The sequence below is a fragment of the Pseudomonas sp. R1-6 genome (genome assembly GCF_051132115.1).
In the GTDB taxonomy this organism is placed as follows: domain Bacteria; phylum Pseudomonadota; class Gammaproteobacteria; order Pseudomonadales; family Pseudomonadaceae; genus Aquipseudomonas.
This window is the reverse complement of the sequence record NZ_CP071662.1, coordinates 5,109,444-5,167,114: the sequence shown is the minus strand read 5'-3', so window position 1 is coordinate 5,167,114 and position 57,671 is coordinate 5,109,444. Positions and strand designations below refer to the sequence as shown.

The 57,671-nt window shown below is 61.7% G+C and carries 48 protein-coding genes and 1 pseudogene (2 of these 49 cut by a window edge); 27 read left to right on the top strand and 22 right to left on the bottom strand.

Annotated elements, in window-relative coordinates; all coding sequences use genetic code 11:
* The 5 genes from J3P81_RS23150 to J3P81_RS23130 all read left to right on the top strand — a co-directional run.
* Positions 1-1,042 carry the 3' end of a glycogen/starch/alpha-glucan phosphorylase gene (locus J3P81_RS23150; RefSeq protein WP_434561124.1) on the top strand. It extends 1,409 nt beyond the left edge of the window, so 1,042 of the gene's 2,451 nt are visible here — the last part of the coding sequence; its start codon lies off the left edge, out of view; it ends in the stop codon at positions 1,040-1,042.
* Between the two features lie 290 nt (positions 1,043-1,332).
* Positions 1,333-4,956 (top strand): DUF2339 domain-containing protein, encoded by a 3,624-nt coding sequence (locus tag J3P81_RS23145; RefSeq protein ID WP_434561122.1) that lies wholly within the window; start codon positions 1,333-1,335, stop codon positions 4,954-4,956.
* On the top strand, positions 4,953-6,323 hold the full coding sequence (locus J3P81_RS23140) for a DUF3999 domain-containing protein (protein WP_434561120.1): 1,371 nt from the start codon (positions 4,953-4,955) through the stop codon (positions 6,321-6,323). Before J3P81_RS23145 ends, J3P81_RS23140 begins: the two co-directional genes overlap by 4 nt.
* A gap of 248 nt (positions 6,324-6,571) precedes the next feature.
* The gene (locus J3P81_RS23135; RefSeq protein WP_420767001.1) at positions 6,572-7,582 is read left to right on the top strand and encodes a class 1 fructose-bisphosphatase; all 1,011 of its coding nucleotides are present in this window, start codon (positions 6,572-6,574) and stop codon (positions 7,580-7,582) included.
* Positions 7,583-7,585: 3 nt separating this feature from the next.
* Positions 7,586-8,182, top strand: coding sequence for a DUF924 family protein (locus tag J3P81_RS23130; RefSeq protein WP_434561118.1), 597 nt, complete (start codon positions 7,586-7,588; stop codon positions 8,180-8,182).
* Positions 8,183-8,274: 92 nt separating this feature from the next.
* Here J3P81_RS23130 and J3P81_RS23125 read toward each other — a convergent pair whose 3' ends face one another.
* The gene (locus J3P81_RS23125; protein ID WP_434561116.1) at positions 8,275-10,167 is read right to left on the bottom strand and encodes a methyl-accepting chemotaxis protein; all 1,893 of its coding nucleotides are present in this window, start codon (positions 10,165-10,167) and stop codon (positions 8,275-8,277) included.
* A 285-nt stretch (positions 10,168-10,452) separates the two neighbouring features.
* On the opposite strand from J3P81_RS23125, the gene J3P81_RS23120 reads away from it, so the two are divergent.
* The gene (locus J3P81_RS23120) at positions 10,453-10,707 is read left to right on the top strand and encodes a hypothetical protein (protein ID WP_003186715.1); all 255 of its coding nucleotides are present in this window, start codon (positions 10,453-10,455) and stop codon (positions 10,705-10,707) included.
* 43 nt (positions 10,708-10,750) lie between these two features.
* Positions 10,751-11,320 (top strand): lipocalin family protein, encoded by a 570-nt coding sequence (locus J3P81_RS23115; RefSeq protein WP_420767003.1) that lies wholly within the window; start codon positions 10,751-10,753, stop codon positions 11,318-11,320.
* A gap of 115 nt (positions 11,321-11,435) precedes the next feature.
* Here the strand turns inward: J3P81_RS23115 and J3P81_RS23110 are convergent, their stop codons facing one another.
* Positions 11,436-12,800 carry a formimidoylglutamate deiminase gene (locus tag J3P81_RS23110; RefSeq protein WP_434561114.1) on the bottom strand — a complete coding sequence of 455 codons (1,365 nt, stop codon included), beginning with the start codon at positions 12,798-12,800 and terminating at the stop codon, positions 11,436-11,438.
* A 145-nt stretch (positions 12,801-12,945) separates the two neighbouring features.
* Here J3P81_RS23110 and hutC point away from each other — a divergent pair, with 145 nt between their 5' ends.
* From hutC to mdoH, 17 genes are all read left to right on the top strand, one after another.
* Positions 12,946-13,656, top strand: a complete 711-nt coding sequence (hutC, locus tag J3P81_RS23105; RefSeq protein ID WP_305501386.1) for a histidine utilization repressor — start codon at positions 12,946-12,948, stop codon at positions 13,654-13,656.
* On the top strand, positions 13,653-14,222 hold the full coding sequence (locus J3P81_RS23100; protein ID WP_434561112.1) for a HutD/Ves family protein: 570 nt from the start codon (positions 13,653-13,655) through the stop codon (positions 14,220-14,222). Before hutC ends, J3P81_RS23100 begins: the two co-directional genes overlap by 4 nt.
* A 345-nt stretch (positions 14,223-14,567) precedes the next feature.
* Positions 14,568-16,256 (top strand): urocanate hydratase, encoded by a 1,689-nt coding sequence (gene hutU, locus J3P81_RS23095; RefSeq protein ID WP_434561110.1) that lies wholly within the window; start codon positions 14,568-14,570, stop codon positions 16,254-16,256.
* A gap of 145 nt (positions 16,257-16,401) precedes the next feature.
* On the top strand, positions 16,402-17,868 hold the full coding sequence (locus J3P81_RS23090) for a purine-cytosine permease family protein (RefSeq protein ID WP_434561108.1): 1,467 nt from the start codon (positions 16,402-16,404) through the stop codon (positions 17,866-17,868).
* A gap of 70 nt (positions 17,869-17,938) precedes the next feature.
* Positions 17,939-18,907, top strand: a complete 969-nt coding sequence (locus J3P81_RS23085; protein WP_434561106.1) for an ABC transporter substrate-binding protein — start codon at positions 17,939-17,941, stop codon at positions 18,905-18,907.
* A gap of 71 nt (positions 18,908-18,978) precedes the next feature.
* On the top strand, positions 18,979-19,830 hold the full coding sequence (locus J3P81_RS23080; protein ID WP_420767009.1) for an ABC transporter permease: 852 nt from the start codon (positions 18,979-18,981) through the stop codon (positions 19,828-19,830).
* Positions 19,827-20,657, top strand: coding sequence for a quaternary amine ABC transporter ATP-binding protein (locus J3P81_RS23075; RefSeq protein WP_434561104.1), 831 nt, complete (start codon positions 19,827-19,829; stop codon positions 20,655-20,657). The genes J3P81_RS23080 and J3P81_RS23075 overlap by 4 nt, the downstream gene beginning before the upstream one ends.
* Positions 20,658-20,867: 210 nt before the next feature.
* Entirely contained in the window at positions 20,868-22,391 is a 1,524-nt protein-coding gene (gene hutH / locus J3P81_RS23070; protein WP_434561102.1) for a histidine ammonia-lyase, read from the top strand.
* A gap of 130 nt (positions 22,392-22,521) precedes the next feature.
* Positions 22,522-24,054: a histidine ammonia-lyase gene (hutH, locus tag J3P81_RS23065; protein ID WP_434561100.1), complete on the top strand. Its 1,533-nt coding sequence runs from the start codon at positions 22,522-22,524 to the stop codon at positions 24,052-24,054.
* A gap of 125 nt (positions 24,055-24,179) precedes the next feature.
* Entirely contained in the window at positions 24,180-25,382 is a 1,203-nt protein-coding gene (hutI, locus tag J3P81_RS23060; RefSeq protein WP_434561098.1) for an imidazolonepropionase, read from the top strand.
* Between the two features lie 11 nt (positions 25,383-25,393).
* The gene (gene hutG, locus J3P81_RS23055; protein ID WP_434561096.1) at positions 25,394-26,197 is read left to right on the top strand and encodes an N-formylglutamate deformylase; all 804 of its coding nucleotides are present in this window, start codon (positions 25,394-25,396) and stop codon (positions 26,195-26,197) included.
* A gap of 294 nt (positions 26,198-26,491) precedes the next feature.
* A complete protein-coding gene (locus J3P81_RS23050; RefSeq protein ID WP_434561094.1) occupies positions 26,492-27,439 on the top strand; it encodes a choline ABC transporter substrate-binding protein in 948 nt (315 codons plus the stop codon).
* A 51-nt stretch (positions 27,440-27,490) separates the two neighbouring features.
* The gene (locus tag J3P81_RS23045) at positions 27,491-28,378 is read left to right on the top strand and encodes an alpha/beta hydrolase (protein ID WP_434564163.1); all 888 of its coding nucleotides are present in this window, start codon (positions 27,491-27,493) and stop codon (positions 28,376-28,378) included.
* A 104-nt stretch (positions 28,379-28,482) separates the two neighbouring features.
* A complete protein-coding gene (pip, locus tag J3P81_RS23040; protein ID WP_003196909.1) occupies positions 28,483-29,454 on the top strand; it encodes a prolyl aminopeptidase in 972 nt (323 codons plus the stop codon).
* Complete coding sequence (gene dtd / locus J3P81_RS23035) at positions 29,451-29,888, top strand: D-aminoacyl-tRNA deacylase (protein ID WP_420767016.1); 438 nt, start codon at positions 29,451-29,453, stop codon at positions 29,886-29,888. The genes pip and dtd overlap by 4 nt, the downstream gene beginning before the upstream one ends.
* Positions 29,889-30,238: 350 nt before the next feature.
* The gene (locus tag J3P81_RS23030) at positions 30,239-31,981 is read left to right on the top strand and encodes a glucan biosynthesis protein (RefSeq protein ID WP_420767017.1); all 1,743 of its coding nucleotides are present in this window, start codon (positions 30,239-30,241) and stop codon (positions 31,979-31,981) included.
* Positions 31,974-34,544: a glucans biosynthesis glucosyltransferase MdoH gene (mdoH, locus tag J3P81_RS23025; protein WP_420767018.1), complete on the top strand. Its 2,571-nt coding sequence runs from the start codon at positions 31,974-31,976 to the stop codon at positions 34,542-34,544. The genes J3P81_RS23030 and mdoH overlap by 8 nt, the downstream gene beginning before the upstream one ends.
* Before the next feature lie 1,535 nt (positions 34,545-36,079).
* Here the strand turns inward: mdoH and J3P81_RS23020 are convergent.
* From J3P81_RS23020 to ubiE, 10 genes and pseudogenes are all read right to left on the bottom strand, one after another.
* Positions 36,080-37,996 (bottom strand): methyl-accepting chemotaxis protein, encoded by a 1,917-nt coding sequence (locus tag J3P81_RS23020; RefSeq protein WP_434561092.1) that lies wholly within the window; start codon positions 37,994-37,996, stop codon positions 36,080-36,082.
* Between the two features lie 120 nt (positions 37,997-38,116).
* Entirely contained in the window at positions 38,117-38,824 is a 708-nt protein-coding gene (locus J3P81_RS23015; RefSeq protein WP_434561090.1) for a 16S rRNA (uracil(1498)-N(3))-methyltransferase, read from the bottom strand.
* On the bottom strand, positions 38,821-39,615 hold the full coding sequence (gene tatC / locus J3P81_RS23010) for a twin-arginine translocase subunit TatC (protein WP_420767022.1): 795 nt from the start codon (positions 39,613-39,615) through the stop codon (positions 38,821-38,823). Before tatC ends, J3P81_RS23015 begins: the two co-directional genes overlap by 4 nt.
* Complete coding sequence (gene tatB, locus J3P81_RS23005) at positions 39,612-40,025, bottom strand: Sec-independent protein translocase protein TatB (protein ID WP_434561088.1); 414 nt, start codon at positions 40,023-40,025, stop codon at positions 39,612-39,614. Before tatB ends, tatC begins: the two co-directional genes overlap by 4 nt.
* Before the next feature lie 10 nt (positions 40,026-40,035).
* Positions 40,036-40,323 carry a twin-arginine translocase TatA/TatE family subunit gene (locus J3P81_RS23000; protein WP_420767024.1) on the bottom strand — a complete coding sequence of 96 codons (288 nt, stop codon included), beginning with the start codon at positions 40,321-40,323 and terminating at the stop codon, positions 40,036-40,038.
* Positions 40,324-40,347: 24 nt separating this feature from the next.
* Complete coding sequence (locus tag J3P81_RS22995) at positions 40,348-40,680, bottom strand: phosphoribosyl-ATP diphosphatase (RefSeq protein WP_047699744.1); 333 nt, start codon at positions 40,678-40,680, stop codon at positions 40,348-40,350.
* Positions 40,673-41,071: a phosphoribosyl-AMP cyclohydrolase gene (gene hisI / locus J3P81_RS22990; protein WP_003196931.1), complete on the bottom strand. Its 399-nt coding sequence runs from the start codon at positions 41,069-41,071 to the stop codon at positions 40,673-40,675. The genes J3P81_RS22995 and hisI overlap by 8 nt, the downstream gene beginning before the upstream one ends.
* Before the next feature lie 125 nt (positions 41,072-41,196).
* Positions 41,197-42,801, bottom strand: coding sequence for a ubiquinone biosynthesis regulatory protein kinase UbiB (ubiB, locus tag J3P81_RS22985; RefSeq protein ID WP_420767026.1), 1,605 nt, complete (start codon positions 42,799-42,801; stop codon positions 41,197-41,199).
* Positions 42,798-43,422, bottom strand: a pseudogene (locus tag J3P81_RS22980) (ubiquinone biosynthesis accessory factor UbiJ). The gene ubiB and the pseudogene J3P81_RS22980 overlap by 4 nt, the downstream one beginning before the upstream one ends.
* Positions 43,422-44,192 (bottom strand): bifunctional demethylmenaquinone methyltransferase/2-methoxy-6-polyprenyl-1,4-benzoquinol methylase UbiE, encoded by a 771-nt coding sequence (gene ubiE, locus J3P81_RS22975; protein ID WP_420767027.1) that lies wholly within the window; start codon positions 44,190-44,192, stop codon positions 43,422-43,424. Before ubiE ends, J3P81_RS22980 begins: the two are co-directional and overlap by 1 nt.
* A gap of 154 nt (positions 44,193-44,346) precedes the next feature.
* Here ubiE and J3P81_RS22970 point away from each other — a divergent pair, with 154 nt between their 5' ends.
* The 3 genes from J3P81_RS22970 (at position 44,347) to J3P81_RS22960 (ending at position 46,231) form a co-directional block, all read left to right on the top strand.
* Entirely contained in the window at positions 44,347-44,622 is a 276-nt protein-coding gene (locus tag J3P81_RS22970; protein ID WP_420767028.1) for a polyhydroxyalkanoic acid system family protein, read from the top strand.
* Positions 44,623-44,880: 258 nt separating this feature from the next.
* Entirely contained in the window at positions 44,881-45,303 is a 423-nt protein-coding gene (locus J3P81_RS22965; RefSeq protein WP_434561086.1) for a phasin family protein, read from the top strand.
* 10 nt (positions 45,304-45,313) lie between these two features.
* Positions 45,314-46,231 carry a phasin family protein gene (locus tag J3P81_RS22960; RefSeq protein ID WP_434564162.1) on the top strand — a complete coding sequence of 306 codons (918 nt, stop codon included), beginning with the start codon at positions 45,314-45,316 and terminating at the stop codon, positions 46,229-46,231.
* Between the two features lie 183 nt (positions 46,232-46,414).
* Here J3P81_RS22960 and J3P81_RS22955 read toward each other — a convergent pair whose 3' ends face one another.
* The 10 genes from J3P81_RS22955 to J3P81_RS22910 all read right to left on the bottom strand — a co-directional run.
* On the bottom strand, positions 46,415-47,035 hold the full coding sequence (locus J3P81_RS22955) for a TetR/AcrR family transcriptional regulator (protein WP_420767030.1): 621 nt from the start codon (positions 47,033-47,035) through the stop codon (positions 46,415-46,417).
* Between the two features lie 57 nt (positions 47,036-47,092).
* Positions 47,093-48,775, bottom strand: a complete 1,683-nt coding sequence (gene phaC, locus J3P81_RS22950) for a class II poly(R)-hydroxyalkanoic acid synthase (RefSeq protein ID WP_434561084.1) — start codon at positions 48,773-48,775, stop codon at positions 47,093-47,095.
* A 111-nt stretch (positions 48,776-48,886) separates the two neighbouring features.
* Positions 48,887-49,744, bottom strand: a complete 858-nt coding sequence (phaZ, locus tag J3P81_RS22945) for a poly(3-hydroxyalkanoate) depolymerase (RefSeq protein WP_039592414.1) — start codon at positions 49,742-49,744, stop codon at positions 48,887-48,889.
* 100 nt (positions 49,745-49,844) lie between these two features.
* Positions 49,845-51,524, bottom strand: a complete 1,680-nt coding sequence (gene phaC, locus J3P81_RS22940; protein WP_434561082.1) for a class II poly(R)-hydroxyalkanoic acid synthase — start codon at positions 51,522-51,524, stop codon at positions 49,845-49,847.
* A 278-nt stretch (positions 51,525-51,802) separates the two neighbouring features.
* On the bottom strand, positions 51,803-52,180 hold the full coding sequence (locus J3P81_RS22935; protein WP_434561080.1) for a gamma-butyrobetaine hydroxylase-like domain-containing protein: 378 nt from the start codon (positions 52,178-52,180) through the stop codon (positions 51,803-51,805).
* A 167-nt stretch (positions 52,181-52,347) separates the two neighbouring features.
* Positions 52,348-53,685 (bottom strand): ATP-dependent protease ATPase subunit HslU, encoded by a 1,338-nt coding sequence (gene hslU, locus J3P81_RS22930; RefSeq protein WP_039592417.1) that lies wholly within the window; start codon positions 53,683-53,685, stop codon positions 52,348-52,350.
* 43 nt (positions 53,686-53,728) lie between these two features.
* Positions 53,729-54,259, bottom strand: a complete 531-nt coding sequence (hslV, locus tag J3P81_RS22925; protein WP_007968352.1) for an ATP-dependent protease subunit HslV — start codon at positions 54,257-54,259, stop codon at positions 53,729-53,731.
* 258 nt (positions 54,260-54,517) lie between these two features.
* Positions 54,518-55,222, bottom strand: coding sequence for an SPOR domain-containing protein (locus J3P81_RS22920; RefSeq protein WP_420767034.1), 705 nt, complete (start codon positions 55,220-55,222; stop codon positions 54,518-54,520).
* 1 nt (position 55,223) lies between these two features.
* Positions 55,224-56,960, bottom strand: a complete 1,737-nt coding sequence (argS, locus tag J3P81_RS22915) for an arginine--tRNA ligase (RefSeq protein ID WP_420767035.1) — start codon at positions 56,958-56,960, stop codon at positions 55,224-55,226.
* A gap of 209 nt (positions 56,961-57,169) precedes the next feature.
* On the bottom strand, positions 57,170-57,671 hold the end of the coding sequence (locus tag J3P81_RS22910) for a primosomal protein N' (RefSeq protein ID WP_434561078.1). The gene runs 1,718 nt beyond the window's last position; only the last 502 of its 2,220 coding nucleotides appear in the window; the start codon falls outside the window, past its right edge — the gene reads right to left on this strand; its stop codon occupies positions 57,170-57,172.

The window sequence follows — 57,671 nt, the reverse complement described above, 5'->3', positions numbered from 1 at the left end:
CATCACTTTCCGCCGCTGGCTGTTCCAGGCCAACGCCGAATTGACCTCGATGATGGTCGACGCGCTGGGGCCTGGCGTGCTCGACAACCCCGAGGAACGGCTGATCGAGCTGGAACCGTTCGCCGACAAGCCGGCGTTCCGCAAGCAGTTCGCCGAGCAGCGGCTGCACAGCAAGAAAGCCTTGGCCTACTTGATTCACGAGCGCCTAGGCATCGCCGTCAACCCGGCGGCGATGTTCGACGTGCAGGTCAAGCGCATCCACGAGTACAAACGCCAGTTGCTCAACCTGCTGCACACCGTGGCGCTGTACCAGGCGATTCGTGCCGAGCCGGAAGTGGACTGGGTACCGCGGGTGAAGATCTTCGCCGGCAAGGCCGCCGCCAGTTACCACCAGGCCAAGCTGATCATCAAGCTGACCAACGACATCGCCCGGGTGGTGAACAACGACCCGACCGTGCGCGGTCTGCTCAAAGTGGTTTTCCTGCCCAATTACAACGTCAGCCTGGCCGAAAGCATCATTCCGGCGGCGGACTTGTCGGAGCAGATTTCCACCGCCGGTTTCGAGGCGTCGGGCACCAGTAATATGAAGTTCGGCCTCAACGGCGCGCTGACCATCGGCACCATGGATGGCGCTAACGTGGAGATGCACGAGCGCGTCGGCGATGAGCACATGTTCATCTTCGGCCTGACCGCCGAGCAGGTGGAAGCGCGCAAGCGCAACGGTGAGTTCAGCGCCGCGCCGGACATCGCCGCCTCCCATCGCCTCAACGATGTGTTGCAGGCGATTCGGGGCGGGGTGTTTTCCCCGGACGATCCGATGCGCTACACCGGATTGGTGGATTCGCTGGTGGACTACGACCGCTTCCTGGTTTGCGCCGATTTCGATGCCTACTGGAACGCCCAGGTGAAGGTCGAAGAGAAGTGGCACGACTCCAAGCAATGGTGGCGCTCGGCGGTGCTCAACACCGCGCGCATGGGCTGGTTCTCCTCGGACCGGACCATTCGCGAATACGCCACCGATATCTGGAAAGCGCTGGAATAACGCATGCGAGAAATGTGAGCGAAGCCCAACGACGGTTGGGCTTCGTCGATATACTAAGCGCCTGATTCGCCGGGTTGTGAAGCCGGATTCAGTACTGGAAACGCCAATGATCCACTGTGGGAGCGAGCTTGCTCGCGATAGCGGCATGTCAGGCAAGATCACTGTCGCCTGAAACGACGCCATCGCGAGCAAGCTCGCTCCCACAGGGTTTTGGGGTTTCCACTAGACTGATCCAGGCACCGAATCCTCCCGGTCATGCCCGCTACGGGCCGCTTAGGGATATCGACCATATGCAATGGATTTTGACACTGTTGGGCCTGGCACTCGGCTGGGTGGTGGACGAGTCGTTCGCCGATGCGCTGATAGGCGCGTTGGTCGGGCTCGGCATCGCCCAGTCGTTTCGACTGGGGCGCTTGGGTATCCAGGCGGCCAAGCAGCAGATCCTGTTGCAAGAGGCCCAGCAGAGTCTGCTCACCTTGGAAGCGCGGCTGGCGGTGCTCGAACGCGGCAAGGCCGCCCAGCCGAGTGACCCGGCGCCGGCGGCCGAGGCCGTCGCGCCCCAGGCTCCAAAACCCGAGACCCGCACCGAGCCGGAGCTGGTCTGGGAACTGCCGCCAGACCTCGAACCCATCTCAGTCATGAGCACCCAGGCCAACCAGCCGTTGCCTGATGAAATCTGGAGCCCTGCGCCGGCCGCTTCCAGCCGTCCCTCCAATCGTGACTTTGCGCCGTTGCCCCTTGAATCGACGTCGCCTGCGCCTGCGGTTCCCCGTGGCCCGAATCTGTTCGATCGCGCCATCACCGCCGCGCGCAACTGGCTGTTCGGCGGTAATACCGTGTTGCGGGTCGGGGTGGTGTTGTTGTTCCTCGGTCTGGCATTCCTGCTGCGCTACGCCACCGAAGGCATGGTGGTGCCGATCGAATTGCGCTATGCCGGCGTCGCGGCCAGCGCGCTGGGCCTGTTGGGCCTGGGCTGGTGGTTGCGCCAACGTAACAACAGTTATGCATTGATGCTCCAAGGCACGGGCATTGCGGTGCTGTACCTGACCGTGTTTGCCGCCATGCGCCTGCATCCATTGCTCGATTCCAAGGCAGCGCTGGCCTTGCTGGTGGCGGTCACGGTGTTCTCGGCGATCCTGGCGGTCACCCAGAATGCCATGGGCCTGGCGGCGGCCGCGGCGCTGGGCGGGTTTGCCGCGCCGATCCTCACCTCCACCGGTAGTGGCAACCACGTCGGGCTGTTCAGCTATTTCATCCTGCTCAACGCCGGCATCCTCGCGATTGCCTGGTTCAAAGCCTGGCGCCTACTCAACCTGATTGGCTTTGTTGGTACTTTCGGCATTGGTTTCGCCTGGGGTTTGCGTTCCTATACGCCGGAATTGTTGTGGAGCACCGAACCGTTCCTCATTGTGTTTTTTCTGATGTATTTGGTGATCGGCTTGCTGTTCACCCGGCGCAAGCTGATGGAAATGAGCGATGGACCCGACGATGACAGCCGCGATGCGATGTTGCGCTGGTCGGCCCGCAAGGGTGACTACGTCGATGGCAGCATGCTGTTCGGCCCTCCGTTGGTAGGCTTCGGTTTGCAGTTCGCGTTGGTCCAGCACCTGGAATTCGCCGCAGCGTTCAGTGCTTTGGCCCTGGGCATGATCTACATGGGTCTGGCCCGCGTATTGATGGGCGGTCGCGCCGTGTTGCTGGCTGAAACCTGCCTCGCCCTGGGCGTGATTTTCAGCAGTCTGGCGATTCCGCTCGGCCTCGATGCCCGTTGGACTGCCGCGGCATGGGCGGTGGAGGGCGCCGGCATCTTCTGGCTGGGCCTGCGCCAACAACGGCCCTTCGCGCGAGTCTTTGCCCTGTTGCTGCAATTGGGTTCGGCGCTGGCCTTCGTCAGCGAATTGCATTCAGGTGAAGGCAGCCTGCTGGAAGGTTCGTGGCTGGGTGCGTTGATGCTCGGTGGTGCCTTGCTGTTCAGCTTCTATCAGTTGCGCAAGGCAGAGCCTGACCATATCGCGAGCTGGGAGCGCCAGGGCCAACCCGTGCTGGCGGTGCTGGGCCTAGGCTTCCTTTATTTGCTGGCTCCGCTGTTCTTCTCCACCCACGGCACCGCCATCGCCTGGGCATTGGCCGGCCTGGCGACGCTGTTCGTTGGCCTGCGCCTGCAATCACGTAGCTTCTTGTTCACGGCGTTCGCCGTGCAACTGCTGGGCGGTGCGTTGTTCCTGGTGCGCCTGCAAGGTGCGGACGGGGATTCGACAGCCGTGTTCAGCGCTGGCTGGAGCGGTTTGCTCAGTGCTTCGCTGATTGGCCTGGCATTGATCGGCGGCATGCTGCTGGCGGCGCGCGACGACATGGTGCGCAACGATGTGCGGTTGCTGCGTGGCTTGTCGGTGGTGTTGCTGGCGGGACTGGTGCTGATCAATCTCGCGGTGCTCTTCGTCCTGCCTTGGCAAACGGCGAGCGGCGTGTGGGCGGCCAGCGGCCTGTTGATCATCTGGTTGAGCCTGTACCTGAAGCAGCGGGTGAGTTTTGTCTTTGGCTTGCTGCTGCAATTGCTGGGCGGTGCGGCGTTCCTCACTGCGGGGCCGGCGCTGTTGGGGGCGCTCGATGCCGAGGATCTTCGTCCGCTGGCCCACAGCGGTTTCTGGACACCATTGGTTCTGGGACTGGCGGCGCTGGTGGGTGCATGGCGGCTGCAACGGGCGCATTCGGCGAAGGAGCTCGACGCCTTGAGTTTGCGGCGCCTGTCCGAGCTGTTACTGATTTGGGGTGCCGGTTGGTGGGCGCTGGCATGGGTCAGCGAAGTGCTGCGCTTTGCCCCGGCCAACCTGCAAGGCAGCTTGTTGCTGATGGTGGCGGCGGCCAGCGTGGCGGTGTGGAGCGTCTTGTCGCTGCGTTTGAAATGGCCGGCGCTGGGGCCGTTGGGCACCTTGCTGATCCCGGCGGCGGGCTGTGTGCTGGTGGCGACCGGGCACAGCCGTTACCACCCGGCGGCGGATTTCGGTTGGCTGGCCTGGCTTGCGGTGTTCGCCGTGCATTTCATGTCCTTGAAACGGCTCGCGCCGATACTGCCGGCCCAGGCGCGCAGTACAGCTCATGTGCTCGGCTGCTGGCTGCTGATGACGGTGTTGATGCTGGAGCTGCGTTACGGCCTGCTGTTGCTGTCTGAGCAATACAACGCCTGGCGCTGGTTGGCCTGGGCGATCCTGCCGAGCCTTTACCTGGTGCTGGTGTCAACGCCGCGCACCTTGCCCTGGCCGGTATCGGCTCAACCGCGCGAATACCGCGTCTACGCGGCGGCACCGATGGCGCTGTTGATGCTCGGTTGGTTCTGGCTGACCAACACCTTCAGTGACGGCAACTCTGAGCCACTGCCCTATGTGCCGTTGCTCAATCCCTTGGAGCTTGGCCTGCTGTTCGCCTTGTTCGGTATTTACGTGTGGGCCCTCAACGCCGTGGAGCAGTCGACAAACCGTTGGAGTCGCGTCGGGCATATCGCTCAGTTGACCGCCGGTGTGTCGCTGTTTGCGTTCTTCACTGCCGTGGTGATGCGCTGTGCGCACCAGTGGATGGGGGTTGCGTACGAACTGGATGCGTTGCTTGAATCCATGTTCGTGCAGGCCGGTCTGTCCATCGTCTGGACCTTGATTGCCTTGGGCCTGATGATCGGCGGTCACCTGCGCCATCGCCGTGAGGTGTGGCTGATCGGCGCCGCGTTGATTGCTGTCGTCGTGGCCAAGCTGTTCTTCGTCGAATTGAGTAACCGTGGCGGTCTGGCGCGGATCGTGTCGTTTATCGGCGTGGGCGTGTTGTTGCTGGTGGTCGGCTATTTTGCGCCGCTGCCACCGAAACGTCCGGAGCCGGCCGCCGATGCCGAGCCGCCGATGCCTGTCAGTGAGGGAGTGTCGTCTTGAGTCGCAAGTTGAGTCGAATCGGGTTGGGCGTGGTCGGGCTGTGGGCAGCCTTGTCGGCGACGGCGCAGGAGCAACCGCAGGATTTTGCCCATCAGGTGCCGTTGGCCTTGAGCGGCGAGGGGCCGTGGTATCGCTTGCCGTTACCGTTGGACGTCCAGTTGCAGGCGCGGCAAACCGACCTCAGTGACCTGCGGGTCTTCAACGCCGCCGGGCAGGCCCAGGCCTATGCGTTGTTGCGCGAGTCGGCTCAGAGCCGGGAGAATCGCACCCTCACCGATGTGAAGTGGTTCCCGTTGTACAACGCCGCGGACGACAGCGAGCGCGCGCCCAGCGTGCGGGTGCAATCGAACGCCAACGGCACGTTGGTGCAAGTGCAGCCGTCCAGCCGACTCGAAGCGGGGGAAGAAGAACTGCGCGGCTGGCTGCTCGATGCCAGCGCAATCAAGGCACCGTTGCAGCAGTTGATTCTCGACTGGACCAGCGAGCGCGACGGCTTCCAGCGCTTCACCATCGAAGCCAGCGATGACTTGCAGCATTGGCAGGCCTGGGGGGAAGGGCAGGTCGCCCGGCTGACATTTGCCGATGAGCGGGTCGAGCAGCACGAAGTGAACCTGCCCGGGCAATCGGCGCGGTACTTGCGGTTGCTGTGGGATTCTCCGTCCTCGGCGCCGGTGCTGACCTCAGCCCAACTGCAAAGCGCCAGCCGCGAAAGCCTGCCGCTGCCGTTGGTCTGGTCGCAACCGCTTGCCGGCAACACGACGAAGGCCGGTGAATACACATGGCAGTTGCCGATGGGGCTGGACATCGAGCAGGTGCAGGTGGAGCTCAGCCAGGCCAACAGCCTGGCGCCGGTGACCCTGGCCGGTCGCCGTGAAAGCAGCCATCCGTGGCAGCCGATGGGCGGTGGCTTGCTCTATCGCCTGACCCAGAACGGTCAGGACGTGCAGCAAAACCAGCTGCAGTTGTCCGGCCAGACCGTTCAACAATTGAAGCTGACGGTGGATGAGCGCGGTGGCGGTCTGGGCACCGAAGCGCCTGCGCTGCGTTTTGCCGTGCGGGCGACCCAGGTGGTGTTCCTGGCACGGGGCGAAGGGCCATACCAACTGGCACTGGGCAGCGCGACGGTAAAGGCGGCCAACTTGCCGTTGACCACGCTGATTCCGGATTACAAACCGTCACGCCTGGCGGCGCTGGGTGCGGCGAAGGTGAACGGAACCACTACGTCGACGCCAACGGTTGAAGCGGTGCCTGCGGTCGTTGACACCAACTGGAAGAAAATGGGCTTGTGGGCGGTGTTGCTGCTGAGCGTGCTGTTCCTCGCGGCGATGGCGTTCAGCCTGTTGCGCAAGCCGCCGGTCAAGAACTGAGGTGTGTTCATCGTCGGATCGCCGCCCGGAGCAAGCTCGCTCCCACAATAGACCGCATTCGTTAGAGCAACTCGGTCAACTTGTGGAAGCGAGCTTGGTCGCGATGGCGCCTTGTCAATCAACATAAATACCCAAGCGGGCCCCACCCCGTGAACTCAATCCTCCATATCCCGTCTCATAGGAGGAATTAAGTCCCGACTCGCGCTAAACTGCGCGGGTTTTCCGCCCCCTATTCTTCGGAGCCGTCCATGTCCCGCGTTACCTTGAGTCGCTATTTGATTGAGCAGACCCGCAGCAACAATACCCCTGCCGATCTGCGCTTTTTGATCGAAGTGGTGGCGCGTGCATGCAAGGAGATCAGCCACGCCGTGTCCAAGGGCGCGCTGGGCGGTGTCCTGGGCAGCATGGGCACCGAAAACGTGCAGGGCGAAGTGCAGAAGAAGCTCGACGTGCTCTCCAACGAAATCCTGCTGGAAGCCAACGAGTGGGGCGGTCACCTGGCCGGCATGGCGTCCGAGGAAATGGACAATGCCTACCAGATCCCGGGCAAATACCCGAAAGGCGCCTACCTGCTGGTATTCGACCCGTTGGACGGCTCGTCGAACATCGACATCAATGCGCCGGTCGGCACAATCTTCTCGGTACTGCGTTGCCCGAACGAATACCTGAGCCAGAACGAAGCCTTGAATGAAAAGGCCTTCCTGCAGCCGGGCACCGAGCAAGTCGCCGCCGGTTACGCCATCTACGGTCCTCAGACCATGCTGGTGCTGACCCTGGGCGACGGTGTGAAAGGCTTCACCCTGGACCGCGAGATGGGCAGTTTCGTCCTGACCCACGAAGACATCACCATTCCTGAAACCACCCAGGAATTCGCCATCAACATGTCCAACCAGCGTCACTGGGAAGCTCCGGTACAACGCTACGTCAGCGAGTTGCTGGCAGGTGAAGAAGGCCCGCTGAAAAAGAACTACAACATGCGCTGGGTGGCCGCGATGGTTGCCGATGTACACCGCATCCTGACCCGAGGCGGTCTGTTCATGTACCCGCGCGACAGCCGCGAGCCGTCCAAGCCGGGCAAGCTGCGCCTGATGTACGAAGCCAACCCGATGTCGTTCCTGGTAGAGCAGGCGGGTGGCGCTTCCACCGACGGTCGCCAGCGCATCCTCGACATCAAGCCTGAGGGCCTGCACCAGCGAGTTGCGGTATTCCTCGGTTCGAAAGAAGAAGTGGCACGCGCCACGGCTTACCACAAGGAGTAAACCATGACCGGGCCTTGGCAGCCGTTGCTCGATTGGTGGTTTGGCACAGCCCAAACGCCGGACGAAATAGCGGCTGACAAGGGCAAGCTGTGGTTTGGCAAAGGCCATGATCGCCAGGCGCAAGAGCGCTTCGGCGAACAGGTCGAGCAAGCACTGGCCGGCGGATTGACCGATTGGGCGCAACGCCCGGAAGGTTGGCTGGCCCTGGTGCTGCTACTGGATCAGCTCCCGCGTATGATCTTTCGCAACACGCCCAAAAGCTTTTCCGGCGACTTGCGTGCCCAAGCGTTGGTGGCCCAAGGCCTGGCGGCAGGTTTCGACCAGCAACTGCGGCCAATCCAGCGTGTCTTCATCTACCTCGTCCTCGAACATTGCGAAAACCTCGCGGTGCAGAACGAAGCCGTGTCGCGGTTCGTCAAACTGGTCCGGGAGCAACCCGAGGCGCAGCGCGCGGTGTTCGAAGACAACCTGGATTATGCCGAACGGCATCAGAAGATCATTGCCCGGTTCGGACGTTTTCCCCATCGCAATGCGGTGTTGGGGCGTGAGTCCACGGCTGAGGAAGTGGAATTCTTGAGCAGGCCTGGGTCCAGGTTCTGAATTTTTTGCGAGGCTGATGCCGCTATTGTCGGATCGCCGCCCGGAGCAAGCTCGCTCCGGGCGGCGATTCGACGATGGGGCCCTTCCAGGCGTTAGATCCGGAAACTGCCCACCAACTGCTTCAACCGCGCCGCCTGCTGTTCCAGGTCGGAACAGGCTCGCAAGGTGGCTTGCAGGTTTTCCACGCCTTCCTGGTTCAGCGTGTTGATTTCATTGATGTCGACGTTGATCGATTCCACCACGGCGGTCTGTTCTTCGGTGGCGGTGGCCACGGATTGGTTCATGCCGTCGATCTCGCCGATGCGCTGGGTCACGCTGCCCAGTCGTTCGCCGGCCTGGTTTGCGATGCCGACGCTGCTTTCGCTCTGGCGCTGGCTATCGGTCATGGTCAGCACCGCTTCCCGCGCGCCGACTTGCAACTCTTCGATCATCTTCTGCACTTGCTGCGCAGAATCCTGGGTGCGGTGGGCCAGGTTGCGCACCTCGTCGGCGACGACCGCGAAGCCGCGACCGGCTTCACCGGCCCGGGCCGCTTCGATGGCGGCGTTCAGGGCAAGCAGGTTGGTCTGCTGGGAAATGCTGGTGATCACTTCGAGAATCTGGCCGATGTTCACCGTGTTGCTGTTCAGGGTTTCGATGTTGCCGCAAGAATCGCTGATCTTGGCTGACAGCTGTTGCATCGCCGTGATGGTTTTATCCACCACTTGCTGGCCATCTTCGGCCAGGTTGCGGGCCTCGCTGGAGTGCTGCGAGGCGAGGGCGGCATTCTGGGCAATTTCCTGGGCGGCGGCGCCAAGCTGGTTGATGGCCGCGGCCACGCTGCTGGTGCGCGAGGCTTGCTGGTCGGAGTTGTACATCGACGAATTGGAGGCGCTGACGACACGCAGGGCGACTTCATTGACCTGGCCCGTTGCGGAAGCCACTTCGCGAATCGAAGCGTGGATACGCTCGACGAAACGGTTGAACGAAGTGCCCAGCGCGCCGAATTCATCATGGCCGTGGATGGTCAGGCGGCGGGTCAGGTCGCCTTCGCCTTCGGCGATGTCATGCATGGCGCGGCCCATGATCAGCAGCGGTTGCATCAATACACGGATGAGCATGCTCAGCAGGGCGATGATGAACACCACGGCAATGACCATGGCAATCAGGGCCGAGGTGCGGAACTCGCTGAGCATCGCCAGCGCCGCGCTCTTGTCGAGTACCAGCGCCACGTACCAGTCGGCGCCGGGTACGCCGGCGACTCGGGTAAAGGAAATGAACTGGGTCTTGCCGTCGAGCTCGACTTCCTTCATGCCCGGGCTGACTTGCGGCGCACCGTTGGGATAGGCCTCGGCGAGGGTCTTGAGCACGCGCTTGCTGTCAGGGTGGACGAGGATCTTGCCATCGGCGCTGACGATGAACGCATGACCATGTCCGCCGAAGTTCAGCGAGTTGATGATGGCGCTGACGCTGGTCAGGTCGATGTCCGCCCCCGCCACGCCGATCATCTGGTTCTGGCGCTGTACCGGCGTGGCAACGGTGATCACAAGCTTGCCCGAAGACGCGGCGATGTAGGGTTCGGTGACGACGGTCTGTTGGGCGCTGTTGGCGGCCTTGTACCAGCCACGGGCGCGCGGGTCGTAGTCGGCGGCGCGATTGCCGGCCGGCACCGAAAACATTACGCCGTCGGTGCCGCCAAAATAGCTGAGCTGAAAATTGCCGGTGTAGGCAGGCAGGCCCACCGCGCGTTTCAGGCTGTCGGCACTGCTGCCATCGATGGCGATTTGCTGGGCCAGCGATTGCAGCAGTTGGATCCGGCCTTCGACCCACGTCTGGATATTGCGGCTGGTCAGGCTGCCGAGTTCCTGCATGGAGGTCTCGGTGCTGGAATACAGACTTTGTCGTTGGCGGTAATCGTTGAACAGGATGAAACAGGCGAATGCGACGGCCACCACAAGGGCGGCAGCCAACAGGATTTTGTGGCTGAATTTCATGTTTCTGGTCATTAAGAACGCTACCGCGGAGGGACGGGTCAAAAAGGGGTGTCAATTTGCCATAACACAGGATTTTACGCTGTTACTTTTTATCGGCCCGCAGGCGCGGCGCATCAGGCGTCGATGGACTCATCCCGACGAAAGGCACGACGGCGTCACAGTTCGATTGTTTCACCCGTCGATTACCCTCGGGACAACCAATAAATACTGGGGGCGTCGGGGAACCAGATAGGGGTTTTCTCTTCTAAGGTTCAGGTTGGCACCCTGCCACCTCCCTTCCGCTCCAGGAGTTACACCATGTCGCTGCGATCTATCGCCCTGCTGTTCATGTGCGTCGTATTGACCGCATGCAGCAAGGTCAACCAGGAAAACTACTCGAAGCTGTCGGCGGGCATGCCCAAGGCCGAAGTCGAGACGTTGCTGGGGAAGCCGACTGACTGTTCGGGCGCGCTCGGCATGTCCAGCTGCACCTGGGGCGACCAGAAAAGCTTTATCAGCGTGCAGTACGCCGGTGACAAAGTGTTGATGTTTTCCGGCCAAGGCCTGAAGTAACCTGAAGTAAACCGGGGCCAAGCGCCCACGGGAGAAAAAAATAATGATGCGGTTAGTTTTTGTGCTTTTGGCTGGCCTGGTATTGGCCGGCTGTGCCACTTCTGGCGTAGACCCGTTGGCGCCCAAGACCGTCAACAGTGTCAATCTCAAGCGTTACCAAGGGACCTGGTACGAGCTGGCCCGCCTACCGATGTATTTCCAGCGCAACTGCGCGCAATCCGAAGCCCATTACACACTCAAGCCCGACGGCAACGTGGATGTGTTCAACCGCTGCCTGACTTCCGATTGGAAGTGGGAAGAAGCCCGGGGCACCGCTTACCCGCAGGTGCCAGGCAAGACCGACAAGCTCTGGGTCGAATTCGACACTTGGTTCTCGCGGATCCTGCCGGGTGTGGCGAAGGGAGAATATTGGGTCTTGTATGTCAGCGATGACTACAAGACCGCCATCGTTGGCGATCCGAGCCGGCGTTACATGTGGTTGCTGTCGCGCACGCCAACGGTCAATGTCGATGTGCGCGAAGAACTGCTGAGCAAGGCGCGCCAGCAGGGCTACGACACGACGCGGTTGGTCTGGCGTGCGTCGGACCGGCAGATGGCCAAGACTTCGGACTGATGTAGTAAAACACCTGTGGGAGCGAGCTTGCTCGCGATGAGGCCTTTACCGTCAACATAGATGTTGATGGAAAATCCGCTATCGCGAGCAAGCTCGCTCCCACATTGAATTGTCGTCAGCCCAGCAGTTCGCGCAGCACCCGGGTAAACGCTCGGGCGCTTTCTTCTTCGCCGGCATGACGGCCGTCGCGAACCTGCCATTTTCCGCCGACCATCACATCGCGCACCTGGCGATCGCCGCCCGCAAACAGCCAACGATTGAGAATGCCGTCACCGGTCGCCGTGGCCAGGTAAGGATCATTGCCATCGAGCACCAGCCAGTCGGCGCGCTTGCCGACTTCCAATGCGCCGATCGGTTGGCCCAACGCCTGGGCGCCACCGTCCAGTGCGGCGTCATACAGGGTACGCCCGACCATCGGCTGATCCGTTCGGTACAACCGGTTGCGGCGCTGGTCCCGCAGCCGTTGGCCGTATTCCAGCCAGCGTAATTCCTCCACGACGCTCAACGACACATGGCTGTCAGAGCCGATGCCCATCCGCCCGCCTTGGGCTAGGAAATCCACGGCCGGAAAAATTCCGTCACCCAGATTGGCTTCCGTGGTCAGGCACAGACCGGCAATTGCCCGGCTCTTGGCCATCAGGCTGACTTCCTGTGGATTGGCGTGGGTGGCATGAACCAGGCACCAGCGTTGATCCACCTCGGCATTTTCATACAGCCATTGCAGCGGACGCACGCCGCTCCAGCTCAAGCAGTCGTCAACCTCCTTTTGCTGTTCGGCGATGTGGATATGCACGGGGCAATCGCGGTCGCTGGCGGCCAGCACATCGTGGATCTGCCCGGGTGTCACGGCGCGCAGCGAGTGGAAGCACAGGCCCAACGCCTGGGACGGTTGCCCGGCCAGGATCGGCTGCAAGCGTGACTGAAGCTTCAGGTAGTTTTCGGTGCTGTTGATGAACCGGCGCTGCCCGTCGTTGGGCTCTTGGCCGCCAAAACCGGAATGGCTGTAAAGCACCGGCAGCAGCGTCAAGCCAATGCCCACGTCACCGGCGGCCTGGCTGATACGCAAGGCCAGTTCGGCCGGATCGGCGTAATGTCTGCCGTCGGTGTCATGGTGTACGTAATGGAATTCGGCAACCGAGGTGTAGCCGGCCTTGAGCATTTCGATGTAAAGCTGCCGTGCGATGACGCCGAGCTGGTCGGGGCTGATTTTGCCGACGAGGCGGTACATCAAGTCGCGCCATGTCCAGAAACTGTCATTGGGATTGCCCGCCACTTCCGCCAGCCCGGCCATGGCCCGCTGGAACGCATGGGAATGCAGGTTCGGCATGCCCGGGAGCAGGGGACCGCCGAGCCGTTCGGCGCCGTTTGCGTGGGAATCGGCCTGGACATGGGTCAAGACGCCCTCGGCGTTGACCTCGAGGCGTACATCATTGGCCCATCCATCAGGCAGCAGCGCACGCTCGGCAAAGAAGGCGGACATCGGTTGAACCTCGTTGTGTGTAATTTGTATATACATATACAGACGTTTGCCTGCCCGGTAAACTCCGGCAAGCTAGTCATCAACATTCGCAGAACAGGAATACGCCGTGCCGACTCCGCCTGCCAAACCGCCGCTGGCCGCAACCATGGGTGACAGTCCGGCGCCCTTGTACGCCCGCGTCAAACAAATGATCACCCAGCAGATCGACAGTGGAAACTGGCCGCCCCATTACCGTGTGCCATCGGAAAGCGAACTGGTCAGCCAGTTGGGCTTCAGCCGCATGACCATCAACCGGGCCCTGCGGGAAATGACCGCTGATGGCCTGCTGGTGCGCATGCAAGGCGTCGGCACGTTCGTCGCCGAGCCCAAGAGCCAGTCCGCACTGTTCGAAGTGCATAACATTGCGGATGAAATCGCCTCCCGTGGTCATCGCCATACGTGCAAGGTCATCACCCTGGAAGAAGAGGCCGCCGGTTCCGAGCGGGCGCTGGCCCTGGACATGCGCGAAGGCCAGAAGGTATTCCATTCGTTGATCGTGCATTTCGAAAACGACATTCCTGTGCAAATCGAGGACCGTTTCGTCAACGCGCTGGTGGCGCCTGATTACCTCAAGCAGGACTTCACTCAACAAACGCCTTATGCCTACCTGAACCAGGTTGCGCCGCTGACCGAAGGTGAGCATGTGGTCGAGGCGATCCTGGCGGAGCCGAGTGAATGCAAGCTGTTGCAGATCGAGCGGGGCGAGCCGTGCCTGTTGATCCGTCGTCGTACCTGGTCAGGTCGCCAGCCGGTGACCGCCGCACGCCTGATCCATCCGGGCTCGCGTCACAGTCTGGAAGGGCGTTTCCACAAATGAGCCAATTGAAGGTTTTACGCGCAGCGGATTACCCGCGCATGCCGTGGAAAAACGGCGGTGGCAGCACCGAGGAAATCACCCGCGATGCCGGCACCGGCCTGGAAGGTTTCGGCTGGCGCCTGTCCATTGCCGATATCGGTGAATCGGGTGGTTTTTCCACCTTCGCTGGCTACGAACGGATCATCACGGTCTTGCAAGGTGGCGGCATGACGCTGACTGTCGATGACCACGCCACGCGGCCGCTGCATTCGCTGGATCCCTTTGCCTTCAGCGGCGAGAGCCAAGTGCAGTGCACGCTGCTGGAGGGGCCGATTCGCGACTTCAACCTGATCTACGCGCCGCAGCGTTACCGCGCGCGGCTGCAATGGCTGGGCGGCCAGCAGCGTTTTTTCAGCGAGGCGGGAACGGTATTGGTGTTCAGTGCCGCTCCGACGCTGAGGGTCAAGATGGATGAAACTGTCGAGGCACTGGGGCTTTATGACTGCCTGCAACTGAGCGGTAACGCTGGGCTGCTGGACATTACTACCCACGGCCAATGTTGCGTGATCGAGTTGACGGCCCACTAAGGTGCCGCGCCACAAAAGGTGTGTTCGTTGTTCCTTCTGGCGCACCAACTTGTTACCGAACGCCCCAGCGTGGCGCAATACCACGCTTTTATGCCCTTCTGATTGCTTCCCAAAAACCTCCTCCAAAAATTTCATGCAGCTTGGCGGCCCTTCTATTACGAGGCTTCTCGCCGATTCTTCAATTTTTCTTGATTAGCCCTTCAACAAGTTGGCCGCTTGATTGCATATGCTTGTACATACAAGTAAAGACGTATGCGTATGAGTCCTCTGCATTCAACGCTACGTTCGCTTAATCGCTGCCCACTGCCCGGGCTGGTCTGGATTGATCGTTGAGGAGTTTTTGCTGTGACCGACGCTACCCGCAAACCTGAAAAATACCGTGACGTTGAAATCCGTGCCCCTCGCGGTAACACGCTGACCGCCAAGAGCTGGCTGACCGAAGCGCCGCTGCGCATGCTGATGAACAACCTCGACCCGGAAGTGGCCGAGAACCCCAAGGAGCTGGTGGTCTACGGTGGCATCGGGCGCGCGGCGCGCAACTGGGAGTGCTATGACAAGATCGTCGAAAGCCTCACCCATCTGAATGACGATGAAACCCTGCTGGTGCAGTCCGGCAAGCCGGTGGGCGTGTTCAAGACCCACAGCAATGCCCCGCGCGTACTGATCGCCAATTCCAACCTGGTGCCGCACTGGGCCAGTTGGGAGCACTTCAACGAGCTCGACGCCAAGGGCCTGGCCATGTACGGCCAGATGACCGCCGGCAGCTGGATCTACATTGGCAGCCAGGGCATCGTACAAGGCACGTATGAAACCTTCGTCGAGGCCGGCCGCCAGCATTATGACTCCAACCTCAAGGGCCGCTGGGTCCTGACCGCCGGCCTCGGCGGCATGGGCGGCGCGCAACCGTTGGCCGCGACTTTGGCCGGTGCGTGCTCGCTGAACATCGAGTGCCAGCAGGTGAGTATCGATTTCCGCCTGAAAACCGGTTACGTCGACGAACAAGCCAAGGATCTGGACGACGCCCTGGCGCGCATCGAGAAATACACCGCCGAAGGCAAGGCGATTTCCATCGCACTGTGTGGGAACGCGGCTGAAATCCTGCCAGAAATGGTCCGTCGTGGTGTGCGCCCGGACATGGTCACAGACCAGACCAGCGCCCACGACCCACTCAATGGTTACTTGCCTGCCGGCTGGACCTGGGACGAATACCGTGCCCGCGCCAAGACTGAACCCGCCGCCGTGGTAAAAGCCGCCAAGCAATCGATGGCCGTCCACGTCAAAGCGATGCTCGAATTCCAGAAAATGGGCGTGCCGACCTTCGACTACGGCAACAACATCCGTCAGATGGCCCAGGAAGAAGGCGTGGAAAACGCATTCGACTTCCCGGGTTTCGTCCCGGCCTACATCCGTCCTCTGTTCTGCCGCGGCATTGGCCCGTTCCGTTGGGCGGCGTTGTCCGGTGACCCGCAGGACATCTACAAGACCGACGCCAAGGTCAAGGAACTGATCCCCGACGACGCCCACCTGCACAACTGGTTGGACATGGCTCGCGAGCGCATCAGCTTCCAAGGCTTGCCGGCGCGGATCTGCTGGGTTGGCCTGGGCCAACGCGCCAAGTTGGGCCTGGCGTTCAACGAGATGGTCCGCAGCGGCGAGTTGTCGGCGCCGATCGTCATCGGCCGCGACCACCTGGACTCCGGTTCCGTGGCCAGCCCGAACCGCGAAACCGAATCCATGCAGGACGGTTCCGACGCCGTTTCCGACTGGCCGCTGCTCAACGCCTTGCTCAACACCGCCAGCGGCGCGACCTGGGTTTCGCTGCACCACGGCGGCGGCGTCGGCATGGGCTTCTCCCAGCACTCGGGCATGGTGATTGTCTGCGATGGCACCGACGAAGCGGCCGAACGGATTGCTCGCGTACTGCACAACGACCCGGGCACTGGCGTGATGCGCCACGCCGACGCCGGTTACCAGATCGCGATCGATTGCGCGAAGGAGCAGGGGCTCAACCTGCCGATGATCACTGGCAAGTAAGTGCAAAAACTGTGGGAGCGAGCCTGCTCGCGATGGCGGCCTGTCAGCCGACGCATGTATCGAATGTGTCGGCCTCATCGCGAGCAGGCTCGCTCCCACAAATAAGAGCATCGTTCGAACCAGAACAATCCACAGAGGTTGAACCATGGCTGTCACCAGCACACGCGATAGCAGCAAGCCGTTGATCGAGAAGCGCTCGATCGACTACATCCCGGAAGGGGAAAGACACGGTCATCTGTTTAGCCAGTTCACCCTCTGGATGGGGGCCAATCTGCAGATCACCGCCATTGTCACCGGTGCGTTGGCGGTGGTGTTGGGGGGTGATGTGTTCTGGTCGTTGATCGGTTTGCTGATCGGCCAGTTGCTCGGCGGTGGTGTCATGGCGTTGCACGCCGCCCAAGGGCCAAAGCTCGGGCTGCCGCAGATGATCTCCAGCCGGGTGCAGTTTGGTGTATATGGCGCGGCCATCCCGATCCTGCTGGTGTGCCTGATGTACCTGGGTTTCACCGCAACGGGCACCGTGCTATCCGGCCAGGCGCTGGGCCAGTTGTTTGGCGTCAGCGACAGTGTCGGCATCCTCATTTTCGCCAGTGTCATCGTGTTGGTCACGGTGCTTGGTTATCGGGTGATTCACTGGATCGGCCGTGTCGCCAGCATCATCGGTGTGATCGCCTTCGTTTACCTGTTCGCTCGCCTGATCAGCCATACGGATGTGGGCGCACTCCTGCAGATCCGCCACTTCAGTTGGAGCAGTTTCCTGCTTGCGGTGTCGCTCGCGGCCTCCTGGCAGATCGCCTTCGGCCCCTACGTCGCAGACTACTCGCGTTACCTGCCGAGCAAGACGTCCTCGGTGAAAACCTTCTTTGCCGCAGGCGCAGGTTCAGTCATCGGCGCGCAGGTGGCGATGATCCTCGGTGTGTTTGCCGCCGCCTCGGCCAACGGGCAGTTCGCCGGCCACGAAGTGGCCTACATCGTTGGCCTGGGTGGCACCGGCGCCACCGCCGCGCTGCTGTATTTCAGCATCGCGTTCGGCAAGGTCACCATTTCCACGCTGAACTCCTACGGCAGCTTCATGTGCATTGCGACCATCATCAGCGGTTTCCGTGGTCACCTGAACGTAACGCGGGTGCAACGCCTGGTGTTCGTGCTGTTCATTGTCGGCGCCGCGACCCTGATCGCGCTGCTCGGCCAGCACTCGTTCCTCGGTGCGTTCAAGTCCTTCATCCTGTTCCTGCTGGCGTTCTTTACGCCTTGGAGCGCGATCAACCTGGTGGACTACTACTGCATAACCCGTGAGCGCTATGACGTGCCGGCACTCGCCGATCCGAACGGTCGCTACGGTCGTTGGAACGCACTGGGTATCAGCGTCTACGTCTTCGGCGTACTGGTCCAGTTGCCGTTCATCGCCACCAAGTTCTATACCGGTCCGCTGGTGGAAGCCATGGGCGGTGTGGATATCTCGTGGATCATCGGCTTGGTGGTTCCGGCGGTGCTGTACTACGTCATCGCTAGAAAATGGCACAGCGCCGTACCCGATCAATTGATCCTGCCGGTCGAGCAGGACGCGGTTGACGCACAACCGAGCAGGGCGGGCCGCATCCAAGCGGTCTGATGGGACGTTGACAGGGCTGGATGCCTCTTGACTGCCGTAAGCCAATCCAACTGATTAGGAGCGTCACATAATGAAATCGAACAAGACCCTGCTGACCACATTGCTGTCCATGGGCCTGCTGGCCAGTGCCGGCGCCACGCAAGCGGCAGGCTGGTGCGAGTCGGGCAAACCGGTGAAGTTCGCCGGCCTGAACTGGGAAAGCGGCATGCTGCTGACCGACGTGATGCAAGTGGTGCTGGACAAGGGTTACGGCTGCAAGACCGATAGCCTGCCTGGTAACTCCATCACCATGGAAAACGCCCTGAGCAGCAACGACATCCAGGTGTTCGCCGAAGAGTGGGTCGGCCGCAGCGAAGTGTGGAACAAGGCCGAGAAGGCCGGCAAGGTGGTGGGCGTCGGTGCGCCGGTGGTGGGGGCCATCGAAGGCTGGTACGTGCCACGCTACGTGATCGAAGGCGATGCCAAGCGCAAGCTGGAAGCCAAGGCGCCAGGCCTGAAGAACATCGCCGACCTGGGCCAGTACGCCGCCGTGTTCAAGGATCCTGAGGAACCGTCCAAGGGTCGCTTCTACAACTGCCCGGCCGGCTGGACCTGCGAGCTGGACAACAGCGAAATGCTGAAGAGCTACGGCCTGGAAAAGACTTATACCAACTTCCGTCCGGGCACCGGCCCTGCGCTGGATGCAGCGGTGCTGTCGAGCTACAAGCGTGGCGAGCCGATCCTGTTCTACTACTGGTCGCCGACGCCGCTGATGGGCCAGGTGGACCTGGTGAAACTGGAAGAAAAACTGGGCGTGGATAAAAGCGTGAGCATCAAGGTCGGCCTGTCCAAGACCTTCCACGACGAAGCCCCGGAGCTGGTGGCTGTGCTGGAAAAGGTCAACCTGCCGATCGATATCCTGAACCAGAACCTCGGGCGCATGGCCAAAGAGCGGATCGAGTCGCCGAAGCTGGCGAAGATCTTCCTGAAGGAACATCCTGAAGTCTGGCATGCCTGGGTCAGCGAAGACGCAGCCAAGAAAATCGACGCGGCTCTGTAGGTCGAATATTTCCCGGTCAGCCAGAGGGCGGGCCGGGACGTTCACCGCATCCACCTGATCGAGAGTCTCTTATGTTTCCCGAAAGCTTTACCTTCTCCATCGCCGACTGGGTCAACGGTTGGGTCGACGCCCTGGTGACCAACTATGGCGATGTGTTCCGGCAGATCTCCGACACGTTGCTGTGGGCCATCGTCAGCCTTGAAGGCCTGCTGCGCATGGCACCCTGGTGGCTGATGCTGGCCATCGTCGGCGGTGTTGCCTGGCACGCCACCCGCAAGGTAGTCGCCACGGCGGTGATCGTCGGCCTGCTGTTCCTGGTGGGTGCGGTGGGCCTGTGGGACAAACTGATGCAGACCCTCGCGCTGATGCTGGTGGCGACGCTGATCTCGGTGATGATCGGCATCCCGCTGGGCATTCTCTCGGCGCGCAGCAACCGCCTTCGTTCGGTGCTGATGCCGTTGCTGGACATCATGCAGACGATGCCCAGCTTCGTGTACCTCATTCCAGTGTTGATGCTGTTTGGCCTGGGCAAGGTCCCGGCGATTTTCGCCACGGTGATCTATGCCGCGCCACCGTTGATTCGCCTCACCGACCTGGGCATCCGCCAGGTGGACGGTGAAGTCATGGAGGCCATCAACGCCTTTGGCGCCAATCGCTGGCAACAGCTGTTCGGCGTGCAGCTGCCCCTGGCCCTGCCGAGCATCATGGCCGGGATCAACCAGACCACCATGATGGCCCTGTCGATGGTGGTCATCGCCTCGATGATCGGCGCCCGTGGCCTGGGTGAAGACGTGCTGGTGGGCATCCAGACCCTCAACGTCGGGCGCGGCCTGGAAGCGGGGCTGGCCATCGTGATTCTCGCCGTGGTCATCGACCGCATTACCCAGGCCTATGGTCGTCCGCGGCACGAGGTGAGCAAATGAGCAACGAAGTCATCAGCAAGATCGAAGTCAAAAATGTCTTCAAGATTTTCGGCAACCGCTCCAAGGAAGCCCTGGCGCTGATCCGCCAGAACAAGACCAAGGACCAGGTGCTGGCCGAGACCGGCTGCGTGGTCGGCGTGAACGACCTGTCGCTGAGCATCGGCACCGGCGAGATCTTCGTGATCATGGGCCTGTCGGGCTCCGGAAAATCCACCCTGGTGCGCCATTTCAACCGGCTGATCGACCCAACCAGCGGCGCCATCCTGGTGGACGGCGAGGACATCCTGCAGCTGGACATGGACGCCCTGCGCGAATTTCGTCGGCACAAGATCAGCATGGTCTTCCAGAGCTTCGGCCTGCTTCCCCACAAGAGCGTGTTGGACAACGTCGCCTATGGCTTGAAAGTGCGCGGCGAAAGCAAGCAGGCGTGCGCCGAGCGCGCGCTGCACTGGATCAACACCGTCGGCCTGAAAGGCTACGAGAACAAATACCCGCACCAGCTCTCCGGCGGCATGCGCCAGCGCGTCGGCCTGGCCCGAGCCTTGGCGGCCGATACCGACATCATCCTCATGGACGAAGCCTTCAGCGCCCTCGACCCGCTGATCCGCGCGGAAATGCAGGACCAGTTGCTGGAGCTGCAAAAGACCCTGCACAAGACCATCGTTTTCATCACCCACGACCTCGACGAGGCCGTGCGCATCGGCAACCGCATTGCGATCCTCAAGGACGGCAAGCTGATTCAGGTCGGCACGCCGAGAGAGATCCTGCACTCGCCGGCGGATGAGTATGTCGATCGGTTCGTGCAGCGCCGGGCTGCGGTGGTGTAAGGCTGATGTGGCCGGCGGACAGCTATTTTTGGCTGAAAGGCTGTTGTGGCGAGGGAGCTTGCTCCCGCTGGGCTGCGTAGCAGACCCAAAAGAGGCGGCCCCTACGCGCTGGAGCGCCAGCCCGGCCGGGCGGGAGCAAGCTCCCTCGCCCCGGGAGTGATGCCCTCAGCCCAAGAGACAGCGCACTGAGAATTTGGAATGAGGTTTGAGATGTCCCAGGCTGAAAAAATCATCATCACCGGCGCCCCCCTGCGCTGGCAGGACGTGGTCGCCGTCGCCCGCTTCGGCGCTACGCTCGAGCTGTCGGCCCAGGTCTGGGCGCGGATCGACAATGCCCAGGCCATCGTCCAGCGCATCGTCGAAAGCGGCGAGCGTGCCTATGGCGTCAACACCGGCCTGGGCGCCTTGTGCAATGTCTCGCTCCAGGACGAACAGCTCAGCCAATTGTCGCGCAACACCCTGCTCAGCCACGCCTGTGGCGTCGGCCCGGCACTCGCCGACGAGCAGACCCGGGCGATTCTCTGCGCCGCTATCCACAACTACAGCCAAGGCAAGTCCGGTATCCATCGCCGGGTGGTCGAGGCATTACTGGCGTTGCTCAATCGCGGCATTACGCCACAAGTGCCGTCCCAGGGCTCAGTGGGCTACTTGACCCACATGGCCCACATCGGTATCGCGCTGTTGGGCGTTGGGCAAGTCAGCTATCGCGGGCAGATCGTTCCGGCGCAACAGGCCTTGGCCGCAGAAGGCCTGCAGCCGGTGCAGTTGGGAGCGAAGGACGGTTTGTGCCTGGTCAACGGCACGCCGTGCATGACCGGGCTCAGTTGCCTGGCCCTGGCCGATGCCACGCGGCTGGTGCAATGGGCCGACGTGATCGGTGCCATGAGCTTCGAGGCCCAGCGCGGGCAGATTGCCGCGTTCGATGCCGAGATCATCGCCCTCAAGCCACACCCGGGCATGCAACAGGTTGGTGCGAATCTGCGCGCGTTGCTCGATGGCAGCGAAGTCATTGCTTCGAGCCTGGGTATCCGCACCCAGGATGCCTTGAGCATCCGCTCGATTCCCCAGGTTCACGGCGCCGCTCGCGATCAGTTGGAGCATGCACGGCAACAGATCGAAACCGAGCTCAACGCCGTCACCGATAACCCAATGCTGCTGGGTACGCCGGAGAGTTTCCGGGTCATGTCCCAGGCCAATCCCCACGGCCAGTCGGTGGCGTTGGCGGCGGACCTGCTGGCGATTGCCATGGCCGAGATCGGTTCGATCGCCGAGCGTCGCCTCGACCGCCTGATCAATCCTCACGTCAGCGGCTTGCCGGCATTTTTGGTTGCCAACCCGGGCGTGAACTCGGGAATGATGATCGTGCAATACGTTGCCGCGTCGCTGTGCGCGGAGAACAAGCAACTGGCGCAACCGGCGGTGCTGGACAATTTCGTCACCTCCGGGTTGCAGGAAGACCATTTGAGCATGGGCACCAACGCGGCCTTGAAGCTGCACCGGGCGCTGGAAAACTGCACGCAGATCCTCGCCATCGAGTACCTGCTGGCGGCCCAGGCCTTCGAGTTTCTCAAGGCGCAGCGCTTCGGCGCCGGCACCGACATCGCCTGGAAACTGCTGCGCGAGCGCGTTCCGGCCTACGACCAGGACCGCTGGCTGGCGCCGGACATCGCCAGTGCCGCCGGGCTGCTCAGCGACCCGCACCTCCTGAAAAACGTATTACCGAATTTGAATTGATCAAAAAAGCGCCAGCGTGCCAAGGCACCTATAGCCCCTAGGCATCGCCCAAAAAGCGAAGGTGACGGATAACGGAGCATTCCGGAGCGACTGGCGAATGAAAAAACAAAACTCTCAAAAGGAGCAATAAATGACTGCCTTAAACCTGATTCCCGGCCAATTGAGCCTGGCTCAATTGCGCGACATCTACCAGCAACCGGTCACCCTGAGCCTTGATGCCAGTGCGTCGGCGCAGATCGAAGCCAGCGTTGCGTGCGTGGAACAGATTCTTGCCGAGAACCGCACCGCCTATGGCATCAACACCGGTTTCGGCCTGCTGGCCTCGACTCGCATCGCAAGCGAGGACCTGGAAAACCTGCAGCGTTCCCTGGTGCTGTCCCATGCCGCCGGTGTGGGCGAGCCGATCAGCGATGCGCTGGTGCGGTTGGTCATGGTGCTCAAGGTCAACAGCCTGAGCCGAGGTTTCTCGGGCATTCGTCGGCAGGTGATCGATGCGCTGATCGCGCTGATCAACGCCGAGGTTTATCCACACATTCCGTTGAAAGGTTCGGTGGGCGCATCCGGTGACCTGGCACCGCTGGCCCACATGTCCCTGGTGCTGCTGGGCGAAGGCAAGGCCCGCTACAAGGGCGAATGGCTGCCGGCCGTCGACGCCTTGAAAGTTGCTGGCCTCGCGCCGCTGACCCTGGCCGCGAAGGAAGGCTTGGCGCTGCTCAACGGCACCCAGGTCTCCACCGCGTTTGCCTTGCGCGGCCTTTTCGAAGGCGAAGACCTGTTCGCTGGCGCCCTGGCCCTGGGTAGCCTCACTGTCGAAGCGGTGCTCGGTTCGCGTTCGCCATTCGATGCGCGCATCCATGCGGCTCGCGGCCAGAAAGGCCAGATCGATGCCGCCGCGGCCTATCGAGACCTGCTGGGCGAGCGCAGCGAAGTTTCCGATTCGCACCAGAACTGTGACAAGGTCCAGGACCCGTACTCCCTGCGTTGCCAACCGCAAGTGATGGGCGCCTGCCTGACCCAGTTCCGCCAGGCTGCCGAGGTGCTGGTGATCGAGGCCAACGCCGTGTCGGATAACCCGCTGGTGTTCGCCGCCGAGGGCGATGTGATTTCCGGTGGCAACTTCCACGCCGAACCGGTGGCGATGGCGGCGGACAACATGGCCCTGGCGATTGCCGAAATTGGCTCCCTGAGCGAGCGACGCATTTCGCTGATGATGGACAAGCACATGTCGCAGCTGCCGCCGTTTTTGGTGGCCAATGGCGGTGTGAACTCCGGGTTCATGATTGCCCAGGTGACAGCGGCGGCGCTGGCGAGTGAAAACAAAGCGCTGTCCCATCCTCATTCGGTGGATAGCCTGCCGACCTCGGCCAACCAGGAAGACCACGTCTCCATGGCCCCGGCCGCTGGCAAGCGCCTGTGGGAAATGGCCGAGAACACCCGCGGGATCCTGGCGGTGGAATGGCTGGCGGCGTGCCAAGGGCTGGACCTGCGCGGCGGTTTGAAGACCTCCGCCAAGCTGGAACAGGCCCGGGGTCTGTTGCGTGCAGAAGTGCCGTTCTATGAGAAGGACCGATTCTTTGCCCCGGATATCAATGCAGCGAGTGAATTGTTGGCGAGTCGCTGCCTGAACGAGCTGGTCACGGCGCAGTTTTTGCCGAGTCTGTAAGGGCCTCATCGCGAGCAAGCTCGCTCCCACAGGGGTAGGGGTTGAACATTCATTTGGGTACACCCTGACCCTTGTTGGAGCGAGCCTGCTCGCGATTCGATTTTGAACGCGACGAGGAAACCGGGATGAAAACCCTCTGGCAAAACTGCCACGCCGCCACCATGGCCCAGGGCGTCTACTCGATCATAGAAGACGCCGCCATCGTCACCCAGGGCGAGCACATTCAATGGATCGGCCCCCGTGCCGAACTGCCGATGGGCGACTATCCGGCGGTCAACGACCTCAAGGGCGCCTGGGTCACGCCGGGGCTGATCGACTGCCACACCCACACGGTGTTTGGCGGCAACCGCAGCGGTGAATTCGAACAGCGCCTGCAAGGCGTCAGCTACACCGAAATAGCGGCGGCCGGTGGTGGCATCGCCAGCACCGTGCGCGCCACCCGCGCCGCCAGTGAGGACGAGCTGTTCGCCAGCGCCGCCAGGCGCCTGAAGAGCCTGATGCGCGATGGCGTGACCACGGTGGAAATCAAGTCCGGCTACGGCCTGGACCTGGCCAGCGAGCGCAAGATCCTGCGCGTCATCCGCCGCCTCGGTGCCGAGCTTCCGGTCAGTGTGCGCAGCACGTGCCTGGCGGCCCACGCCTTGCCGCCGGAATACCAGGATCGCGCCGATGACTACATCGAGCACATCTGCGCTGAAATGCTGCCCGCGTTGGCGGCTGAAGGGCTGGTGGACGCCGTTGACGCTTTTTGCGAGTACCTGGCCTTTTCCCCGGCGCAGGTCGAGCGGGTGTTTATCACCGCGCAGCAATTGGGCCTGCCGGTGAAGCTGCACGCTGAACAATTGTCGTCGCTCAATGGCTCCAGCCTGGCGGCGCGCTACCAGGCGCTGTCGGCCGATCACCTGGAGTTCATGACCGAGGACGACGCCAAGGCCATGGCCGCGTCCGGCACCGTGGCGGTGTTGTTGCCAGGGGCGTTTTATTTCCTGCGTGAAACCCAGCTGCCGCCCATGGATGCCCTGCGCAAGCACGGCGTGAAAATCGCCGTGGCCAGCGACCTCAACCCCGGCACCTCGCCGGCATTGTCGTTGCGCTTGATGTTGAACATGGCGTGCACCTGTTTGCGTATGACCCCGGAAGAAGCCCTGGCTGGGGCGACGATCCACGCGGCTCAAGCCTTGGGCATGGCCGGGACCCATGGTTCGCTGGAAGCGGGCAAGGTAGCGGACTTTGTCGCCTGGGACATTGATCGCCCCGCTGACCTGTCCTATTGGCTCGGTGGCGAGCTGGAAAAACGCGTCGTGCGTCACGGCGTGGAAATCGATTGAGGAGAACGGTTGTGGAGAAGGTCCTGAATTTCAAGCAAGGGCGCGTGCCGCTGTTGATCAGCATGCCTCATGCCGGCCTGCGCCTGACCCCGGCGGTACAGGCCGGATTGATCCCGCAAGCCCAAAGCCTGCCGGACACCGATTGGCACATTCCGCGGCTCTATGAGTTTGCCGATGAGCTTGGCGCCAGCACCCTGGCCGCCGAATACTCACGGTTCGTCGTTGACCTGAACCGGCCCTCCGATGACAAACCGATGTACGTCGGTGCCACCACCGGCTTGTACCCGGCGACGCTGTTCGATGGCGTGCCGTTGTTTCGTGAAGGTCTGGAGCCATCCGCCGAAGAGCGGGCGACGTACCTGCAACAGGTCTGGATGCCCTATCACCAAGCGCTGCAGCAAGAACTGGCGCGGCTCAAGACCGAGTTCGGCTATGCCTTGCTGTTCGATGCCCACTCGATCCGCTCGGTGATCCCGCACCTGTTCGACGGCAAGCTGCCGGATTTCAACCTGGGCACCTTCAACGGCGCCAGTTGCAAACCGACGCTGGCGAGCGAACTCGAAGGCATTTGCGCCCGCCATGATCAGTTCACCCACGTGCTGAACGGGCGTTTCAAGGGCGGGCACATCACCCGTCACTACGGCAACCCGGCCCAGGACATCCATGCGGTGCAACTGGAGCTATGCCAGAGCACCTACATGGAAGAGTTCGAACCGTTCAACTATCGGCCCGACCTGGCGGCGCCGACCCAGGTGGTGCTCAGGGAATTGCTCGAAGGTTTCCTGGCGTGGGGGCGGCAGGCCTACAAGAAATAAAGACCTACCCAATACCTGTGGCGAGGGGATTTATCCCCGCTGGGTCGCGAAGCGGCCCCAAAAATAGATGATCCACACGGATTTAGAATTTTGGGACTGCTACGCAGTCCAGCGGGGATAAATCCCCTCGCCACAGGTTTATGGGCGCTGACTCCCTGGAATGGGGACTGTCGCCACCGTGCAAAACCAAGTCGCCACAGTTCACCTTCGCCCCCTCGACGCTGCGTAATGTTCCAGGCACGGTGCATCTAGACGCCGACCTACAACAATCCACTGCCGCACGAGACCCACGCGATGAAAAGACTGTCCAAACGCTGTCTATCGTTCCTCTGCGGTACCGTTCTACTAAGCTCCGGCGCGATGGCCGCCGAGCCTGCGTCTTGCCAGATCGTGCGCATGGGCGTGGTCAATTGGACCGACGTGATCGCCACCAGCGGCATGGCCGATGTGTTGCTCACCGGCCTTGGCTACGAAAGCAAGCAGACCAGCGCCGTGCAACAGATCATCTTCGCCGGCATCCGCGACAAGCGACTCGATATCTTCCTGGGCTATTGGAAACCGGCGATGGACAAGAACATCGCCCCGTTCCTGGCGGCCAACCAAGTGAAGGTCTTGGACAAACCTAGCCTGGCCGACGCCCAGGCCACGCTCGCCGTGCCCGATTACGTGGCGGCGGCAGGGCTCAAGAGCTTTGCCGATATCGCCCGGTTCAAGGATGAGCTCGGCGGCAAGATTTACGGCATCGAGCCGGGCAGTGGCGCCAACACCACCATCAAGACCATGATCGAGACCAATCACTTTGGCCTCAAGGATTTCAAACTGATCGAATCCGGCGAGGCGGGGATGTTGGCGGCGGTGCAACGGGCGGTGAATCGCAAGGAGTTCGTGGTCTTCGTTGGCTGGACCCCGCACCCGATGAACATCAACATGAACATCGCCTACCTGACGGGCAGCGAAGACGTGTATGGCCCGAACGAAGGTGCCGCGACTGTCTCCACCGTGACCGCGCCGGACTACGCCCAGCGTTGCCCCAACGTCCAGCGGCTGCTGGAAAACCTGACGTTTACCGCTGCCCAGGAAAGTCAGCTGATGGTGCCGATCATGGAGCGCAAGACTCCCCAGGACGTCGCAAGGCAATGGCTGCGCGAGCACCCCGAGGATCTGCAGCGTTGGCTGGCCGGCGTGACCAGCTTCGACGGCACGGATGGAATTGCAGCGGTGCAGGCGAGTCTCAAGAACTGATGCAAGCTCCTGGACATTGAGAACCCCGTGGCCTACCCACTTTCCCAGGCAATGACTGCCTTCATCGACAAGACCCTGAGCTTCACGAGCCCGGACGACAGCCTCGCCGGCTCGCGCGAGGCCTACAGCCAGATGTGTCGGGCGTTCACCCCGTCGCGCCCGTCAACGCTTGCGGTCGAGGACCTGCAATTGGCTGGCGTGGCCATCCGCGCCTATCACGCGCGCGTCGCGCCACCATTGGCCGGCTGGCCGTGCATCCTTTACCTGCACGGTGGTGGTTGGGTGGTAGGGGACCTGGATTCCCATGACTTCATTTGCATGGAGCTGGCTGAAAGCCTTGGTGTGCTGGTCGTGGCGGTGGACTACCGGCTCGCCCCGGAGCATCCCTATCCGGCCGGTTTCGAAGACTGCCTCGCGGTGTGGCATCACTTGGCAGACGTCCCATTCGCCATTGATCCACGACGCAAAGCGCTGGCTGGCGACAGCGCTGGAGGCAATCTCGCCGCCGCGTTGTGCCTGGCCCTGCGTGATGCAGGCCAGCCTCAGCCGCGAACCCAAGTGCTGATTTACCCGGCGCTAGGCGGCCCCGCGCATTTGCCGTCGCGCCAGGAGTGTTTCGACGCACCTCTCTTGAGCAGCAGCGACCTGCAACGCTACGACGCCATGTACCTGCACGGTGCCGCCCCCACGCCCTACGCCGCCCCGTTGCTTGCCGACGATCTGAGCGGTTTGGCGCCTGCCTTTGTCGCCGTCGCGCAATGGGACCCCCTGCGTGATGACGGCGTTCTTTATCACGAGCGATTGAATGTCGCAGGGGGCGTGTCGGTCTTGTATCGGGGGGAAGGGCTGGTCCACGGTTGCCTGCGCGCACGTGGCCTGGTGCCAGAGGTCGATCAGATGTATCGCACACTGCTGGCATACCTGGCTGACACGCTTTGACTGTGCGGGGGCATGCTCATTGAGGTGATTCGGGTTTATGATGCCGGACGGCAGACTAAATAGAAGTCCCCACAGGGATGACTCGACCCCTTACGGAGCGCGCAATGCAGACTTTGTACCCGCAGATCAAACCCCATGCCCGGCACGATCTGGCTGTCGATGACACCCACACGCTCTACGTCGATGAAAGCGGCTCGCCAGAAGGCCTGCCGGTGGTGTTCATTCATGGTGGCCCGGGGGCCGGTTGCGATGCGCAAAGCCGCCGCTACTTCGATCCGAACCTGTATCGCATCGTCACGTTCGACCAGCGCGGTTGTGGTCGTTCCACGCCTCACGCCAGCCTGGAAAACAACACCACCTGGGATCTGGTCGAGGACCTGGAGCGCATCCGCAAACACCTGGGCATCGAGAAGTGGGTGCTGTTCGGCGGCTCCTGGGGGTCAACGTTGGCCCTGGCCTACGCCCAGACCCATCCGGAGCGGGTGCATGGCTTGATCTTGCGTGGGATCTTTCTCTGCCGTCCCCAGGAAATCGAGTGGTTCTACCAGGCCGGCGCCAGCCGCCTGTTTCCGGATTACTGGCAGGACTACATCGCGCCGATCCCACTGGATGAGCGCGACGACCTGCTCAGCGCCTTTCACAAGCGCCTGACCGGTAACGACCAGATCGCCCAGATGCACGCGGCCAAGGCCTGGTCGACGTGGGAGGGCCGTACCGCGACCCTGCGCCCGAACCCGCTGGTGGTCGACCGCTTCTCCGAGCCACAGCGCGCGCTGTCGATTGCCCGGATCGAATGCCACTACTTCACCAACAATGCATTTCTTGAACCCAACCAGTTGATTCGCGACATGGGCAAGATCGCCCATTTGCCCGGCGTCATCGTGCATGGCCGCTACGATGTGATCTGCCCACTGGACAACGCCTGGGAGCTGCACCAGAACTGGCCCAACAGCGAGTTGCAGGTGATTCGCGACGCCGGCCATGCAGCCTCGGAGCCAGGGATCACCGATGCGCTGGTGCGCGCGGCCGCGCAAATGGCCCGACGCCTGCTTGATCTGCCGCCCGAAGAAGCATGAAAGGGTTGCTGCAACGGGTTCGCGGCGCCCGGGTAGAAGTCGCGGGGGAAATTGTCGGTGCGGTGGACCATGGTTTGCTGGTGCTGGTGGCTGTCGAGCCCGGGGATACCCCTGCCCACGCCGACAAACTCCTGCATAAGCTGCTTAACTACCGGGTGTTCAGCGACGCCGACGGGAAGATGAACCTGTCCCTGGTGGATGTGCAGGGCGGTTTGCTGTTGGTGTCGCAATTCACCCTGGCGGCGGACACCAGGAGCGGCTTGCGCCCGAGTTTTTCGACCGCCGCGCCTCCCGCTCTCGGTGAAGAGTTGTTCGACTATTTGCTCAGCCAGGCGAAACAGGTGCATGGCACCGTGGCATCAGGTAGATTCGGCGCCGACATGCAAGTGCATCTGGTCAATGATGGCCCGGTAACCTTTCTGTTACAGGCCTGAAAGCGTTTGAAACATCTTTTCGGTCCGGTTTCGAGGCAAAACAGGATGTTTTCTCGATAAATACTTTGCTAGCCCTGATGCGTTGTCACGCGGCCTACTAGATAATCGCGCGCTACGGGGGACCAGCGTTCGCTGGTCCATTTGACTTAGGTAGAGACTTGTCCTGAACCGTTTGGGGAATCATTTTGCCCCGTCGGAGTCGGAACAATGCTCGCCAACTTGGCAAGAGTGGTCCGCAGGAACGGTTTTTCAGCGCCGTTACCGTGTAGATACTTTATCTGGCCGTTGGTTTTTTGATCAGTTTTCGGCGAGGGTTGCTCGTGATTGTTAGTCCCTGTAATGCACCAAAAATGACTGCCAAACGGTTTAGAAACGCTCTGGTAGCGGGCTCGGCCCTGTTGTGCCTGTTTGGCGCCGGCCAACTGTGGGCATTCAGCCTGGATGATGTATCGGCGAAGGCACAAGAACTGGCCGGGCAGAAGTTCGAAGCCCCGCGCAGCAATTTGCCGAATGAATTCCGCGAAATGAAGTTCGCCGATTATCAGAAAATTCGTTTCCGCACTGAAAAAGCTGAATGGGCCGACCAGAAGACGCCGTTCCGGCTGTCGTTCTATCACCAGGGCATGCACTTCGACACGCCGGTGAAAATCAATGAGATCACCGCGACCACCGTCGATGAGATCAAATATGACCCGGCGCGCTTCGATTTCGGTGACGTCAAGTTCGATCCCAAGGCGACCGAACAGCTGGGCTACGCGGGATTCCGTGTGCTGTACCCGATCAACAAGGCCGACAAGCAAGACGAGATCATGACCATGCTGGGCGCGAGCTACTTCCGCGTCATCGGCAAAGGCCAGGTTTACGGCTTATCCGCGCGTGGCATGGCCATCGACACCGCACTGCCGTCGGGTGAAGAGTTCCCACGCTTTCGCGAATTCTGGATCCAGCGCCCGAAACCGACCGACAAGCATCTGGTGATCTTCGCCTTGCTGGATTCGCCACGGGCTACCGGCGCCTATCGCCTGACGCTGCGTCCAGGCACCGACACCGTGGTCGACGTGAAATCGCGCGTATTCCTGCGTGATCGCGTCAACAAGCTGGGCATCGCCCCGTTGACCAGCATGTTCCTGTTCGGCGCCAACCAGCCGTCCAAAGTGCTGAACTACCGTCGCGAGCTCCACGACTCCAGCGGCCTGTCCATTCATGCCGGCAACGGCGAGTGGATCTGGCGTGCCTTGAACAACCCGAAACACCTGGCCGTGAGCAGCTTCTCGGTGGAAAACCCGCGTGGTTTCGGCTTGCTGCAACGTGGCCGTGACTTCAGCCACTACGAGGACCTGGACGACCGTTACGACAAGCGTCCAAGCGCCTGGATCGAGCCGAAAGGCGATTGGGGCAAGGGCACCGTGAACCTGGTCGAGATCCCGACTGCCGATGAAACCAACGACAACATCGTTGCGTTCTGGAGCCCGGAAAAGCTGCCTGAGCCAGGCCAGCCTCTGGACTTCGCCTATCGCCTGCACTGGACCCTCGATGAAGCCAGCCTGCACTCGCCAGACAGCGCCTGGGTCAAGCAGACCCTGCGTTCCACCGGCGACGTCAAACAGTCCAACCTGATCCGCCAGCCGGATGGCAGCGTGGCCTACCTGGTCGATTTTGAAGGCCCGTCCCTGCAAGCCCTGCCGGAAAACGCAGAGGTGCGTAGCCAGGTGAGCGTCGGCGACAACGCCGAGATCGTTGAAAACAGCGTGCGCTACAACCCGGAAACCAAGGGCTGGCGCTTGACGCTGCGCCTGAAGATCAAGGACCCGAGCAAGGCCACCGAAATGCGTGCCGCCCTGGTCCGGCCGCTTGTGCCGGTCGAACTGCCGGCCGCCTCGCATTCCGTGACCACCTTGGCCAAGGCCGACAAGGTTGCCAAGCAGCAGAGCGAGAAAGAAAAAACCAACGAGCAAGCCAACGAGCAAAAAGAAGCCAAGGCCGTCAAGGCGTCCACCGCCGCCGCCGAGCCGACCCCAACCCCGCAGGAACCGGAACAGACTGAGCAAGTCCTGACCGAGACCTGGAGCTATCAGTTGCCTGCCGATGAGTAATACTCCCGTACAACCAGAATCTCTTCGCGAGTATCTGGCCCATTTGCCGATGACCGACGAGCAGCGCGCCGAGCTGGCGGGCTGCAAGTCCTTCAGCGAATTGCATGAACGCCTGGCTTCGCCGACATTCGATGCACCCACCGAGGCGGCCCAAGCCTCGGTAGGCCGTCGCCTGACGCTGAGCACCGCCGAGGAACTCGAAGACGCCGAAATGCTGGCGCTCGATTCCAGTGGTCGGGTGTGCTTGAAAGCAACGCCGCCGATTCGCCGGACCAAGGTCGTGCCGGAGCCATGGCGTACCAATATCCTGGTGCGTGCATGGCGCCGCCTGACCGGTCGCACCAACCCGCCGAAGCCGCCCAAGGACGAGCGCGTTTTGCCGCACGCTCGCTGGCGCACCGTGGGGTCGATCCGTCGTTATATCCTGCTGATACTGATGCTCGGCCAGACCATCGTCGCCGGCTGGTACATGAAAGGCATCATGCCGTACCAGGGCTGGTCGCTGGTGGACCTGGACGAAGTGCTGCACCAGCCGTTGTTGCAAACGGCCACGCAAGTGCTGCCGTATGCGCTGCAAACCAGCATCCTGATCATGTTCGGGATCCTGTTCTGCTGGGTGTCGGCCGGTTTCTGGACAGCGCTGATGGGCTTTCTCGAACTGCTCACCGGTCATGACAAGTACCGTATCTCCGGTGCCAGCGCCGGCAACGAGCCGATTCCGAAAGACGCTCGCACCGCGCTGGTGATGCCGATCTGTAACGAGGACGTGCCACGGGTATTCGCCGGGCTGCGCGCCACCTTCGAATCCGTCGCGGCCACCGGTGACCTGGATCGCTTCGACTTCTTCGTGCTCAGCGACAGTAACGAGACCGATATCTGCGTCGCCGAACAGCAAGCCTGGCTGGATGTCTGCCGGGAAGCCGGCGGCTTCGGCAAGATCTTCTATCGCCGTCGCCGTCGCCGCGTGAAGCGCAAGAGCGGCAACCTCGACGACTTCTGCCGTCGTTGGGGCAGTGACTACAAGTACATGGTCGTGCTCGATGCAGACTCCGTGATGAGCGGCGAATGCCTGACCAGCCTGGTGCGTCTGATGGAAGCCACGCCGGACGCCGGCATCATCCAGACCGCGCCAAAAGCCTCGGGCATGGACACGCTGTATGCACGCATGCAGCAGTTCGCCACCCGCGTCTATGGTCCACTGTTCACCGCCGGCCTGCACTTCTGGCAGTTGGGTGAGTCGCACTATTGGGGCCACAACGCCATCATCCGCATGAAGCCGTTCATCGACCACTGCGCCCTGGCGCCGTTGCCGGGTAAAGGGGCGTTCTCGGGTGCGATCCTTTCCCACGACTTCGTTGAAGCGGCGCTGATGCGCCGCGCCGGTTGGGGCGTGTGGATTGCCTATGACTTGCCAGGCAGCTACGAGGAGTTGCCGCCGAACCTGCTGGACGAACTCAAGCGTGACCGTCGCTGGTGCCACGGCAACCTGATGAACTTCCGGCTGTTCCTGGTCAAGGGCATGCACCCGGTGCACCGCGCGGTATTCCTGACGGGCGTGATGTCCTACCTGTCGGCGCCGCTGTGGTTTTTCTTCCTGGTGCTGTCCACCGCGCTATTGGCCGTGAACACGCTGATGGAGCCGCAATACTTCCTGGAGCCGCGCCAGCTATATCCGCTCTGGCCGCAATGGCACCCGGAGAAGGCCATCGCCCTGTTCTCGACCACCATCGTGCTGCTGTTCCTGCCCAAGCTCTTGAGTATCGTGCTGATCTGGGCAAAAGGCGCGAAAGAGTTCGGTGGCAAGTTCAAGGTCACGATGTCGATGCTGCTGGAGATGCTGTTCTCCATGTTGCTGGCGCCGGTGCGCATGATCTTTCATACCCGCTTCGTCCTTGCCGCTTTCCTGGGCTGGGCCGCGACCTGGAACTCGCCCAAGCGTGACGACGACTCCACGCCATGGAGCGAAGCCATCAAGCGCCACGGCCCGCAGACCTTGCTGGGCTTCTTCTGGGCACTGCTGGTGATCTGGCTGAACCCAAGCTTCCTGTGGTGGCTCGTGCCGATCGTCGGCTCGCTGATGTTGTCGATCCCGGTCTCGGTGATTTCCAGTCGCGTGGGCCTGGGCTTGAAGTCCCGTGATGAAAGCCTGTTCCTGATCCCCGAGGAATACGCACCGCCTCAGGAGCTGCTGTCGACTGACCAGTACACCCACGAAAACCGTTGGCACGCGCTGAACGACGGCTTCATCCGGGCGGTGGTCGATCCGCAACAGAATGCCTTGGCGTGTGCATTGGCGACTTCCCGTCACGGCCAGGCCGAACCGATTGAATGGCTACGGGTCGAACGCGTCCGTCACGCACTGAAGGCTGGCCCGGCCGGTCTCAGCAATGCCGAGCGACTGGCGCTGCTGAGCGACCCGGTGGCCTTGTCCCGCCTGCATGAGCAGGTCTGGAACGAGGCGCATCCCGAATGGCTGGCGGCATGGCGTGAGTCGGTCAAGGCCGATCCGCATGCACCGTTGCTGCCGCTTCAGCCGGTTAGCGTACAGCCTCAGTTGGCCTGATAAACAAAAAGCCCCGCTTCTGAAAGGAAGCGGGGCTTTTTGTTGGGCGCAAACTCAGTTTTTCCAGCAGCCCGCCCCCACAATTGCCTTGCTGTGTACATGACTGCTGCGGCGTTGAAGATCAAATGTGGGAGCGAGCCTGCTCGCGATGAGGTCGGCACGTTCGACATCTTCACTGGCCGTGACACCGCTATCGCGAGCAGGCTCGCTCCCACAATGGGTTTGTGGTGTACACGGCTGCTGCGGCGCTGAAGATCAAATGTGGGAGCGAGCCTGCTCGCGATGAGGCCGGCACGTTCAACATCTCCACTGGCCGTGACACCGCTATCGCGAGCAGGCTCGCTCCCACAATGGGTTTGCGGTGTACGTGAGAGCTGCGGCGCTGAAGATTGAATGTGGGAGCGAGCTTGCTCGCGATGGGGCCGGCACGTTCGACATCTCCACTGGCCGTGACACCGCTATCGCGAGCAGGCTCGCTCCGGATTTGCGGTGTAGGTGAGAGCTGCGGCGTTGAAGATCAAATGTGGGAGCGAGCCTGCTCGCGATGAGGCCGGCACGTTCGACATCTCTACTAGCCGTGACACCGCCATCGCGAGCAGGCTCGCTCCCACAATGGGTTTGCGGTGTAGGTGAGAGCTGCGGCGCTGAAGATCAAATGTGGGAGCGAGCCTGCTCGCGATGAGGCCGGCATATTCAACATCTCCACTGGCCGTGACCCCGCCATCGCGAGCAGGCTCGCTCCCACAATGGATTTGCGGTGTACGTGAGAGCTGCGGCGCTGAAGATCAAATGTGGGAGCGAGCTTGCTCGCGATGAGGCCGGCACGTTCGACATCTTCACTGGCCGTGACACCGCTATCGCGAGCAGGCTCGCTCCCACAATGGGTTTGCGGTGTACGTGAGAGCTGCGGCGCTGAAGATCAAATGTGGGAGCGAGCCTGCTCGCGATGAGGCCGGCATATTCAACATCTCCACTGGCCGTGACACCGCTATCGCGAGCAGGCTCGCTCCCACAATGGATTTGCGGTGTACGTGAGAGCTGCGGCGCTGAAGATCAAATGTGGGAGCGAGCTTGCTCGCGATGAGGCCGGCACGTTCGACATCTTCACTGGCCGTGACACCGCTATCGCGAGCAGGCTCGCTCCCACAGTGGATTTGCGGTGTAGGTGAGAGCTGCGGCGTTGAAGATCAAATGTGGGAGCGAGCTTGCTCGCGATGAGGCCGGCACGTTCAACATCTTTATCGGCCGTGACACCGCTATCGCGAGCAGGCTCGCTCCTACAGTGGGTTTGCGGTGTACGTGAGAGCTGCGGCGCTGAAGATTGAATGTGGGAGCGAGCCTGCTCGCGATGAGGCCGGCACGTTCAACATCTTTATCGGCCGTGACACCGCTATCGCGAGCAGGCTCGCTCCCACAATGGGTTTGCGGTGTACGTGAGAGCTGCGGCGCTGAAGATCAAATGTGGGAGCGAGCTTGCTCGCGATGAGGCCGGCACATTCGATATCTTCTTTCGCGCGCAAGCCCTCTAGTCCAAGTTAAACCCTGAACCGCCCCACCAACGTTTGCAAGTGAACCCCCAGCCGCGCCAGTTCAGCGCTCGAAGCTGCGGTTTCCTCGCTGGACGACGCTGTCTGCTCCGACACATCACGCACATTCAGCACGCTGCGGTTGATCTCCTCAGCGACGGCGCTTTGCTGTTCGGCAGCCGCGGCGATCTGTTGGTTCATCGACTGGATCGCCGACACCGTGCGCGTGATGTTCTCCAGTGAGCCCCCGGCGCGGCGGGTCAGTTCGACGCTGCTGTCGGTCAGGCTGCGGCTGTTGTCCATGATGGTCGCGACCTGTTCGGTACCGTTTTGCAAACCGACGATCAGCTCTTCGATTTCTTCGGTGGATTTCTGGGTGCGTTGGGCCAGGCTGCGAACCTCGTCAGCCACCACGGCGAAGCCTCGCCCGGCTTCACCAGCACGGGCTGCCTCGATGGCTGCGTTGAGGGCCAGCAGGTTGGTTTGCTGGGCCACGGACTTGATCACGTCCAGGACGCTGCCGATCTTGTCGCTTTCACGCTTCAGATCGCCCATGGCAGCGGTGGAGTTGCCCACCTCTTTAGCCAGGCGCTCGATCTGAGCGATGGCTTCGCCAACCACCTTGTCGCCTTCACGGGCCTGTTGGTCGGCTGCGACGGCGGCCTCGGAAGCTTCCTCGGCGTTGCGGGCCACTTCCTGCACCGTGGCGGTCATCTCATGCATGGCCGTGGCAACCTGATCGGTTTCCACTTTTTGACTGTTGACCCCGGCGCTTGTCTGCTCGGTCACGGCGGAGAGTTGGTCAGCGGCGCTGGCAATCTGGGTGACGCCTTCACCGATGCCACCGATCAGCTGCCGCAAGCCCACGGTCATGCGTTGCATGGCCCGTTGCAGTTGGCCGAGTTCGTCGCGGCGGTCAGACGTGAGGTTGTGGGTGAGGTCGCCTGCGGCGACGCGTTCCGCCACCTTCAGCGTCTCATCCAGCGGGCCGACAATCTGGCGGGTAATGACCAGGGCAGCGACCACGCCAAACAACAGGGCCAGGGCGGCGGCTGCGATCAGGACGGTCTTGGCTTGAGCGGTGTCGTGGTCGCGCACGGCGGTCTGGGACACGGTGAGTTTCTGGCTGGAATCGATCAATACCTGGCCTTGCTCGATCATGCGCTGCAGCGCAGCGCCGTTGTCGAGCTGGGAATCACGAAACTGGCTGACCGCCGCTCGATAGACATTCATCGAGTCGCTGGCCTGCTGAAGTTTGTCGGCGTGCTCCTCGGGCAACTGGGCTGGCAAGCGTGCCAGCAGTTTCAGGACATCGGTGATTGCGTCGATGGCCGGTTGCTGGGCCTCGCTTTTGCCGCTGTAGGTGTAGCCGCGAACCTGATAGCGCGCCTGTTGGATCGCCTTGCTTAGGGTCACTATGTTGTTGAACTGGGCAATATCGCCGCCTTGCAGCAGCGATTTTTCTACCTCGGCGACGCGGGCCACGGTGTTGTCGGCGCTGGCGCCCAGTTTGCTGCGGGCATCTTCGCGGCTGACGGTGGCGCTGGTCATCAGCTCGAAAGCACTTCTGTATTCGGCGACGGCGGCCAATTGCTGGTCGACCAGCGCAACGTCCGCCGGCCGTTCAATCAACTCGCGAGCAGTCTTCAGCCCGGCTTCGAGTTTGCCGAGCAGGTCGTTGACCTGTTGCGGCCCTTTCTCGCCTCGGGTGTTGTTGTAGTCGGTGCTGGCCAGGTTCAGGTCCTTGCTCAAGTCATTGAGACTGGCAATGAACCCCAGCTTGTCGCCCCGGCTGATGACATTGCCCAGGCCGGACCAACCGGTGAATGCAATCATCAAGGTGAGGAACAGCACGAGGCCGAAGCCCGCGCCGAGTTTGCGATTGACGCTTACATTTCCCAGACCCTGGGCAAGCCACCGGAACATGCTGATACTCCCTTGGAGCGTTTATATTGGTTTTATGGGGACTGTATCGGCGGCTTTGGTGGGTTCTGTAGGCGTTTGCCGAGATTTCGTGGCGAGGTGTCTGTCAGCGTGTTGCAGGGGTCAGAACAACCGCGCCAGCAGGGCAGTGACGGCGGTCTCGACCCGCAGGATCCGGTCGCCCAGCTGCACCGGCTGCAAGCCGGCCTTGCCCAGCAGGTCGATCTCGTAAGGAATCCAGCCACCTTCCGGGCCGATTGCCAGGGTCACCGGTTCCGTCAGTGCCCGGGGGCAAGGCGGATGATTGCCGGGGTGGCCGACCAACCCGAGGGTGCCATCGACGATGGCCGGCAGGCGATCCTCGACGAAGGGCTTGAAGCGCTTTTCGATGACGATCTCAGGCAGCACGCTGTCCCGGGCCTGCTCGAGGCCCAGGATCAATTGCTCGCGAATGGCTTCGGGCTCCAGGAATGGCGTCTGCCAGAAGCTTTTCTCCACGCGGTAACTGTTGACCAGTACCACACGCGGCACGCCCATGGTCGCCACGGTCTGGAACACTCGCCTGAGCATCTTCGGCCGCGGCAATGCCAGTACCAGCGTCAGCGGCAATTTGGCAGGCGGTGGCTGGTCGAGGGTCACTTGCAGTTCGGCCTCGCGAGGGTCCAGGCGCAGCACCTGGGCGGAGCCCACCAAGCCGTCGATGCGGCCGACCCGCAGGCTGTCGCCGACAATACAGCGATGGACTTCCTGCATATGGGTCAACCGACGGTCGCTCAGGACGACGCGGTCAGGCCCGATGAAATCGGCCTCTTCGAGCAGCAGCAGGTTCACGCTTGGGTCGCTGGCGGCTGGTCGTTGTGATCATCGACGGGCTGGTCCTCAGGCTCTTCCCGGCGCTTGCGCACCAGGCCGCCGAACAGGATGCCGATTTCAAACAGCAGCCACATCGGTACCGCCAGCAAGGTCTGGGAGAAGATGTCCGGTGGTGTGAGGATCATGCCGACCACAAAGCAGCCGATGATCACGTACGGGCGGATCTTCTTCAGGTAGGCGACATCGACCACGCCGATCCACACCAGCAGCACCACCGCCACGGGGATCTCGAACGCCACGCCGAAGGCGAAGAACAGCGTCATGACGAAATCCAGGTAGCTGGTGATGTCGGTCATCATTTCCACGCCCGCCGGGGTGGCGGCGGCGAAGAATTTGAAAATCAGCGGGAACACGAAGAAGTAGGCGAAGGCCATGCCCGTGTAGAACAGCAGGATGCTCGACACCAGCAGCGGCACGGCGATGCGTTTTTCGTGCTTGTACAGGCCCGGTGCGATGAAGCCCCAGATCTGATGCAGGATCACCGGGATCGCCAGGAACAGCGAGACCATCATCGTCAACTTCAGCGGCGTCAGGAACGGCGACGACACGTCGGTGGCGATCATCGTCGCACCCACCGGCAGGTACTCGCGCAGCGGCGTGGAGACGAAGGTGTAGATCTGCTGGGTGAAGGCAAACAGCCCGGCGAAGATAACGAAAACCGCCGCGACGCAACGCAGCAGGCGGGTGCGCAACTCGGTGAGGTGCGATACCAGCGGCATTGGCTGGTCGTTTTCAGGGATATCGCTCATGGGGCTCGCGGCGGCAAAGTGGGATCGTGGGGAGTCGGTGTCGTCGCAGGCGCCGGATCGACCGGTTTAACCGGTTCAGCCACCGCTGGCGAGGCTTCGACAGCCGGTGCCTGGGGTGCGGTCGTCGGCTCGGCCACAGGCTGGACCGGCGTCGGCTCCTGCTGGGTCGGCGTGAAGATTTTTCGCGCTTCCTGTTCCAGCGACAGGATGTGTTCGTTGTGCAGTTGCCGACGGATGTCGTCGGCACCGATTTCACGTTCAACTTCCTGTTTGATCGCATTGAAGCTGCGCTTCAGGCGGCCGATCCACAGGCCGGCGGTACGCGCAGCGCCCGGCAGGCGCTCGGGACCCAGCACCAGCAGGGCAACGAGGCCGACGAGCAGCAGTTCAGTGAAGCTGATCCCAAACATTAGTCAGTGCTCACGAGTCTTTGCGGGTTGGCTCTTCGACTTTCTGGGCCTGCACGTCGATGGTGTTCGGTGCATTCACAGGCTGTGTGGCCTGCGGGTGGACCGGTTGGGCCGGTGGCACGGGTTGAGCCTGGTTGGTCGTGGTGTCGGCCGGTTTCTCGTCATCGTTCATGGCCTTGCGAAAACCCTTGATCGACTCACCGACATCGGTGCCGAGGTTCTTCAATTTCTTGGTGCCGAACACCAGCACCACGACCACCAGAATGACGACCCAGTGTTTCCAATCAAAAATACCCATGTGGTTATTCCTCTCAAGAATTGATCAGGCGGATGGGCGCGAGGCTTTCTCGACGTGCCCGGACAGACCGAAGCGACGGTCCAGTTCATCCAGTACGGCCTGGGGATGCTGCCCCAGCTGGGCCAGCATCACCAGGCTGTGAAACCAAAGGTCGGCGGTCTCGTAGATCACGTCGCTGCAGTCTCCGCTGACGGCGGCGTCCTTGGCGGCGATGATGGTCTCGACCGATTCTTCGCCGACCTTTTCCAGAATCTTGTTCAAGCCCTTGTGGTACAGGCTGGCGACATAGGAGCTGTCGGCCGCTGCGCCCTTGCGCTCTTCCAGCACCTGGGCCAGGCGGGTCAGGGTGTCACTCATGGGTATGTCCTGAATAGATGGCATGCGGGTCCTTGAGCACCGGGTCGACGGTTTTCCAGTCGCCGTTCTCGAAGACTCGATAGAAGCAGCTTTGACGGCCGGTGTGGCAGGCAATTTCTCCGACCTGCTCGACCATCAGGATGATGACGTCACCGTCGCAATCCAGGCGCATCTCATGCAGGTGCTGCACATGCCCGGACTCTTCGCCCTTGCGCCACAGCTTGCCACGGGAACGTGACCAATAGATGGCGCGATTCTCGGCAGCGGTCAGCGCCAGTGCCTCGCGGTTCATCCAGGCCATCATCAACACGCGCCCGGTCTTGTGATCCTGGGCGATGGCCGGCACCAGGCCGTCGGCGTCCCATTTGATCTCGTCCTGCCAGTTTTTCATCTTTGGTCCTGACGGCAGCTTCAAGCTTCCAGCTGCAAGTAAAAGCGATTCTGTGTAGGGGTTGAGTGATAGGTCCAACCGTTTGAGCTCGCGGCTTGCAGCTTATCGCTTGCAGCTGTTTCGTGCTATCGGCGAACGACCAGATACAAACCAACGGCCACCATGACGCCGGCGGGCCAATGGCCCAGTTGGCTCAACGGCCCACCGGCCGCCAGCACCGCGCCGCCACCCAGGTGGGCCGCGCCGAGCAAACGCAGGAACCAGTCGTCCCGACGGCGTTTCCATGGTGGAGCGGGGTCGTTGGCGTGGGGTTGGGACATGCGTTCGAGCAGGTCGCGGGTCATGTTGGCCAGATGCGGGAGCTGTTCGAATTGGCTCTGGACGTTGCCCAGCAAGGCTTTCGGGCTCATTCGCTCGCGCATCCAGCGCTCGAGGAAGGGCTGGGCGGTGTTCCAAAGGTCCAGGTCCGGGTACAGCTGGCGACCGAGGCCTTCGATGTTCAACAGCGTTTTTTGCAGCAGTACCAGCTGCGGCTGAACTTCCATGTTGAAGCGTCGCGCGGTCTGGAACAGGCGCATCAGGACCTGGCCGAAGGAAATATCCTTTAATGGTTTTTCAAAGATCGGCTCGCACACAGTGCGTATCGCCGCTTCGAATTCGTTGAGCTTGGTTTCGGCGGGCACCCAGCCCGAGTCGATGTGCAACTGCGCGACGCGGCGATAATCGCGCTTGAAGAAGGCGAACAGGTTGCGGGCCAGGTAGTCCTGGTCCTCGGGGGTGAGGCTGCCGACGATGCCGCAGTCGATCGCAATGTACTGCGGGCTCCACGGCTGCACCGTACTGACGAAAATGTTGCCTGGGTGCATGTCGGCGTGGAAGAAACTGTCGCGAAACACCTGGGTGAAGAAAATTTCCACACCGCGCTCGGCAAGCAGTTTCATGTCGGTGCGCTGGTCGGCCAGGGTCGCCAGGTCGGTGACCTGGATGCCGTAGATGCGCTCCATCACCAAGACTTTCGGCCGGCACCAGTCCCAATAGACTTGCGGCACATAGAGCAGCGGCGAGCCTTCGAAGTTGCGACGCAGTTGGCTTGCGTTGGCGGCCTCGCGCAGCAGGTCGAGTTCGTCGTAGATGGTCTTTTCGTAATCCTGGACGACGTCCACCGGGTGTAGCAGGCGCGCGTCGGCAGACAACCGCTCGGCGGCGCGGGCAAGAATGAACAGCCACGCCAGGTCCTGGGCGATGATCGGCTTCAGGCCAGGACGAATCACCTTGACCACCACTTCTTCACCCGTCTTGAGCTGGGCGGCGTGGACCTGGGCGACCGACGCCGAGGCCAGGGGCTCGACATCGAAGCGACTGAAGACCTCGCTGATCTTCTTGCCCAATTGCCCTTCGATCAGCGCCACCGATAACTTCGAGTCGAACGGCGGCACGCGGTCTTGCAGGAGCATCAGCTCATCGGCGATGTCTTCGGGCAGCAGGTCGCGACGGGTCGAGAGGATCTGCCCGAACTTGATGAAGATTGGCCCCAGGTCCTGCAAGGCCAGGCGCAAGCGTGCGCCGCGAGTCAGGTCCAGGGTACGCCGGGGGAACCAGCGCCATGGCAACACAAAGCGCAGCGCCAGGAGGAACCAGGGCAGCGGCAAGGCGAACAGCAGGTCATCGAGGCGGTAGCGGATCACGACGCGCTGGATGCGCAACAGACGGCGGACGGCAAGCAGCTTCATGCGTTATCGCTTGGATTCAAGGGATCGGGAAAGGCGCTCGAAACGCGCCTCGAGACGTTCCAGGTCAAGCTTGACCTGGTCCAGTTCATCAAAACGGGCCTGGGCCTCGCGTTGGCCCACGAGGGTACGCGATTCTTCGGCCAGGTATTCACTCAGATTCTGTCCCAAGCTGGCAAAGCCCTGGCGGTACCAGCGGCTGCGGCTGCGCAGGTGACCGCTGAGCAATTGGGTCGCCACCGGACCGATCCAGCGGGACATTTCGTATTCCCAGTCCAGCTCCAGGTCCTGAAGGATCGCCGCCAGCTCCAGCAGCACACCGCTGTCGCCGTCGAGCTCGACGTCCGGGCCGTGCAGCACGGCGGTCTTGTTCTTGCTCAGCGCTAGCTCCAGCAGGCTCGATGCCGGGGCTCGCAGCGTGCAATCAGCTTCGGCTTCCCAATGGGCGGCGAGCATCAGGCCTTCATCGCTGGGCAGGATAAACAGTTGCAATGCCGGGTTGCGGCAGTCGACAGCGATCACCTTGCCACTCAAGCGCGCCAGGCGCACCGGCGCCGTACTGTCCAGGCGCAGGACTCGGTTGATCCCGAGTTCCACGCTGGCGAGCAGGCCGGTGAGCAACATCAGGGCTTGATACCGCGGTGTAGGGCGACGATGCCTGAAGTCATGTTGTGATAGGTCACCCGGTCGAAACCGGCCTCGACCATCATCGACTTCAGTGTTTCCTGGTCCGGATGCATGCGGATCGATTCGGCCAGGTAGCGATAGCTTTCCGCATCGTTGGTGATCAGCTTGCCCATCAGCGGCATGAAGGCGAACGAATAGGCGTCATAGGCCTTGGACATCAGCGCATTGGTCGGCTTGGAGAATTCCAGCACCAGCAACCGGCCACCAGGCTTGAGCACGCGCAACATCGAGCGCAGGGCGTCTTCCTTGTGGGTCACGTTGCGCAGGCCGAAGGCGATCGTCACGCAGTCGAAGTGGTTATCCGGGAAAGGCAGCTTTTCGGCATCGGCCTGGACGAACTCGACGTTGCCGGCCACACCCAGGTCCAGCAGGCGGTCGCGGCCTACCTTGAGCATGGACTCGTTGATGTCGGCGAGCACCACGTGGCCGGTCGGGCCGACGATGTGGGAGAACTTCCTGGTCAGGTCGCCCGTGCCACCGGCGATATCCAGCACGCGGTTGCCGCTGCGCACGCCCGACAGCTCGATCGCGAAACGCTTCCAGAGACGATGCATGCCGCCCGAAAGCAAGTCGTTCATCAAGTCATACTTGGCCGCCACCGAGTGGAAAACCTCAGCGACTTTTTCCGCCTTCTGGCTTTCCGGCACGTTCTTGAAGCCGAAGTGAGTGGTGGGTTCGGCATCGCTGCCTTTGCGCTGATCAGTCATATCGCTGTCACCAAAAAAGAATGCGGGACATTCTAATCCCGGTGGAAGGCTTTGTCTTGGCAAGGCTGCAGGTAAGATGAACCATCGCCCGGACGTTTTGACGCAGGCAGGGTCTGAACGTTCAGGCAAGTCTCGATCAAGCAGGAGTTATCAGATGGCCCGTATAACGGTTGAACGTGAACATGGCTTGGGCAAGGAAGCGGCCCGTGAAAAGGCTGAGAAGTTGGCGCAGAAACTGTCCGACAGCTATGGCCTGGAGCCCACGTGGGAAGGCGACACGCTGAAGCTCAAGCGCTCCGGGGTCAAGGGCGAAGTGCATGTAGGCGAGGATTCGATTCGCGTCGATGTGGAGTTGGGCATGTTGATGTCGGCCATGAGCGGCACGATCAAGGGGGAAATCGAAAAGGCGCTGGATAAGGCGTTGGCTTGATTGATTGGAAACGCGCAAAACTTAAGTTGAGCAAAATCTCCTGTGGGAGCGAGCCTGCTCGCGAAAGCGGTGTGCCATTCAATACTGATGTCGCTGATACCCTGCATTCGCGAGCAGGCTCGCTCCCACATTGGAAATCAGATGTCTCGGGATTTGTGTCGGTTGTTAGGGTGCCGTTTCTAATTATTGCCACTACTTTGTGCCTGAGCCCGTCCGTGTGCGGGCAGTTCCTCAAACCTTTTTCGAGTGAGGTGCACCATGGCCAAAGTTATCCTGAAGAAAAAAGCGGACGTTGAATCTTCCACGCTGAGCGACGTGAAAACGTATGCGCGCAAGATCTGGCTAGCGGGCCTGGGCGCCTATACAAAGGTCGGCCAGGAAGGCAGCGAGTACTTCCAGGAGTTGGTAAAGGCTGGCGAAGTAGTTGAAACCAAAGGCAAAAAGAAGATTGCCGGGAAACTTGAAGCGGCCAATAGCGAACTGATCGAAGCCAAGTCCGAGGTCAATACGTTCAAGGCCAGGGTCGAAGTTCAACTCGACAAAGTCGAGAAAGTATTCGACGCGCGTGTTGCAAGTGCCTTGAATCGTATCGGCATTCCGTCTAAACATGACGTTGAGGCACTCTCTGCTAAGCTCGATGAGCTGACGGCATTGCTCGAACGTGTCGCGCGTAAACATTAAGGAGAACGGGATGGCTGGCAAAAAAATCACCGAAAAAGAAGGCAGCTCGTGGGCCGGGAAGATTGAAAAGTACTCCCGCAAAATCTGGCTTGCTGGTTTAGGCGTGTACTCGAAGATCGACACTGACGGCAGCAAACTCTTCGAGTCCCTGGTAAAGGACGGCGAGAAAGCCGAAAAACTCACCAAGACGGCAGTCGGCAAGCAAGTCGACGCAGCCAAGGACTCTGCCGAGTCCGCCAAGTCGCGCATCAGCGGCGCGAAGGACCGTGCGTTGGGCACATGGGGTGAGCTGGAAGGGGCTTTTGACAAGCGCCTGAACAGCGCGATCTCCCGTCTGGGCGTGCCCAGCCGCAATGAAGTCAAGGAACTGCACAACAAGGTCGACACCCTGACCAGGCAGATCGAAAAACTCACCGGGGCCAAGGTCACACCGGTTGCGACCAAGGCTACGGCAACCAAGACGGCGTCGGCCAAGCCTGCGGCGAAGGCGGCGGCCAAGCCACTGGTCAAGGCTGCGGCCAAGCCTGTGGCAAAAGTGGCGGCCAAGCCTGCGGCCAAAACCGCAGCGGCCAAACCAGCTGCGAAGGCAGCGGCCAAGCCGGTAGCAACCAAGGCTGCGGCTAAACCCGCAGCTAAACCGGCGGCCAAGACCGCGGCAGCCAAACCGGCTACCGCCAAACCGGCAGCCAAGCCAGCGGCAAAAGCGGCGGCCAAACCTGCGGCCAAGGCAGCAGCGAAACCCGCAGCGGCCAAGAAGCCGGCCGTGAAGAAACCGGCTGCACCAAAATCGGCTGCACCGAAGGCGCCAACCGCCGCCGCCAAACCGGCAACAGCTCCGGTGAGCACGGCGAACTCCGCCTCGGCTCCAACCCCGGTGGCCACGCCAACATCTACGCCGACTCCATCGACGCCTCCCACCCAGTCCTGATCTACAGAGCTGAAAAAACGCCCGGCCTGTAATGGCCGGGTTTTTTTTGCGCCATAGAACCCTACTGTGGGAGCGCGCTTGCTCGCGATGGCGGTGTGCCGGTACACATTGTCGTTGAATGTGCCGCAGCCATCGCGAGCAGGCTCGCTCCCACAATGGGTATGCCGCTGCCACTGCCGTTCGTTATTCGTGCTCTTCCAGATACCGCAACGCCATTTGCTCGGTGGCGACCTTGATCGCCGGCGGCAGGTGTGGCGCCACCAGCATCATGACCTGATAGACCACCAGGCGAACGTCGCCTTCGCGATCCAGGATCCGCTGATAGTCCAGGGAAAACAGCAGGGTCATGGTGACCTGTTCCACCAGTTGCCCCAACGCCTGGGTGTCGCTGACCAACAACCCCTGGGCCTTGAGTTGCGCCAGCAATGAGGCCAGGGTTCGCTTCAGCGCGTTGAGCAACTGGCGAATGCCCTTGGCCAGTTTCGGCAGGCGCCCGGCCAGGTTCGACAGGTCCTGGAACAAGAACCGGTACTGAGCGAGGCGTTCAACGATCAGGTGCAGGAACAGCCAATAGTCCTCCGGCGCCAGCTGTGCATCGGCAGGTGGGTCCAACAGTGGCGCCAGCTCGGCCCGGAATCGCTCGAACAATCCGAGTATCAGCGGTTCCTTGCCGTGGAAGTGGTAATAGAGGTTGCCGGGGCTGATGCCCATTTCGTTGGCGACTTCCATGGTGGAAACGTTCGGCTCGCCCTTTTCGTTGAATAACTGCAGGGCACATTCAAGGATACGGTCGCGGGTCTTCATCCGGTCTTCTTTATGGTGAGTCGTGCCACGGTCCGCGATGCGGCCGTGGTGAGGCCTTCAGCGCACCCGTACATAGTTTCCGGGCGCGGCTTCCAGAGGCGGATATTTGCTGTTGCCCAGCGCCATGACCGTTTCGCGCTGTTCGCCGGAGCGTTCCTGGATCCAGCCCAGCCACTGGGGCCACCAACTCCCCTCGACGTGCTTGGCGTCGTAGTACCAAGCCCTGGGGTCGCCGCTCAGCTTCGGGTTCTCGATGTAGTTGGCCTTGGGGTTGCCCGGCGGGTTGAGAATGCTCTGCACGTGACCGCTGTTGGACAGCACGAAACGGCGGTCGCCCCCCAGCAGCAGCGTCGAGCGGTACACCGCGTCCCATGGGGTGATGTGGTCGTTGATGCCCGCCACGCTGAAGCTGTCCACCGTGACTTTTTGCAAATCGATCGGCGTGCCGCACACCTCCAGCGCGCCCGGGCGGGTCAGCGGGTTGTGCTTGAAAAAGTCCAGCAGATCGCCGTGGTACGCCGCCGGAAGCCGAGTGCAGTCGTTGTTCCAGTACAGGATGTCGAACGCCGGCGGCTCCTTGCCCAGCAAGTAGTTATTGACGAAATAACTCCATATCAGGTCGTTGGGGCGCATCCAGGCGAATACGCGGGCCATGTCGCGCCCGTCGAGAATGCCTCGCTGGTAGGAGCGACGCTTGGCGGCTTCGAGAGTCTGTTCGTCGATGAACAACGTTGCCGGGCTTTCCATCTCGCTGTCCAGCAGGCTGACCAGGTACGTCGCACTGGCGACCCGGCGCAGCTGGCGCTTGGCCTGCAAATGGCCTTGCAAGGCGGCGATGGTCATGCCGCCGGCGCAGGCGCCCAACAGGTTGACTTCCCGTGCGCCGGTGATCGCCCGGCAGACGTTCATGGCTTCTTGCGTCGCCTCGACATAGCTGGACAGGCCCCATTCACGATGGCGAACGTCGGGGTTGCGCCAACTGATGATGAAGACCTGCAAGCCGTTTTTCAGGGCGTATTGGACGAGGCTATTTGAGGGGCTGAGGTCGAAGATGTAGAACTTGTTGATCTGCGGCGGCACGATCAGCACTGGCGTGGCGAATTGCTTTTCGCTCATCGGTTTGTACTGGATCAGTTCCAGCAGCTCGTTGCGAAACACCACCGCACCGGGTGTGGTTGCCAGGGTCTTGCCGACTTCGAAAGCCTGGGGCGTGACCTGCCGGGGCAGCCCATCGTTGTGCAGCAGGTCGTCCACCAGGTGGCTGATGCCACGAATCAGGCTGGTGCCGCCGGAGTTGAACAGTTCCTTGATCGCCAGCGGATTGAGCAACGTATTGGAGGGCGACACCGCGTCGTTGAGCAGGGAGAAGGTGAAATGGGCACGGGCGCGATCGTCCTCGCTCATGTCGCTTTCGTCGATCCAGCTCCTGACCTGCTTTTGCCAGCTCAGGTAGGCTTGCAGGCTACGACGATAGAATGGATTGAGCTGCCAGGTGGGGTCGGCGAAGCGCTTGTCGTTGGGGTTGGTGGGGTGCAGCGTTTCGCCCAGCAGCACGCGCCCCAGTTGACTGCCCAGCCGCAACGCATGCCGGGCGCTGTGCACCGGATTGCGCAAGCCATGAGCGGCGACGTTGCGCAAGGTAGAAAGCAGGTCCCTGCCGCGCAGGCCGGTGACCGCGCTCTGTGCATTGATGAAACTGGCAGGGGCGGGCATGGAACCCTTCGCCGGTTTGTCGCGCATGAGTCAACTCCTTCGTCATCAGGCTAAAAACAAACACACCGAACCAGACAACATAGACGCTGTTTCGGGTAGTTGCGTGATCCGGCGTCCTGCCAGGCGCAATGGGCGGTGTCAGCCGCCACCCAGCGGTGCGGGATGTGGGTGCATGACCGCGCGCTGACGTTCTTCCTCCAGGAATTTCATGATGATCGGTGCCACGGCCTCGGCCCGGGTGATCAGGAACAGATGGCCGTCATCGATGATGTGCAACTGAGAATTGGGAATGCGCCAGGCCAGCATGCGCATGTTGATCAGGGGAATCAGCGGGTCGTCGTCTCCGGCCAGGATCAGGGTTGGCTGGTGGATCTTGTGCAGCCAGTGGATGCTGGTCCAGCCAAGGCCCGCGAAAAGCTGCCAGTAATAACCGAGCTTGCCGGCCGAACGCACCTTGGCCGCGTGACGGGCCGCCAGGCTTGGGTCGCGGCGGAACGAGCCGCCGTAGATCAATGGAGCGATGCGCATGACATGTGACGGCTGCACGTAGCGCCGGGGGCTGGCCATCATCCACAGCACCTTCGGCTTGCCGGGCACCATGACCGCGCCGGCGGCCGTGGCGGCGAGCACCAGCTTCTTGCAGCGCTCCGGATAGTCGTGGGCGAACTGCTGCGCCAGGGCGCCGCCCCAGGACACGCCGATCACGTTCACCTGCCCGTAGTCCAGGTAATCGAGCATCCGCGCGGTGAGCTTGGCCAGGCCGGGAAAGCGATACGGCCGGCTCGGTGTAGACGAACCGCCGACCCCGGGCACATCGAAGGCGATCACTTCCAGGTCCGGGTCCAGGGCCTCGATGAATGGGAAGACCAGCTCCAGGTTGGCGCCGATGCCGTTGAAAATCAGCAGCGGGGTCAAATGGGGCTTGCCGGGACGTACCGCGGTGCGCAAGGTCTGGCCATCCAGGTCGACGGTACGGAAGATGTACGGTTGCGGCATGCTTCAAGCCCTGGAGTTAAAAAAGCAGAATGGCAGCTTCAAGCTTCAAGCTTCAAGCTTCAAGCCTCAAGTTAAGGCGCTTGTAGCTCGAAGCTCACAGCTATCTTTCATGCACGTAAGTGCCCGGCGCCGCCTCACCGGCCACGTAGGTCTTGTTACCCAGCACCGAGGGCGCTTTCTTCAGCTTGCCCGAGCGCTCGGCCTGCCAGGCTTGCCAGTGCAGCCACCAGGAGTCGGTGTGCTTGGTGGAGTTTTCCATCCAGTCCTCGGCCTTGGCCGGCATGTCCTCGCTGGTCATGTAGCGCGACTTGGGGTTGCCCGGCGGGTTGAGGATGCTCTGGATGTGGCCGCTGCTCGACAACACGAAATCAACCTTGCCGCCAAACAGCTGCGCCGACTTGTAGCAGGACTTCCACGGCGTGATGTGGTCGTTGGTGCCGGCCAGGGAAAAGATGTCGGCAGTGACCTGCTTGAGGTCGATCGGCGTACCGCATACTTCCAGTGCATTGGGGCGGGTCAGCGGGTTGTTCTTGAACATCTCGATGAGGTCGCCATGGAACGCCGCCGGCAGTCGCGTGGTGTCGTTGTTCCAGAAGAGAATGTCGAACACCGGTGGTTCGTTGCCCAGCAGGTAGTTGTTGACCCAGTAATTCCAGATCAGGTCGTTGGGACGCATCCAGGCGAAGACCTTGGCCATGTCGCGGCCTTCCAGTACGCCGGCCTGGTAGGAATGGCGCTTGGCCGCTTCCAGGGTCTGCTCGTCGACGAACAGGGCCACGTCGGTGTCCAGGGTCGTGTCCAGCACACTCACCAGCAGCGTCAGGGCATTGACCTTCTTCTCGCCGAGCGCGGCGTAATGGCCCAGCAGCGCGGTGCAGGTGATGCCGCCCGAGCAGGCGCCCAGCATGTTGACGTCCTTGCTGCCGGTGATGGCCGTGACAACGTCCACCGCTTCCTTGAGCGCTTCGATATAAGTCGACAGGCCCCACTCGCGCTGCGCCTTGGTGGGGTTGCGCCAACTGATGATGAATGTCTGCACGTTGCTGCGCAGGCAGAAGCGCGCCAGGCTCTTATCCGGGCTCAGGTCGAATACATAGAACTTGTTGATTTGCGGCGGGACCACCAGCAGCGGCCGCTCATGCACCTGCTCGGTGATGGGGCGGTACTGGATCAGCTCCAGCACATCGTTGCGAAACACCACGGCGCCTTCCGTCACGCCCAGGCTCTTGCCGACTTCGAAGGCGCCCATGTCGACCTGGCTCGGCATACCGCCGTTGTGTACCAAGTCTTTTGCCAGGTGGGACAAACCGTCGAGCAGGCTCTTGCCGCCGGTTTCGAAGAAGCGCTTGACCGCCGCCGGGTTGGCCGCCGAGTTGGTCGGGGCCATCGCCTCGGTCATCAGGTTGATCACGAAATGCCCGCGGCTGATGTCCTGGGGCGAGAGGCTGCTGTCGTCGATCCAGGCGTGCAGCTCCTTGCGCCACGCCAGGTAGGTTTGCAGGTAGCGTTTGTAGAGCGGGTTCTGGCTCCAGGCCGGATCGGCGAAACGACGGTCGTCGCTGGTGGGCTGCAACTCGGACTTGCCGAACAGGACCTTCCTCAGCTCAGCGCCGAAATGGGCCACATGCTTGACGCTGTGAAGGGGTTGTCTGATGGTCTGGGTCAGCACCATCCGGGCAGAGGCCAGCAGGTCCTTCCTGCGCAAGCCGACGACGGGATTCAAGCCCAGGGTGTTTTCCGAGGCTTGGTATTTCAACTCATCGTTGTTCTTGTTGCTCATCTACGACGCTCCATTGTCCTTCAGACGAGTACCGGGGCCGTGCCGTGAAGCCGCAAGGCCAATACCAGGTACGCTGCTCGGGGTGACCATTAATTCCGCATCGAGGGCAATGAGGAAACGTGTGCCAGGAACTCGCCGGTTCCTTTGCAGGGAACTTGCCAGCTCCATTGGTTACCCGAGTTTAATTTTTTTCGCAAGCAGGCCAGTCATTGACGATGCTGCGCAGGCATTCAAGCAGATGAGTCTAGAAAATTCGCCCTAAAGCGCCAGCCCGTGAGCTAGAGCATCAGCTTGACGACGGACTCGTTCGGATCGCGGGTTTTTCCGGCGGCCTTGAGCTCGGCGAGATAATCGTTCCACAGGACTTCCTGGCGCACTGCCAACTGATACAGGTAGTCCCAGGTGAACAATCCGCTGTCATGGCCGTCGTCGAAGGTCAATTTCAGTGCGTACTGGCCGGCCGGTTCAACCTTGGTCAGGCCGACGCCGAGCTTGCCGTATTGCAGGATGGGCTTGCCGTGGCCCTGGACCTCGGCGGAGGGCGAGTGCACCCGCAGGAATTCCGCTGACAGGTGGTACTCCTCGTCTGGCGCGTACTTGAGCGTCAGGGTCTTGGAGGCTTTGTGCAGGTTGATGGCGGTGGGGAGTTTGGTCATGGCCTATGATCCGTCTCTGAAGGACGCGTTGATCTGCAAAACGACGCGGTTCATGTGGGAGCGAGCTTGCTCGCGATAGCGGTTTGACAGTCAATACATGGATTGAATGTTGTGCCGCCATCGCGAGCAAGCTCGCTCCCACAGGTCCGGGGAAACCTGTCGGTGGCTTACAGGATATAGCGCGACAGGTCTTCGTTCTGCGCCAACTCACCCAGGTGGCTGTTGACGTACTCGGCGTCGATGCGGATCGGCGCTTCGTTGTGGGCGCTGGCCAGGTCGCCGGCGCTGAACGAGACTTCCTCGAGCAGACGCTCAAGCAGCGTGTGCAGGCGGCGGGCACCGATGTTCTCGGTCTTTTCGTTGACCTGCCAGGCGATCTGCGCCAGGCGCTTGATGCCTTCGGGCGCGAACTCGATGTTCAGGCCTTCGGTCTTGAGCAGCGCGCAGTATTGCTCGGTCAGCGACGCATGGGGCTCGCTCAGGATGCGTTCGAAATCTTCCGGCGACAGCGCCTTGAGTTCGACACGAATCGGCAAGCGGCCCTGCAACTCAGGAACCAGGTCGCTCGGCTTGCTCAGGTGGAACGCGCCGGAAGCGATGAACAGGATGTGGTCGGTCTTGACCATGCCCAGCTTGGTATTGACCGTGCAGCCTTCGATCAGCGGCAGCAGGTCGCGTTGCACGCCTTCGCGGGACACATCGGCGCCGCCGACATTGCCGCGCTTGGCGACCTTGTCGATCTCGTCGATGAACACGATGCCATGCTGCTCGACCGCTTCCAGGGCCTTGGCCTTCAATTCTTCTTCGTTGACCAGGCGGCTGGCCTCTTCATCGCGCACCAGCTTCAGCGCTTCCTTGACCTTGAGCTTGCGGCTTTTCTTCTTGCCCTTGCCCATGTTGGCGAACAGGCTCTGCAGCTGGTTGGTCATCTCTTCCATGCCCGGCGGCGCGGAGATGTCGACACCGGCCATCTCGGCCACTTCGATCTCGATCTCCTTGTCGTCCAGCTGGCCTTCGCGCAGGCGCTTGCGGAACAGTTGGCGGGTGTTGGAATCCTGGGTCGCGGCGGAGTCGGCGTTAAAGCCCATGCGCGCAGGCGGCAGAAGCGCATCGAGGATGCGTTCTTCGGCGGCGTCTTCGGCGCGATGGCGAACCTTGGTGATTTCCTGCTCACGCAGCAGCTTGATAGCGGCATCGGCCAGGTCGCGAATGATCGACTCGACGTCGCGGCCCACGTAGCCCACCTCGGTGAACTTGGTGGCCTCGACCTTGATGAATGGCGCATTGGCGAGCTTGGCCAGGCGACGGGCGATCTCGGTCTTGCCGACACCGGTCGGGCCGATCATCAGGATGTTCTTGGGTGTTACTTCGACGCGCAGTTCTTCAGGCAACTGCATCCGGCGCCAGCGGTTGCGCAGGGCAATGGCGACGGCGCGCTTGGCATCGTCCTGGCCGATGATATGGCGATTGAGTTCGTGGACGATTTCGCGGGGAGTCATGGACATAATAATTGGCGGTCCTCAAGCGGAAGTCTGGGCCTGGATGGGCTCACTCCGCGAGGTCCTGCTCCTCAATGGTCTGGGTGTGGTTGGTGAAGACACAGATGTCGCCGGCAATGCCAAGGGCTGTCTCAACGATTTCCCGGGCCGACAGGTCGGTTTTTTTCAACAGGGCGCTGGCGGCGGCCTGGGCGTAGGCGCCACCGGAACCCATGGCGATCAAGCCGTCTTCAGGCTCAACGACGTCACCGTTGCCGGTGATGATCAGCGAGGCATCCTTGTTGGCGACCGCGAGCATCGCTTCGAGGCGGCTCAGGGAGCGGTCGGTACGCCATTCCTTCGCCAGCTCGACGGCGGCGCGGATCAGGTGGCCCTGGTGTTTTTCAAGCTGGCCTTCAAAACGTTCGAACAGGGTGAAGGCATCGGCGGTGGCCCCGGCGAAACCGGCGATGACCTGGCCGTGGTACAGGCGGCGGACTTTCTTCGCGTTGCCTTTCATCACGGTGTTGCCCAGTGAAACCTGGCCGTCGCCGCCCATGACGACTTTGCCGTGACGGCGGACTGAAACGATGGTGGTCAAGGGAAGAGTCTCCACGCAGCGGGGCGAAAATGCCCGGATGGAACTCATATGGGGGTGGCGTGGGGTTTTTCAACTGCAAGGGCGCGGAGGGGATGAGTGGTCCCTCGCTGTTTTTGGCAGAGGACTTCTTTGTGGTGAGGGAGCTTGCTCCTGCTGGACCGCGCAGTGGTCCCAAGCTTTTAGGGCTGCTACGCAGCCCAGCGGGAGCAAGCTCCCTCGCCACGAAAAGCCTCGCAGCCATAAATGCCTTCGTTGGAATCAGCGGCTCTGGCGTTGTTGTAACAACAGGTTGCTGAAGCCGCTGCCGGCCAGTTGTTTCTGGGCCTTGGTCAGCTCTTCCCGATTGCTGAACGGGCCAACCAGTACCCGGTACCAGGTTTCGTCCTTCACCGTGCCGGATTCCACCGACACCGACTGGCCCAGCAAAATGATCTGTGCCCGGACCTTGTCGGCATCGGCTTCCTTGCGGAACGAGCCGGCTTGCAAGAAGAACTTCGTCACTGGCGCAGCCTTTTGTACGGGCGGCGCGGGTGGCGGCGTGATGCCGGCCAGGGCCGCCTGGGCGCGGGCGGTGTCGATCTTGGCGGCTTCGGCCGGGGTCACCGGTGTGGCCGGCACCTGAGGCACTTGTGGTGTCGGCAGGGTTTTCTCCGGCACGGCATCGGGCGGCACGATGACTTCCGATTCCGGCAGCAGGGTATAGAAGTCGTACTTCGGCTTCACCGGTTGCGTCGGGCTCGGCGGGGTCTTGTTGGCCTCGGCGATCCGCGTGGCTTTCTGCTGCTCTTGCCGCACGCGCTTGACGTCATCGCCCTGGCCCGGCTCTAGCTTCATCAGAAAGACAATGAAAGCGCCGACGGTCAGGCCGATGGCCATCCACAACCAGCCCGGAATCGGCTTTTTGGCCGGGGGCTGGTAACGACTGGCGCCGCGTTTGGGTGCAGGTTTTTTCTTGGCGGCCAACTTACATGCGCTCCAGGGTTTCCAGGCCCAGCAGTTCCAGGCCTTGCTTGAGCGTACGTCCGGTCAGCGCGGCGAGGCGCAAGCGGCTCTGCATTTGTGCCGGGGTGTCGGCGCTGAGGATCGGGCAGTTCTCATAGAAGCTGGAGAACAGGCCAGCGACGTCGTACAGGTAGGCACACAAAGTATGCGGTGTACCTTTGTCGGCGACGTTGTTCAGCACCTCGCCGAACTGGGCCAGCCTGGCCGCGAGTTCCTGCTCGTGGGCGGCCTCGAGGACAATCTGACCCTCCACTTCGTCGAAGCGTTTGCCGAGCTTGCGGAACACCCCCGCCACGCGGGTGTAGGCGTACAACAGATACGGCGCGGTGTTGCCTTCGAAGTTGAGCATCAGGTCGAAGTTGAAGCTGTAGTCGCTGGTGCGGTGTTTCGACAGGTCGGCGTACTTCACCGCGTCGATGCCGACGACCTTGGCAATGTTGCGCAGTTCGTCTTCGGCCAGGTCCGGGTTCTTGCCCTTGACCAAGGTGTAAGCGCGGTCCTGGGCTTCGGTCAGCAGGTCGATCAATTTTACGGTGCCGCCGTCGCGGGTCTTGAATGGGCGGCCGTCGGCGCCGTTCATGGTGCCGAAGCCCATGTGCTCCATTTCCATCGGGTGGGTCACGAAGCCAGCCAGGCGCGCCACTTCGAACACTTGCTGGAAGTGCAGGGCTTGGCGCTGGTCGACGAAATACAACACCCGATCGGCCTTGAGCACGCCGTTGCGGTAGCGTACGGCCGCCAGGTCGGTGGTGGCATAGAGGTAGCCGCCGTCGGCTTTGACGATGATCACCGGCAGGGGCTCGCCATCGGCGGTCTTGAACTGCTCCAGGAACACGCACTGGGCGCCGTTGCTTTCTACCAGCATGCCCTTGGCGCGAAGGTCGTTGACCACGTTGACCAAGTCATCGTTGTAGGCGCTCTCGCCCATCACGTCGGCCATGGTCAGCTTGACGTTCAGCAGCTCGTAGATTTTCTGGCAGTGGGACAGGGAGATGTCCTTGAACTTGGTCCACAGCGCCAGGCACTCGGCATCGCCGGCCTGCAGCTTGACCACCAGGCCACGGGCGCGGTCGGCGAATTCGGGCGATTCGTCGAAGCGTTGCTTGGCGGCGCGGTAGAAGTTTTCCAGGTCCGACAGCTCGTCGCTGGTGATGGGGTTTTCTTGCAGATAGGCCATCAGCATGCCGAACTGCGTGCCCCAGTCGCCGACGTGGTTCTGGCGGATCACGGTGTCGCCGAGAAACTCCAGCACGCGCGCCACGCCGTCGCCAATGATGGTCGAGCGCAGGTGGCCGACGTGCATTTCCTTGGCGAGGTTAGGGGCCGAGAGGTCGACTACGGTGCGCTGCAATGGCCCGGCCTTGCGTACGCCAAGGCGCGCGTCGGCCAGGGCCGCGTCGAGACGCGAGGCCAGGGCCTGGGTGTTCTGGAAGAAATTGATAAAGCCTGGGCCGGCGATATCGGCCTTGCTGACGTTCTCGTCGGCCGGCAGCGCTGCGATGATCTTTTCCGCCAGGTCGCGAGGCTTCATGCCGGCCGGCTTGGCGAGCATCATCGCGATGTTGCTGGCGAAGTCGCCGTGGGTCTTGTCGCGGGTGTTCTCGACCTGAATCGCCGGCGACAGGCCTTCTGGCAGCACACCTTCAGTGACGAGTTGGGTGATGGCTTGCTGGATGAGCTGGCGAATGGTGTCTTTCATGGTCTTCTCTTTCAACCGCAGGCGCGGCGGCGCTTCGATGCGCTGGTGGAAAAACTGGGCATTATCCGTGGCGCGGGCGAGCTTGCCAACTGTAGCGGGTTGGTTGGGGATGTGTGGTGGTTGTTCGGACGCCTTCGCGAGCCGGCTCGCTCCCACATTGAAATGAGGTTTCCGTGGGAGCGAGCCTGCTCGCGAAGGCGGCGTCTGGGTCAGTACAAATCCACCGGATCCACATCCAGCGACCAGCGCACCGCCCGCCCGCTGGGCATCTGTTCGAGCACCAGCAACCAGGCATTCAACAGCCGATGCAGCGGCGCCCGGGCATTGGCCTGCAATAAGAGCTGGGCACGATAGCGCCCGGCGCGTCGTTCCATCGGCGCTGGCACCGGGCCCAAGAGTTCGATGCCGGTGAGGTTCTGTTCCGCCAACAAACGCTCCGCCTCGCTGCACGCTTCATCCAGAAAACCTTCCGCCTGCCCCGGTTTGTGAGCCTCGGCCCGCAACAGCGCCAGGTGGGCGAACGGTGGCAGCCCGGCGCCTCGGCGTTCGCTCAACGCCTGCTCGGCGAAGGCAAAATAGCCTTGCTCGGTCAGTTGTATCAGCAACGGATGATCCGCCAGGTGGGTCTGGATGATCACTTTGCCTGGCTCTTCGGCGCGCCCGGCGCGGCCTGCGACCTGGACGATCAGCTGCGCCATGCGCTCGCTGGCG

Bases quoted from the DNA above. Each gene is read 5' to 3' on its own strand.
- J3P81_RS23145 (WP_434561122.1), top strand. From the start codon at position 1,333: ATGCAATGGATTTTGACACTGTTGGGCCTGGCACTCGGCTGGGTGGTG.
- J3P81_RS23135 (WP_420767001.1), top strand. From the start codon at position 6,572: ATGTCCCGCGTTACCTTGAGTCGCTATTTGATTGAGCAGACCCGCAGC.
- J3P81_RS23130 (WP_434561118.1), top strand. From the start codon at position 7,586: ATGACCGGGCCTTGGCAGCCGTTGCTCGATTGGTGGTTTGGCACAGCC.
- J3P81_RS23125 (WP_434561116.1), bottom strand. From the start codon at position 10,167: ATGACCAGAAACATGAAATTCAGCCACAAAATCCTGTTGGCTGCCGCC.
- J3P81_RS23120 (WP_003186715.1), top strand. From the start codon at position 10,453: ATGTCGCTGCGATCTATCGCCCTGCTGTTCATGTGCGTCGTATTGACC.
- J3P81_RS23115 (WP_420767003.1), top strand. From the start codon at position 10,751: ATGATGCGGTTAGTTTTTGTGCTTTTGGCTGGCCTGGTATTGGCCGGC.
- J3P81_RS23110 (WP_434561114.1), bottom strand. From the start codon at position 12,800: ATGTCCGCCTTCTTTGCCGAGCGTGCGCTGCTGCCTGATGGATGGGCC.
- hutC (WP_305501386.1), top strand. From the start codon at position 12,946: ATGGGTGACAGTCCGGCGCCCTTGTACGCCCGCGTCAAACAAATGATC.
- J3P81_RS23100 (WP_434561112.1), top strand. From the start codon at position 13,653: ATGAGCCAATTGAAGGTTTTACGCGCAGCGGATTACCCGCGCATGCCG.
- J3P81_RS23090 (WP_434561108.1), top strand. From the start codon at position 16,402: ATGGCTGTCACCAGCACACGCGATAGCAGCAAGCCGTTGATCGAGAAG.
- J3P81_RS23085 (WP_434561106.1), top strand. From the start codon at position 17,939: ATGAAATCGAACAAGACCCTGCTGACCACATTGCTGTCCATGGGCCTG.
- J3P81_RS23080 (WP_420767009.1), top strand. From the start codon at position 18,979: ATGTTTCCCGAAAGCTTTACCTTCTCCATCGCCGACTGGGTCAACGGT.
- J3P81_RS23075 (WP_434561104.1), top strand. From the start codon at position 19,827: ATGAGCAACGAAGTCATCAGCAAGATCGAAGTCAAAAATGTCTTCAAG.
- hutH (WP_434561102.1), top strand. From the start codon at position 20,868: ATGTCCCAGGCTGAAAAAATCATCATCACCGGCGCCCCCCTGCGCTGG.
- hutH (WP_434561100.1), top strand. From the start codon at position 22,522: ATGACTGCCTTAAACCTGATTCCCGGCCAATTGAGCCTGGCTCAATTG.
- hutI (WP_434561098.1), top strand. From the start codon at position 24,180: ATGAAAACCCTCTGGCAAAACTGCCACGCCGCCACCATGGCCCAGGGC.
- J3P81_RS23050 (WP_434561094.1), top strand. From the start codon at position 26,492: ATGAAAAGACTGTCCAAACGCTGTCTATCGTTCCTCTGCGGTACCGTT.
- J3P81_RS23045 (WP_434564163.1), top strand. From the start codon at position 27,491: ATGACTGCCTTCATCGACAAGACCCTGAGCTTCACGAGCCCGGACGAC.
- pip (WP_003196909.1), top strand. From the start codon at position 28,483: ATGCAGACTTTGTACCCGCAGATCAAACCCCATGCCCGGCACGATCTG.
- dtd (WP_420767016.1), top strand. From the start codon at position 29,451: ATGAAAGGGTTGCTGCAACGGGTTCGCGGCGCCCGGGTAGAAGTCGCG.
- J3P81_RS23030 (WP_420767017.1), top strand. From the start codon at position 30,239: ATGACTGCCAAACGGTTTAGAAACGCTCTGGTAGCGGGCTCGGCCCTG.
- mdoH (WP_420767018.1), top strand. From the start codon at position 31,974: ATGAGTAATACTCCCGTACAACCAGAATCTCTTCGCGAGTATCTGGCC.
- J3P81_RS23020 (WP_434561092.1), bottom strand. From the start codon at position 37,996: ATGTTCCGGTGGCTTGCCCAGGGTCTGGGAAATGTAAGCGTCAATCGC.
- tatC (WP_420767022.1), bottom strand. From the start codon at position 39,615: ATGAGCGATATCCCTGAAAACGACCAGCCAATGCCGCTGGTATCGCAC.
- tatB (WP_434561088.1), bottom strand. From the start codon at position 40,025: ATGTTTGGGATCAGCTTCACTGAACTGCTGCTCGTCGGCCTCGTTGCC.
- J3P81_RS23000 (WP_420767024.1), bottom strand. From the start codon at position 40,323: ATGGGTATTTTTGATTGGAAACACTGGGTCGTCATTCTGGTGGTCGTG.
- J3P81_RS22995 (WP_047699744.1), bottom strand. From the start codon at position 40,680: ATGAGTGACACCCTGACCCGCCTGGCCCAGGTGCTGGAAGAGCGCAAG.
- hisI (WP_003196931.1), bottom strand. From the start codon at position 41,071: ATGAAAAACTGGCAGGACGAGATCAAATGGGACGCCGACGGCCTGGTG.
- ubiB (WP_420767026.1), bottom strand. From the start codon at position 42,801: ATGAAGCTGCTTGCCGTCCGCCGTCTGTTGCGCATCCAGCGCGTCGTG.
- ubiE (WP_420767027.1), bottom strand. From the start codon at position 44,192: ATGACTGATCAGCGCAAAGGCAGCGATGCCGAACCCACCACTCACTTC.
- J3P81_RS22970 (WP_420767028.1), top strand. From the start codon at position 44,347: ATGGCCCGTATAACGGTTGAACGTGAACATGGCTTGGGCAAGGAAGCG.
- J3P81_RS22965 (WP_434561086.1), top strand. From the start codon at position 44,881: ATGGCCAAAGTTATCCTGAAGAAAAAAGCGGACGTTGAATCTTCCACG.
- J3P81_RS22960 (WP_434564162.1), top strand. From the start codon at position 45,314: ATGGCTGGCAAAAAAATCACCGAAAAAGAAGGCAGCTCGTGGGCCGGG.
- J3P81_RS22955 (WP_420767030.1), bottom strand. From the start codon at position 47,035: ATGAAGACCCGCGACCGTATCCTTGAATGTGCCCTGCAGTTATTCAAC.
- phaC (WP_434561084.1), bottom strand. From the start codon at position 48,775: ATGCGCGACAAACCGGCGAAGGGTTCCATGCCCGCCCCTGCCAGTTTC.
- phaZ (WP_039592414.1), bottom strand. From the start codon at position 49,744: ATGCCGCAACCGTACATCTTCCGTACCGTCGACCTGGATGGCCAGACC.
- phaC (WP_434561082.1), bottom strand. From the start codon at position 51,524: ATGAGCAACAAGAACAACGATGAGTTGAAATACCAAGCCTCGGAAAAC.
- J3P81_RS22935 (WP_434561080.1), bottom strand. From the start codon at position 52,180: ATGACCAAACTCCCCACCGCCATCAACCTGCACAAAGCCTCCAAGACC.
- hslU (WP_039592417.1), bottom strand. From the start codon at position 53,685: ATGTCCATGACTCCCCGCGAAATCGTCCACGAACTCAATCGCCATATC.
- argS (WP_420767035.1), bottom strand. From the start codon at position 56,960: ATGAAAGACACCATTCGCCAGCTCATCCAGCAAGCCATCACCCAACTC.